Below are 45703 nucleotides of genomic sequence, written 5' to 3'. Positions count from 1 at the left end.
GGGGTTGCGCTCGTTGCGGGACTTAACCCAACATCTCACGACACGAGCTGACGACAGCCATGCAGCACCTGTGCTCCAGGCTCCGAAGAGAGGGTCACATCTCTGCGACCGGTCCTGGACATGTCAAGGGCTGGTAAGGTTCTGCGCGTTGCGTCGAATTAAACCACATGCTCCACCGCTTGTGCGGGCCCCCGTCAATTCCTTTGAGTTTTAATCTTGCGACCGTACTCCCCAGGCGGAATGCTTAAAGCGTTAGCTGCGCCACTAGTGAGTAAACCCACTAACGGCTGGCATTCATCGTTTACGGCGTGGACTACCAGGGTATCTAATCCTGTTTGCTCCCCACGCTTTCGTGCCTCAGCGTCAGTACCGGGCCAGTGAGCCGCCTTCGCCACTGGTGTTCTTGCGAATATCTACGAATTTCACCTCTACACTCGCAGTTCCACTCACCTCTCCCGGACTCAAGATCTTCAGTATCAAAGGCAGTTCTGGAGTTGAGCTCCAGGATTTCACCCCTGACTTAAAGACCCGCCTACGCACCCTTTACGCCCAGTGATTCCGAGCAACGCTAGCCCCCTTCGTATTACCGCGGCTGCTGGCACGAAGTTAGCCGGGGCTTATTCTTGCGGTACCGTCATTATCTTCCCGCACAAAAGAGCTTTACAACCCTAGGGCCTTCATCACTCACGCGGCATGGCTGGATCAGGGTTGCCCCCATTGTCCAATATTCCCCACTGCTGCCTCCCGTAGGAGTTTGGGCCGTGTCTCAGTCCCAATGTGGCTGATCATCCTCTCAGACCAGCTACTGATCGTCGCCTTGGTGAGCCATTACCTCACCAACTAGCTAATCAGACGCGGGCCGATCTTTCGGCGATAAATCTTTCCCCGTAAGGGCTTATCCGGTATTAGCACAAGTTTCCCTGTGTTGTTCCGAACCAAAAGGTACGTTCCCACGCGTTACTCACCCGTCTGCCGCTGACGTATTGCTACGCCCGCTCGACTTGCATGTGTTAAGCCTGCCGCCAGCGTTCGCTCTGAGCCAGGATCAAACTCTCAAGTTGGACTTGAACTTTGAACCGGCTGATCACAACGTTTGACGAGGTCCCACCATTATCGACCGAAGTCGATGTGCTGCCCGCGATTCACATCGCTGGCAACGATGGTGTTTCCTTTAAAACGTGTACCGCCGAAGTCTTTCGTCCGGTCTCGATCAGAAAAGCCGAAGCTTTTCGGAAGCGAGACCCGCAAGGACTCCGCCGTCCACGTTTCTCTTTCTTCATCTTCACTTGTCAAACAGCCCGAGACCGGAGAGGCCTCAACCTTCCTGAGAGGAAGGGTTCCGACACCCTTACCGACGATGGATGAACTCCAACCGACTGGTGTCGGCTGTTGTGTCACTCAACAAGGTGAGGAGCATCAGTGGCGCGTTCGCTCGCCTTGGTCAGTGACCCGGCGGCGCCGCGCTCAGTGGTTGGGGTTATAGGCCCCACCTTCCGGCCTGTCAACGCCAATCGTCAACAAATCGTCGCACAGTGGAGCAGCGATAAAACATCCACGATTCCAGCCAGTTAGAAGGCCACCGGGCGCGTCGGACGATCCCGCCCGGCAAAAAATCTGAAAAAAAGTTTGCCCGCCGGCGGGCTCCGGAAGGCGCCTTGGGGCCCCTCCCCGGCCCCCTTCCTCGCAGTCTGAGGGCTCCCGGCCAGACGCCCGCTCCCCCGCTGGATGGGGCCCTGTCCCCGCCCGGCCCGAGTTCCGCCAGTGGTCGCACGGAGGGTCTTTACGGCTCGGCGTTCAGGAAACTTTTTCCATATTTGGCGCCGTACTTGAGCCACAATCCCGCGGCGTTCTGATAAGAGACAAGCTTGAATCGCGGGGATGCCTGTGGGGGCTGCCGGCGATTTTCATGGGGTCAGAGGAAGGCGATCTTGCAAATGACGCGACCTTCCTTCGGCATTCGAAAGACATCGAGAGAGCTTTACCCGTCCAGCTGTTCGTAATTTCGGCCGGCCCCATCAAGGGGCGTTCTGGGCGCGGATGGCTGTGCGGCTTGCCTTTTCCGGCGATCCCCGTTCAAGAGGGCAGCCGGGACCAGGTTCGAGAACGGGCATCTTGGGTCGTTGATTGGGGGACTTGGGTTGAACCACAGGACGTCACGCGGCGCTTACGGGCGTGAGACCGGGATCATCGATCTCGGCCACGAGCCGCCGCTGTCCGTCGATGGTTCTGAAGCCGCCGTGATCGACCGCCGCCGCGTCTCGGTGCAATGGTTCAGCGGGACAATTTTGACCGGACTCTGCGGCGCAGCCCTGATCGGCGGCGCCGTTTTCGCTTCTCTCGATGGCGAGATGACCTTCGCCAAGGTGCCGGAGCGGGTCGAAGGCGCGCTGCGCGGAGCATTCGGCGCCGCCGATCGCGCCGCCACGCTGCACAAGAGCGACCGCCTGCCGCCGCCGAGCGAATCCACGGCCTCGCGCAACGTGATGCGCGTCTCGACCGTGGCCCGGGTCGGCAACCGTGACGTGATGCGGGTGCGTCCGTTCGTGCGGATCGCCGGCAATCTGTCGATGACGACGAGCGATCTGTCGGCGAAGATCCCGCCGTTCAACGCCCAGCGCCTGCTGACCGATGTCGGCTCCGACCCGAAGACGGCGTCCGACGATCCCAACAATCCCGAAGCCGTCGAGCCCGACGCGGAAGTGTCCTTCGTCACCAAGGACCTGTCGCCGGTGCTGCCGAAGGCCAAGATTTCCGCGGTGGTGGCGCTCGACGACATCCTGATGCGGGTGCGCGATGCCGCCAATTGGCGCGGCAATGGCGGGGTGCGCTACGCCTCGCTCGCCAATGCGGCCGCCGACATCTCCGGCGCGACCGGTCCCTCCGAGATCAGAACCGCCTACGCCGCCGAGGTCTCGCCCTCCGATCCCTATGCCGGCTTCGAGACGCGCGTGGTGCCGGAAAACGTCACGCTGCTGCCCAAGACCAAGGAGCAGATCACCGGCGGCAATCCCAACGGCGAACGCGTCCACATGGTCAAGAAGGGCGACAGCGTCGCTTCGGTGCTGCGCGATCTCGGCGCCAATGCCGACGAGATCAAGGCGATCACCGCGACGCTCGGACCGCGCGGCCGCGACGGCGGCCTGAAGGAAGGCGAGAAGCTTCGCATCCTGATGGCGCCCGCAAGCCCCGGCGCCCGCCTGCAGCCCTATCGCGTCGTGGTTGCAAACGACACGATGGTCGAAGCGATCGCGGCGCTGTCCGATCTCGGCAAATACGTCGCCGTCGACGTCTCCAGCATGAACACCGTCGCCGATACTGCGGCCAACGCCAGCAGCGACGACGACGATGATGACGACGGCTCCGGCGTGCGGCTCTACCAGAGCATCTACGAGACCGCGATGCGCAACAAGGTCCCGATGCCCGTCATCGAGGACATGATCAAGATCTACTCCTACGACGTCGATTTCCAGCGCAAGGTGCAGCCCGGCGATTCCTTCGACGTGTTCTACGCCGGCGAGGACGAGGGCGTGACGTCGAGCGAAAAGAACGAGGTGCTGTTCGCCTCGCTCACCGTCGGCGGCGAGACCAAGAAATACTACCGCTACCAGAGCCCCGACGACGGCCTGGTCGACTATTACGACGAGACCGGCAAGAGCGCGAAGAAGTTCCTGGTCAGAAAGCCCGTCAACAACGCCATCATGCGTTCCGGCTTCGGCGGCCGCCGCCACCCGATCCTCGGCTACGTGAAGATGCATACCGGCGTCGACTGGTCCACCAGCTACGGCACGCCGATCTTCGCCTCCGGCAACGGCGTGATCGAGAAGGCGGGCCCCGAGGGCGGCTACGGCAAGTACATCCGCATCAAGCATTCCAACGGCTACGAGACCGCCTACGGCCACATGTCGGCCTTCGCCAAGGGCATGGAGGTCGGCAAGAAGGTGCGGCAGGGCCAGGTGATCGGCTTCGTCGGCTCCTCCGGTCTGTCGACCGGCCCGCACGTCCATTACGAGATCCTGGTCAACGGCCGCTTCGTCGATCCGATGCGCGTGAAGCTGCCGCGCGGCCGTTCGCTGGAGGGCCCGATGCTGGCAAGCTTCGAGAAGGAGCGCGACCGGCTCGACGGCATGATGAGCGGCCGCGGCGGCGCCATCGCCCGCATGTCGGACGCGACCGGCGGGCCGCTGCAGGTCACCAACCGGTAAATCGGCAGCCCGCCGGTATCGGCCGGCATTTTCCAAACGGAATTTCAAACAAGAACGCTGCGCAGCCGGGCCGCTTTCGCGGCGTTTCAACGTCAAGTTTCGTTTGCCAAAGCCGCAGGACGGGCGAATACTTTCCAAAAAACGGGAGGTCACGCCATGAAGAGCAGGCTCGCCTGCGCAGCCCTGATTGCTGCGCTGTTCTCCACAACGAGCGCATCGGCCGACGGCTGGGAGGTCACGAGGCTGGTGCCGGGCTCGGCGTTCCACGGTGTGCACGGGCTCGGTGTCGACAAGGCCGGCCATTTGTTTGCCGGCAGCGTCGCTGGCGCTGCGCTCTATGAGGTCGACATCGCCGGCGGCAACGCCAAGGTTGCAATCCCGGCACCGGTCGGGATGGCCGACGACATCGCATTCGCACCCGACGGCACCATGGCCTGGACCGGCTTCCTCGCCGGCGATCTCTATGCGCGCAAGGGCGACGGACCGATCAAGAAGCTCGCGTCCGGGCTTCCCGGCATCAACTCGCTCGCCTTCCGCAAGGACGGCAGGCTCTACGCCACCACCGTCTTCCTCGGCGATGCGCTCTACGAGATCGACGTCGAGGGCGTCAAACCGCCACGCCAGATCATGGAGAAGATGGGCGGCCTCAACGGCTTCGAGTTCGGTCCCGACGACAAGCTCTATGGTCCGCTCTGGTTCAAGGGCCAGGTCGCTAGGGTCGACGTCGACAAGGCCGAACTGAGCGTCGTCGCCGACGGCTTCAAGGTTCCGGCCGCCGTGAACTTCGATTCCAAAGGCAACCTCTTTGTGATCGACACCGCGCTCGGCCAGCTGGTCCGGGTCAATCCGAAGTCCGGCGCCAAGACCATGGTCGCGCAGCTGAAGCCCTCGCTCGACAATCTCGCCATCGACGACAAGGACCGCATCTACGTCTCCAACATGGCCGACAACGGCATCCAGGAGGTCGATCCCGCGACCGGCCAGGCCAAGCAGATCATCATCGGCAAGCTCGCTTTGCCCGGCGGCATCGGTGTCACCTCGGAGAACGGCAAGGACACCATCCACGTCGCCGATCTGTTCGCCTATCGCACGGTGGATGGGGCGACCGGCGAGGTCACCGAGAAAGCGCGCATGCATGCCGCAGGCACAACGCTCGAATATCCGATGAGCGCGACGGCAAAGGGCAACGACGTGGTCCTGTCGAGCTGGTTCACCGGCACCGTGCAGGTGATCGACGGCAAGACCGGCGCGACGCGCGAGATGCTGCACGACTTCAAGGCGCCGCATGACGCGGTCGTGCTCGCGGATGGCAGCATCCTGGTGGCCGAGCTCGGCACCAAGTCACTGATCAAGGTGAGCGGCGAGCACGGCAAGGACCGCACCACGCTGATCGGCGCGCTCGAAGGCCCGGTCGGGCTCGTTCGCGGGAAAACCGACGAGGTTTTCGTGACCGAGGCGTTTGCGGGCCTCGTCTCCAGGATCGACAGCAACGGCGAAAAGACCGTCATCGCCAAGGAGCTGAAGATGCCCGAAGGTATCGCAAGAGGTCCCGAAGGCCAGCTCATCGTGGCGGAGGTCGGCGCCAAGCGGCTGATCGAGATCGCACCGGAGAGCGGCAAGATCACCGAGATCGCCGCCAATCTCCCGATCGGCCTGACCGGCGCACCCGGCGGCTTGCCGACACATGTCCCCACCGGCGTCGCCGTCGGCGCGACGGGTACGATCTACTTCAGCTCAGATGTCGAGAATGCGATCTACAAGGTGGTGAAGAAGTAGGAATGGCGCGCACGGGCCTGGCCCGGGAACCGGCACGCCGGTTCTCGGTTAGACGCTGACCGAAGCCAGCAGGAGGATCGCCCATGACGCGCCTCTCACGCGACGATGTCGTCAAGGCCGTGGACCGTGCCGACGACGTGACCATTGCCCAGATCATCGGAACCGGCGCGACCGCCGAAGAACTCGCTGAAGCCCAGGCCTGGCTCGCCAATGACGAGCCGATGATCAACGATCTGCGCCCGCTGGCGCAGGGCCGGGTGCGCGAGCTGGTGGATATCTTGTCGGAGCTGGAGGAGGAGGAGGAAGGCGTCGAGCCAGGCATAATTCACAGATGAGATCGGATGGACATGCGCCTGTCCAACAAGCAACAAAAGCACGACACAATCGGTGCCGCTAACGCAGCGGCGCTCTCGTCGATTCCGAGTTGACTCTCGATTATCGCCACGCGCAAATCCTCGCCCGGCTGTTGGACCAACAGGCGCCCTTTCTTTTGAGCGGACCAAGATGCTCGTCAGCGTGGCTTTCGGCCGCAACGCCGTTCCAATAGCCGACCGCTGCATCGGTTCCTCCATCGAGAGTAACGTAAGCGAAATGCTCGGATCGCGACTTGTCGCCAACGCCGACGGTGAAACTTCCACCCGTCCCGATTTCGATATTGCATCGCCCCTTCAAGAACGTATGCCCGTCGACGACGACGAGACATCTGCCCTCGTTCGCGTGCACATCCGCCGGCACGGCTAAAGGCATGGCCCAGCAAAGCAGCACCAATGCCTTCGCGCCTGGAATCTCGAAAAGCCGAACACGCATGGTACGTGATCCCTCGCGTCATCGGAACGCGCTCTCGGTGCAGTCAATCTTTCGGCCATCGGAACACGACCATCGGATCACTAAGCGGTTACGGCAAAATGGATATGGTCGCCGTGATCGCCGATCGTGCTCGGATTGAAGTTGTGCTTCCTGCCCTGATCGAAGTTGAACTTGTTGGGATCGTTGTTGGGGTTGATGCGCCGCGCATCGAATATAAGTTCGTCGATCCCCAGCGCAGCTATCTGTGCCTCGGTCGCGATCTGGGGCAGCAGCGCAGCGGCGATTTCCTCGTTCGCAATATCGACCGCTCGCCCCGCGGCATGGAAGCTTCCGGCCCCCGTACGTATCAGGGAGCTGATACGGATGACCGGCGTCATGCCGGATAACTTCAGGACCAGCGCCTGCAACTTGGGCGTGACTTTGGTGCCCGTATTCAGCCCAAGCAATTGGCTTTGCAGTGCCGGCTCCTTGAAGGTGATCTTGCCTGCCTTGATCTGCGCGCGAAGCTGGTCGACGATGGTTCCTCCAGCTGCCTGCGCATCACCGGGTTGGTCCGGAGGCGCCGCTCTGAAGACATCCAGTGCCTTCCTGGCCCAGTCCTGCCGCTCATCCAGTGCAGGAACGCCCGGTCTCTCGTACTTGGACATGAAAACCGCGGTTGCGCTTGCGAGATTCGTCGTTGCAGCGAACGCGTCGAAAGCGGGCTTCTCGTCCCCCTTCATTTCGTGTCTCATGAAGGCGTAGTTGCCTTCATTTGTCTCGGTACCCGGGATGGGCGGCACGCAAAAGGCCTCGAACTTCTTGCGGCGGTCGCCGGTCCATTGCAACCACCCCAGCCCCCCCTTCCCTTCTTCGGACGTACTTCCTGCATCAATCGGAAGCCGCCGGTCTCGCGGCCGATATTTCCAAGAACGCCGGCAGCGTGAAAGTCCTGAAGCTGAGGGAAGTCGCGCAACAGGAACCGCATGATGACCGGCGCACGCTCGGCAAACGTCGTCCCCATTCCTGCGAGCTGCGATGCATCGGACATCTGCGCGTTGGCGCCGTTCACGGTGCCGCCTTCAGGCACAGCCCCCAGCAACGCCACCCCTGCCGCGATGATGTCGTCCCTGGTGGTCGTCAGGACCGGATCCATTCGCGCGACGATCCGATCAATCGCGGCGTCACCCTTGACCGATCCGTCGGCCTCGAACAACTCGGCAAATCGCGCCGCGATCTTGTCGAACGTGGGAGCACCTAGCGGCCTGTCCTTGGCTTGATCGGGAGCCGCAACGCCCTCGAAAGCTTCCTTGATGGTCGGAGATGGCGTCTTGGTCACGGCGGCGACGGCGGCCTTGGCGCCGATCAGCTGGGCGAGGTAAAGCTCGGCGGCGCTCGGACGGCGGCCGGCGGTGATCGCACCGAGTTCCGCGATGAGAGCAGCCTCGGAGCGATGCGTCATCAACGTGAAGAGCACGACCTGGACCCGCCAGTCCGTAATGTCTCTTGCGCTGAAGCCGCTCTTGCCAAGCTCGGGCAACACGCGGACTGCATCCCATTCTGCTTGCGTGAAGCGAAAGGGACCGAAAAACGGGCCCAGCGCTCCCGCTTGCTGGTCGCTCGATGTTGCCGAGCGCATCTCGGCGACTGCCGCGACGTAATGGGGGTTGGCATCCGAGAACAACGCTTCGACCCAGCACTGGTCGGCGAACTTTCGCTTCTCGATCGGACCTCCGGGTACGCTGCCCTCAAGATCGACATGCGCCGACCGAACCCAACCCTCCGGCGCAACGGCGTTGTCCAGCAGCTTGACCTTGGTCCATTTCACCTTGCCGGCGGGAGTATCCACCTCCGCCGTACCGATAACCTCCACTTCCGTGTCCGCATCAGCAAAGCCACTTTCGATCAAGTCAGCGTTCATGCCCGGCTCGATCCGCAAAATATCGTCGTCCTTCATGATCGGCATGGTCTCTCCATAGACAAAAGAGCATGATCGCATTGCAAACCGATCGTGAGCCGCGTCCATGTGTACGCGCTCTCACGCTCCTGCCAATATCTTCTCTGCCAACGCCTTATCGATCTCCTCGCCCGTCGTTCCAGTCAACGCGCGGATCGCGCCGATCGCTTTGCGCGTCTGATCGTCGAACTTTCCGGTCTGTTGGACGGTCACTTGCGATTGCCGGTTCTTCAAGAATTCCGCTATTTTCGCCTGCAGCCGTCTGATGCTCTTGTCGGCGCCAGACTTCGCTACGCCATAACGTCCGACTTCAAAAGCGTTCCTGAAGCCAAGCGTGTTGCATTCACGAACATCCGACACTGCTCTCTGCAAAACAGGTCTCAACGTCGGAGATGTCGGATCTATGGGATCTGGCACAATCACTGGTATCGCCTCCAGATAACTTCGGATCGCAGCAACGGTCGCCGGATCCGCTTGGCCGTTCGCGTTACGCACGCAAAGCGCGACCTGAACGCTTGTGATGAATGCTGTTCCGACAACTGGCGGCGGGGGGAATTTCCTCTCGGGCATCGGATCGCGCGCACGCGTGATCGTCGTCGCGCGAACCGTTTCCGCATTGATCAGCGGAGGCCTGTTCAGTGCCCCCGATCCACCGACCTGGAACACCGTGACCGTTGAATTGATGTCTGTCTCGATCGCATATGGCGTGCAGATGGTCAGGTAGGAACGAAGCGCATGAATGGCTGCGGGCCGATTGTCCACCACGATGCCCTGAAGTTGAAGCCGATAGGCTTCCCGACGCCGCAAGACCAGGGTCTGAACGGTGGTCTTGTCGACCTCCAGCAGCAGACGGGAATTGACGTTTGTGAACGTGTTGGCCGCAAGTCCGAATGCCAATCCCGCCAGCGTAATCGGGTTCGCGCCCGCCCCCGTCACACGCATGATGGCTTGGCTCGCGACAGTGATGTCTCCGAGCTCCTTCAGAACGGCTTCGTTGGTTCGCCTTCGGTCATCGAGCCATGCCAAATAGGCGTCACAACGCCGATCAACGTCATTCAAGCCTGCCTGGACAATCAAATTCCAAGCGTTTGCATTTGGCGTGGCATTAAAGCATTGCACATCCGAGGTCGATACGAGCGGGAGTGCCTGCCGGCATAGTTCTGTGAGGTATACCTCTTGCAGCTGCGTCGTCGCAACGATGTCGTCGGAATAGAGGTCCGTCCCGATTCCATATCGGAAATAGCGCGAGTCGGTCGTGTCGCACCCGGCTAGGGTCAGCCCCAAACACACGACCGCTATGAGTCCCCAAACGCTACGCATCGACGCAATCCCGTGAAGCAAATGAGTCTCGTGGCGAGCCCCGATCAAATCGCTCAAGAGCATTCATACGCCCCCAACCATCGAACCATCGCGTGGATGGCAGCTGGCAGCTCATTGCATGATCGATCTTGCGCACGACCTGTCTCTCACTGTTCGGGCGTTGGCGGATCAACGGTCCAAGTCGCATGCTCTTCATGTGCGCCCTCCGCCACGTTCAGATTGGCGGTGACGATTGCGAAAGCGCGTTGCACGTCGTCGACCACATCGCGCCGCCGCGTATTGATATTGCGGACGAGAACCCGCCAACGGCCGTCTCCGCTGCCACCGGCGGCTTCCCGCCAGAAGCGCAGAATGAAAACCTGATCCAAGAGCGGCTGTTGTGAGCTCATGGGCCGAACGTCGCATGCCGTGAACTCGGGCAGATCGCGTGATCGTTCCGGGATGCTGGCCCTTCGCTCACGGTGGCCTGCGGCGAGAATTCCGAAGCGATCGCGCCGCGATCACGACAGAATCACGACACGGCCGGGCAAGGCAGGTGCCTGCCCGGCCATGGCTTGGCCAAGCCCTGGTCAGGCTCGCGATAGAAAACGGATACGACTGCGGCGCCTAGTTTGATGCGCGCCGCCTCTCGTCGCGGCTCATCAGCCCGACGCGCAAATGCTGGGCGTCGTCGGCGTTATGCAGATTCCTGATCTCGTCAATGACCGCACGCGTTGCTAGAAGCGGAGAAATTCCCAGCTCCTGCTGGATCATGGCGATCCAGTGATCGTAGTACCTGATGGCGTCGATACGCCTCTCATCGAGTGCAAGCAACGTCAGGAGATGTCGAACCAGTTCCTCGCGATAGGGATCAAAGCGCAGCGCGTGACGAGCGAGCAGGATCGCATCATGATAGTGGCCACAAAGTCCCAGATGACGGACGATGGTCATTGCCGACTGCACAAAAAGGGAATGCAATCGCTCGCGTTCCTCCAATATCCAGTCGGCATCTTCGCCGTCCAGGAATGGCCCCTCGTAGCGGTACAGGACGGCGAGAACCTGCTTCATCGTGGAAGGATCCACGTGCGCCTCAACGCCGTTGAGAGCGGCCTGTGCCGCTTCAAGCAGAGCCCAGGTGTCGACGTCCAGCCAAGACGTCCTCTCGAGAATAGTCTCCGAGCCGACGGTCCTGAGGCCATAGCCCTCTCTGTACTCCGGAGCCGACGCAAGCAGTTTTCGCAAACGCCAGATCGCAGAGTTCACGGCTCGGCGTCCTCTGTCGGAGTCCAGCTCCGGCCAAAACAGGTCGATAAGTCGCTCGCGACGGTGCGGACGGTCCGGAAAGGTGAAAAGGAAGCCGGCCAATCTCCGTCCTGCTGGACCGAGATCCAACCAAATCTGCTCGTTACCGCGCGCAACCCGGCTGGCCCCCAGCAAACTAACGGTCAACACCGCCGCCCCTCCACGCAAAACACAACAAAAACTGCCTGTGGCGTTCAATCATCGCAGCTCGAAATTGCGAGCTCAGTCTAAAATTGTTGGTTGCTCAAAGACTCGTGTGAAATCCTTGAGTTCTTGGCCGCGGGAATGCCGCGTCGACCGAGATGGAATTATGGCAACGGAGCCTATGGTTGTTCAACATCAATTTACATCCTGAGCGGATAACCGCAGTACGTGTGGCTTTTCAACGACACAACACGCGGATACCCGACCTGCTTCGCAAAAGCGAAAACCCTCCCCGCGCCGGCGGAGAGGGCTTTGAGGCACAGCTTGAACAGCACGTTGCAGACGTTATTCCGCGCGCAGCCGTGCGAACAATTCCGACGGCATCATGCCGAACATGTCGCGAAAGGCCGTGCTGAAATGCGCGGAGCTGGAAAAGCCCGCGCCATGCGCGGCCTCGGTCAGCGATTGGCCTTGTGCGACCGCCCGCGCGGCAGCGCCGACCCGGGACCAGATGCGGTAGCGGCGGAGCGGCACACCCGTGACGTCCTTGAAGAGATGCAGGAAGCGCGAGGACGAAAGCCCGGCCTTGCGGCCCAGTTCAGCAAGCGTGTGCGAACCGCCGGGCTCCTCGCGCATCCGCTCGATGGCGGCGGCAATTCTCGCATCCGGCTGCGGATTTGATCCGATCCCAAGCATATCGCGGGCTGCTTGCCGCGCGTCCTCTGATGCGAGGCGTCGTTCCGCAATGTCGCGGAACAGCGCGACGACCGACCTCTCGTCGATCAGGTCGAACGCGACGTTTGATCCTACCTCCTTCATTCGTGAACGAAGCGCCTCGATATCGCGCCCGAGGGGATCGACATACAGAAAGGCGGTCGGTCCGGCGTCGATGCGGAGATGGTGCAGACTGTTGGGCGTGATCAGCACGCTGCGGGTCTGGCGATAAGAGGGCGAGCGCGCCCTTGGATCGTTAGCTACGCCTATCGCCCCGTCGAGCGCGACGGCCAGCACGCCGGTGGCATTGCGGTGGGGAGTCAACCCGAAGGCTGGACCGAGATAGATCACCCGCGCGTCCCAATCGAGCATCCGCGCCTTCTTCGGTCCGCTGCTGGGCGGCGTGCTGATAGCCAGTTCCTGAAAGTCGGGAGGCGAGGTCATGCCTTATCATAGCGCACCAGCACAGCGCTGCCGATGACCCGGGAGATCACATCGATGAATAGAGTTCTTGTAGATGACGCCGCACAAATCGCCGCGATACGCGCCGCCGTCACGCGCTACGCGACCGCCTGGCAGGCCGGTGACCGCGCCGCGATCGCCGCCTGCTACCACGATGAATTCATGCTGCATTATGCCGGCCATAACCCGCTCGCCGGCACTCACCACGGCAAGACGGCCGCTCTTGCCACTCTGGCCGAGGTCGCACGCCGCTCCAACCGAAAACTTCTCGGCATCGATGAAGTGATGGCCGGACCGCGGCGCGGCGCCATTCTCGCACGGGAATCATTCAGCCGGGACGGTCGCACGGCTGAACTGGAACGGCTGCTGGTCTATGCCGTGCGCGAAGGCCTGCTGAGCGAATGCTGGGTCTACGACCGCGATCAGGCAGTGGTGGACGCGTTCTTCGCGGATTGAAAAACGCCCTCCGCGAGTTTGGCACGAAGGGCGTGTATTTCCTCAGTTCAGCTTCCGCTTCGCCACCGGCGCCTCGAACTGCGCGATCTCCGCGGTCTGCGGCGCCTTGCCGTTGAAGGTCAGGACGTTGCCTTCAGCCGAGATCGCGACGTTGTCGCCGTCCCTGACGTCGCCGGCGAGGATCATCTCGGCGAGCGGATCCTGGAGGTAGCGCTGGATCACCCGCTTCAGCGGCCTTGCGCCGTAGGCGGGATCCCAGCCCTTGGCAGCTAACCAGTCGCGGGCGGCGGCATCGAGGCTGAGCACGATCTTGCGATCGGTCAGGAGCTTCTGCAGACGCGCGAACTGGATCTCGACGATCCGGCCCATCTCGCTGCGCTGCAGACGGTGGAACAGGATGATCTCGTCGACGCGGTTGAGGAATTCGGGCCGGAAGTGCGCCCGCACCATTCCCATCACCTGCTCGCGCACGGCCGCGGTGTCCTCGCCCTCCGGCTGGTTCACCAGATATTCCGAACCGAGGTTGGAGGTCATGATGATCAGCGTGTTGCGGAAGTCGACGGTGCGGCCCTGGCCGTCGGTCAGGCGGCCGTCGTCGAGCACCTGCAACAGGACGTTGAAGACGTCAGGATGCGCCTTCTCGATCTCGTCGAACAGCACGACCTGGTAGGGCCGGCGCCGCACCGCTTCGGTGAGCGCACCGCCCTCGTCATAGCCGACATAGCCGGGAGGCGCGCCGATCAGCCGCGAGACCGAGTGCTTCTCCATGTATTCGGACATGTCGAGGCGGACCATCGCGGTCTCGTCGTTGAACAGGTACTCCGCCAAGGCTTTGGTCAGCTCGGTCTTGCCGACGCCGGTCGGCCCCAAGAACATGAACGAGCCGGTGGGGCGGTTCGGGTCCTGCAGGCCGGCGCGCGAGCGGCGCACGGCGGTTGCGACCGCACGCACGGCTTCGGCCTGGCCGACGACGCGCTTGCCGAGCTGCTCCTCCATCTTCAGGAGCTTCTCCTTCTCGCCTTCCAGCATCTTGTCGACGGGCACGCCGGTCCAGCGCGAGACCACCTGCGCGATGTGGTTGGCGGTGACAGCCTCCTCCATCATCTCGCCAGAATTCTCCTTGGCCTCGATGTCCGCGAGCTGCTTCTCGAGCTGCGGGATCCGTCCATAGGCCAGCTCGCCGGCCTTCTGGAATTCGCCGCGGCGCTGCGCGTTGGCGAGCTCGACACGAAGTGCGTCGAGCTCGGCCTTCAGCTTCTGGGCATCGGAGAGCTTGCTCTTCTCCGCGCTCCAGCGCGCCGTCAGCGCCGCCGACTTCTCCTCGAGCTCGGCGAGGTCCTTCTCCAGGGTCTGGAGCCGGGACTTGGAGCCGACATCGCTTTCCTTCTTCAGCGCCTCCTGCTCGATCTTGAGCCGGATGATCTCACGATCGAGCGAATCCAGCTCTTCCGGCTTGGAATCGACCTGCATCTTCAGCCGCGCCGCGGCCTCGTCCATGAGGTCGATCGCCTTATCGGGCAGGAAGCGGTCGGTGATGTAGCGGTTGGACAGCGTCGTGGCGGCGACGAGCGCGGAATCGGTGATCCGCACGCCGTGATGCTGCTCGTACTTGTCCTTCAGCCCGCGCAGGATCGAGATGGTGTCCTCGACCGAGGGCTCGCTGACGAAGATCGGCTGGAAGCGCCGCGCCAGCGCCGCGTCCTTCTCGACGTGCTTCTGATATTCGTCGAGCGTGGTCGCGCCGATGCAGTGCAGCTCGCCGCGCGCAAGCGCGGGCTTAAGCAGGTTGGAGGCGTCCATCGCGCCGTCGCCCTTGCCGGCGCCGATCAGCGTGTGCATCTCGTCGATGAACAGGATGAAGGTGCCTTCGCTGCCGGTCACTTCCTGCAGCACGGCCTTCAGCCGCTCCTCGAACTCGCCCCGGTATTTCGCGCCTGCGATCAGTGCGCCGAGGTCGAGCGAGAGCAGCTTCTTGTCCTTGAGGCTCTCCGGCACGTCGCCGTTGACGATGCGCAGCGCGAGCCCTTCGGCGATGGCAGTCTTGCCGACGCCGGGCTCGCCGATCAGGACGGGGTTGTTCTTGGTCCTACGCGAGAGCACCTGGATGGTGCGGCGGATTTCCTCGTCGCGGCCGATGACCGGATCGAGCTTGCCGTCGCGCGCGGCCTGGGTCAGGTCGCGGGCATATTTCTTCAGGGCGTCATAGGCGTTCTCGGCGGTGGCAGAGTCGGCCGTGCGGCCCTTGCGCAGCGCCTCGATCGCCGCGTTGAGGTTTTGTGGCGTGACGCCGCCCTTATTGAGGATGGCGCCGGCCTCGCTGGTCTTCTCCAGCGTCAGCCCGAGCAAAAGCCGCTCGACCGTGACGAAGCTGTCGCCGGCCTTCTCGCCGGCCTTTTCGGCGGCATCGAAAGTGCGGGCCAGCTCGGGCGCGAGGTAGATCTGCCCGGCGCCGCCGCCGGAGACCTTCGGCACCTTGTTGAGGGCGTCCTCAGTCGCCTTCAGAATTGCACGGGAATTGCCGCCAGCGCGGTCGATCAGACCGGCGGCGAGCCCCTCATTGTCGTCCAGCAGGACCTTCAGCACGTGCAGGGTGGAGAACTGCTGGTGCCCCTCGCGCATCGCGAGCGACTGCGCGGACTGGATGAAGCCCCTGGAGCGTTCGGTATATTTCTCGATGTTCATCTTTTCTGTCCCTCGGCCTGCCCTCGGGGCCCTCTAAGGCACCCCAAACGGCATCTTCATTGGGTTTCCGCCTGATGCGTTGACGTTCCTCAACACAGCAAGCGGTCGCTTATCAGCCGGCGCTGGCGCCGGCCTGACCCAGATGTGGGAAGCGTGCCCTCGGATCGGTAGAGGCGAGTTCACAATTTCGTGCGCTGATCCGCCCGCTTGGCGACGGCCCGCCGAATCCCCTAAGTAGCGGCATGATAGCCAGCCATACTGCCGAAATCACCGGCCTCTACCGCTACCCGATCAAGGGCCTGACGCCGGAAGCCCTGCCCCGCGTCACCTTGCGGCGGGGAGAGACCTTGCCCGCCGACCGTCGCTACGCCATCGAGAACGGCCCGAGCGGGTTCGACCCCGAGGCGCCCGAATGGAAGCCGAAAATCCAGTTCCTGATGCTGGCGCGCAATGAGCGGCTGGCCGCGCTCGACAGCCGGTTCGACGACGAAACCAACGTGCTGACCATCCGCAAGGACGGCCAGATCGTCGCCTGCGGCGATCTCGAGACCGCCGCCGGGCGCGCCGCCATCGAGGCCTATTTCCGCGACAACTTCCAGCCCGAGTTGAAGGGCCCGCCCAAGCTTCTGTCCGGCCGCGACCATAGCTTCTCCGACGTCGCCCGCAAGGTCGTCTCCATCATCAATCTCGGCAGCGTCCGCGCCATCGAGACCATGCTCGGCGGCGTCCCCGTGCATCCGCTGCGCTTCCGCGCCAATCTCTACGTCAAGGGCTGGACGGCCTGGTCGGAGCTCGACCTCGTCGGCCAGACGCTCGCGATCGGACAGGCCCGGCTAAAGGTGATCAAGCGCATCGTTCGCTGCCCGGCCACCAATGTCGACCCTGAAACCGCCAGGCGCGATCTCGAGATACCACCGACGCTCTCGCGCCATCTCGGCCACATGGACTGCGGCATCTATGCCGAGGTGATCGCCGACGGTGACGTCGGCGTGGGTGATGTGGTGGCGGTGGAAGAGCCGAGGCTCATCTAAGCTAACGTAGGGTGGGCAGAGCGAAGCGTGCCCACCGTTGGACGCTGATATACCGCCGGTGGGCACGGCGCTTGCGCGCCTTTGCCCACCCTACGGCACCTGTCTCCACGCACTCCGTCATTGCGAGGAGCGAAGCGACGAAGCAATCCAGAGTATTTCCGCGGAGGGATTCTGGATTGCTTCCGCCTTCGCCAAGGCTTCGGCGGACAAGTCGCTTCGCTCGCAATGACGGCCACGAGCCTCAATTCGGCATCACATAGGCATAGATCCGGCCGCGCGAGACCGGGGCTTCGCGGACGCGGTTGCCGTTGTTGCCGGAGATCATGATCGGATTGCCCTGCGCGTCGATGCCGGTGATGATGCCGACATGACCGCCGCGGCCGCCGCGCGACATCACGGCGATGGCGCCGACCTGCGGACCGGAGATGCGCGTGCCGTAGCGCGCGAACGAGCTCGCCATGTCGGAGCCTGAGCCCTTATGGCCGGTATGCTCCAGCACCATGTTCATGAAGCGCGCACACCACAGGCTGCCGCGTCCGGTCGGATTGCCGCCGATATAGCGTCGCGCCTCGGACACGAGGCCCGATCCGCCACCGAAGCCGCCACTTGGGACAAGCGCGTTGCCGGCCACGCCGCCATTGTTGGCGCTTGGATCGTAGCTCGCCTGGGTGTCGGCGAAACCGCTCGCCTGCAATTGCGCCGCGCTGCGCTCGAAGCGCGAGCCTCTCGCATGGTGGCGATGATAATGATGTCTGGCGTGGTGCACGTACACGTGCCGCTCTGCGCTATGACGATGATGCGGCCGCGCCGAGGCCGGAGAAACGAACGCGGCGACCGCCGCGAAGAGAAGCGCCAGCGCGACAACACAACGCAACAGGCGATACGCAAACAACTCAACCATTCTTCATCCCTAGTTGACACCCCCACTTCCCGCCGGCCCGTGCAATGGCCGACATCCGTTTGGCCGTTAAGCCGCCCGATGTGGCGAGAAAAAGACGCGACGTCGGCGAATAGCTGCGATGATTTTGTGTTTGTGCTCGGCTGCGGCTGCCGCATTGCCGACAACAGCGTTAACTGCGAACCTGAAGCACGGCTTGAAACAGAGGGAAACGGTTAATGCCCCACGCCACGACCAGGGACGGCGTCCGCATTTATTTCGAGGAGGCGGGCCAGGGAACGCCGATCCTTTTTCTGCATGAGTTCGCGGCCGACTACACCAATTGGGAGCCGCAGATGCGCTATTTCTCGCGTGGCCATCGCTGCATCACCTATTCGGCGCGCGGCTACACGCCCTCGGACGTGCCTGACGGCGAGGTCTACACCTTCACGCATTTCTACACCGATGCGCTTGCCGTGCTCGATCATCTCGGCATCGAGCGCGCCCATCTCGTCGGCCTGTCGATGGGCGCCTATTCCTCGCTGCAGATCGGGTTGAACGCGCCGAAGCGCGCGCTGTCGATGACGCTGGCCGGCGTCGGCTCCGGCTCGGAGCTCGATAACCTCGAGGCCTGGCGCAAGCAGTGCCGCGCCAATGCCGAGCAGTTCGAGACGCTGGGCTCCGCCGAGGTCGCAAAAGTCACGCGCGAGGCGCCGAGCCGGATTCCGTTCCTGGTGAAGGACCCGCGCGGGCACGCCGATTTCTACGCCGCGCTGGCGCGGCACGATGCCAAGGGTTCGGCGCGCACGATGCGCGGATTCCAGGGCGGCCGTCCCTCGATCTACACGATGACGGAGGCGATCAGAGGCGCGGCAACACCCGCGCTGATCATCTGCGGCGACGAGGACGATCCGTGCATCGGGCCGAGCCTGTTCCTGAAGAAGCATCTGCCCGCGGCGGGGCTCGCGATGTTTCCGAAGTCGGGCCACGTGCTCAATCTGGAGGAGCCCGCGCTGTTCAACGAGAGCGTGGAGCGGTTCGTGGCGCTGGTGGAAGCGGGGCGATGGCCGGTGCGGGATCCGCGGTCGCTGGCGGCGCATTAAGGCAGATGCGCTGCCAAGTACTCCGTCATTGCGAGCGCAGCGAAGCAATCCAGAATCCCTCCGCGGAGACAACCTGGATTGCTTCGTCGCAAGAGCTCCTCGCAATGACGACGGGGACTATTTCCCCCCGCCCCGGCTCAGCAAGAACACCGCCTGCTCGCCGAACATGTTCCACACCCACCACGGCAGGTTCAGCGGCACCGGGCGGCCGTAGAGATCGAGCGCGACCGAGCGCTCCATCTTGACGTTGATCTCGTCGCAGAGCTGCACGAAATCCTTGATGGTGCAGAAATGGATGTTGGCGGTGTCGTACCAGGTCGCCGGCAGATTCTCCGTGCGCGGCATGTGGCCGCCGATCAGGAGCTGGAGCCGCATCTTCCAGAACCCGAAATTCGGGAACGAGACGATGGCGCGGCGGCCGATGCGGAGCAGATTCTCCAGCACGACTTTCGGCTGCCGCGTCGCCTGCAGCGTCTGCGACAGGATCACGTAGTCGAAGGCATCGTCGGGATAGTTGACGAGATCGGTGTCGGCATCGCCCTGCACCACCGCAAGGCCCTTGGCGACGCAGCGGTTGACGCCCTCGCGGGACAGCTCGATGCCGCGGCCGTCGATGCCGCGGGTCTCCAGCAGCTGAAGCAGATCGCCGTCGCCGCAGCCGACGTCGAGCACCTTCGAGCCCGGCTTGACCATCTCGGCGACCAGCAGATGATCGGCGCGAAACTGGCCGGACGACGCAGTCGCAGCGCCGTTCAACGGCAGCACTTCCTGAACGGACATCGCTAGCGGTCCTCGAGGCTGAGCCCGCGGGCCTTGCCTGCCGATTGCAGGAAGGCGCGGGAGATGTCGAAAAATTCGGGCACGTCGAGCAGGAAGGCGTCATGGCCGCGATCGGTCTCGATCTCGGCGAACGACACCCGCGCGCTTGAGGCGTTCAGCGCGTGCACCAGCGCGCGCGATTCCGAGGTCGGGAACAGCCAGTCGCTGGTGAAGGAGACCACGCAGAAGCGGGTCTTGATGTCGGCGAAGGCCTTGGCCAGCACGCCGCCATGGTCGGCGGCGATGTCGAAATAGTCCATCGCCCGCGTCAGATAGAGATAGGAATTGGCGTCGAAGCGCTCGACGAAGGACGAACCCTGGTAACGCAGATAGGATTCCACCTGGAAGTCGGCGTCGAACGAGAAGGTCGGCAGCTCGCGATCCTGCATGCGCCGGCCGAACTTGCGATGCAGCGCCGCGTCCGAGAGATAGGTGATGTGCGCCGCCATCCGCGCCACCGCGAGCCCGCGATGCGGATGGATGCCGCGATCGGCATAGCCGCCGCCGTGCCAGTCGGGGTCGGCCATCACGGCCTGGCGGCCGAGCTCGTGGAAGGCGATGTTCTGCGCCGAGTGCCGCGTCGCGCAGGCAATCGCCAGCGCAGAAAACACACGCTCAGGATAGGCCGCGGTCCATTGCAGCACCTGCATGCCGCCCATCGAGCCGCCGACGACCGCAAACAGCGTGTCGATGCCAAGCCGGTCGATCAGCATCGCCTGCGCGCGCACCATGTCGGGGATGGTGATGACGGGGAAATCCAGGCCCCAGACCTTGTCTGTGGCGGGATTGATCGACGCCGGCCCGGTCGAGCCCATGCAGCCGCCGATCACGTTGGAGCAGATGATGAAGTAGTGCTTGGGATCGAGGGGGCGGCCGGGGCCGACCAGCGTCTCCCACCAGCCCGGCTTGCCCGTGACGGGATGCACGTTGGCGACATGCTGGTCGCCGGTCAGCGCATGGCAGATCAGCACGGCATTGGAGCGATCGGCGTTGAGCTCGCCATAGGTCTGGTAGGCGATCTGGAACGGGGTGAGATCGACGCCGCAATCGAGCCGCAGCGGCTGCTCGGTGCCGAAATGCGCAATCAGCGAGCTTGGATGGTCTACCTCATGCGACCGCTCGTCGGCGCTGATCGCAGGACTCGGTATCGACTTGACGCTACCCATCTCGGACATCGACCTCGTTTGCGACTGGCTGCTCGAGCGCGCCGCTGACATCAGGCCATGAAAAACCCGGCCTGAACGATAGGTTCGGCCGGGATCGGAAGCGTCCCCGGCCTGTTTAGCGAGTTTTTTAACGTGGCTGCAAGCCGGCCGGCTCAAATGACCACGGAACGGGCAAAAGCTACCGTCTTGGGCGGTTTTCGTCAAGTCGCGGCCCGGATCGGCCCAATTCGCCTCAGTCGCGTCGCCCGCAAAGCACGTCATTTCTCTTTGCTTTCGCCGCCACGACTGCCTAATCAGGACATCCCCCATCGGAACGATCGACGACCAGACATGTCCCAACGCCCGCCCGCGCCACCATCGCTGCAGGAACTGCGTAAGGAGATCGACGCGATCGACGAGGGCATGCATCGCCTCCTCATGCAGCGCGGCGACATCATCGACCGGCTGATCCAGGTGAAGCAGACCCAGGAGGTCGGCTCGGCGTTTCGGCCTGCGCGGGAGGCTTCCATGATGCGCGAGATCGTGCAGCGTCATCGCGGCATCCTGCCGCTCGACACGGTCGAGAGCATCTGGCGCGTCATCATCTCGACCTTCACCTATGTGCAGGCGCCGTTCTCCGTGCATGCCGACATCTCGGTGAGCGAACCGGCGATGCGCGATTCCGTGCGCTTCCATTTCGGCTTCACCGTGCCTTACGTCGCGCATTTCAGCGCGCAGGCCGCGGTCGAGGCGGTGGCGAAATCCAAGGGCGACCTGGCGCTGGTCTCGGCGACCTCGAGCCGCACGCCGTGGTGGCTGGAGCTGGAAGCCGACGGCGCGCCCAAGATCATCGCACGGATGCCCTTCGTCGAGCGTGCCGACCATCCGGCCTCGCTGCCGGTGTTCGCGATCTCGCGCGTCGCCGACAGCGCCCTGGTGACAGAGGTCGAGACCTTCAGCGTGCGCGTCTCCGGATGGAACGCCGAGGTCGCCCGCGCGCTGTCGCCGCTCGCCGAGATCGTTGCGGTGCCCGATACCGCCTTCGACGGCGCGGCGCTGCTGGTCTCGGTCACCAGCGCGACCAGCATCGACAAAATCAGGGCTGCCCTGATCGAGGCGGGGGCCTCGGTTCGCTCTGTGGCCCTCGTCGGCAGCCACGCAACGCGCTATACGGTGCCCCCGACCGGGCCGAAATCGTAAATCGCGAGCCGCCCAGCCTATCCGGAGTCCAAGATGTCCCGCCCCATGCCGAATCCCGGCATTCTCGATATTGCGCCCTACACGCCCGGCAAGAGCCCGGTGCCGGAGCCGGGCCGCAAGGTGTTCAAGCTCTCGGCCAACGAGACGCCGTTCGGGCCCTCGCCCAAGGCGATCGAAGCCTTCAAGCGCGTGGCGGATCATCTGGAAGACTATCCGGAAGGCACCTCGCGCGTGCTGCGCGAGGCGATCGGCCGCTCGTTCGGGCTCGACCCCAACCGCATCATCTGCGGCGCCGGCTCGGACGAGATCCTCAATCTGCTCGCGCACACCTATCTCAGCCAAGGCGACGAGGCGATCTCCACCACGCACGGCTTCCTGGTCTACCCGATCGCGACCATGGCGGTCGGCGCCAGGAACGTCATCGCCAAGGAGACCAACCTCACCGCCGACGTCGACGCCATCCTGAAGGCGGTGACGCCGAAGACGAAGCTGGTCTGGCTCGCCAACCCCAACAACCCGACCGGCACCTATCTGCCGTTCGACGAGGTCAAGCGGCTGCGCGCCGGCCTGCCCTCGCACGTGCTGCTGGTGCTGGATGCCGCCTATTGCGATTACGTCTCGCGCAACGACTATGAGATGGGGATCGAGCTCGTCGCCACCACCGAGAACACGGTGGTGACGCACACCTTCTCCAAGATCCATGGCCTGGCTGCACTGCGCATCGGCTGGATGTTCGGGCCCGAGCACATCATCGACGCGGTCAACCGCATCCGCGGTCCCTTCAACGTGTCGACGCCGGCGATGTATGCCGCGGTCGCCGCGATCGAGGACACCGCGCATCAGGCGATGTCGAAGCAGTTCACCGAGACCTGGCGCAACTGGCTCACCGAGGAGATCGGCAAGCTCGGGCTGAAGGTGACGCCGAGCGTCGCCAATTTCGTGCTGATCCATTTCCCGACGGACAAGGGCAAGACGGCTGACGACGCCGACGCCTTCCTGACCAAGCGTGGACTCGTGCTGCGCGGCCTGAAGAACTACGGCCTGCCGCATGCGCTGCGCATGACGATCGGCACCGAGGAGGCCAACCGCCTCGTGGTCGACGGCTTGCGCGACTTCATGGGCGGCAAATGAGCGCGCAGGCGCACTTCCAGCGCGTTGCGCTGATCGGCTTCGGCCTGATCGGCGGCTCGATCGCGCGCGCTGCGAAGCTCCAGGGGCTCGCCGGTGAAATCGTCACCACCGCACGCTCCGAGAAGACGCGCGCACGCGTCGCCGAGCTCGGCATCGTGGATCAGGTCGTGGCGACCAATGCTGAGGCCGTGAAGGACGCCGATCTCGTCATCCTCTGCATTCCCGTCGGCGCCTGCGGACCCGTGGCGCAGGAGATCGCTGCCCATCTCAAGCCGGGGGCGATCGTCTCCGACGTCGGCTCGGTCAAGGGCGCGGTGGTCAGGGACATGGCGCCGCATCTGCCGGAATCGGTTCACTTCGTGCCGGCGCATCCTGTTGCCGGAACCGAGCATTCCGGGCCGGACTCTGGTTTCGCCGAGCTCTTCATCAACCGCTGGTGCATCCTGACCCCGCCCGAAGGCGTCGATGCCGCAGCGACCGACCGCCTGCGCGCGTTCTGGGCGGCGATGGGCGCCAAGGTCGAGGTGATGACGCCGGATCATCATGACCTCGTGCTCGCCATCACCAGCCACCTGCCGCATCTGATCGCCTACACCATCGTCGGCACCGCCGACGAATTGGCGCAGGTGACGGAATCCGAGGTGATCAAATTCTCCGCCGGCGGCTTTCGCGATTTCACCCGTATCGCGGCCTCCGACCCGACGATGTGGCGCGACGTCTTCCTCGCCAACAAGGAGGCCGTGCTGGAAATGCTCGGCACCTTCACCGAGGATCTGGCAAAGCTCACCCGCGCGATCCGTCGCGGCGATGGGGAGGCGCTGTTCGACCACTTCACCCGCACCCGCGCCATCCGCCGCGGCATCGTCGAGATCGGCCAGGATTCAGCCGCGCCCGACTTCGGCCGGCCGCATGCGGCGCTGAAGAAGCCGTAGCGTCACCCCCGTCATTCCGGGGCGAGCCCGGAATCCATTGGGCCGCAGCGCACGCTGTGAAATGGATTCCGGGTTCGATGCTACGCATCGCCCCGGAATGACGAGAGAGTCTTCAATACAGCGGCGGGATCTGGCCGACGTTGACCGGGCCGAGCAACACGGCGCCGTCGACGAATTTCAGCGGGAAGCTCCGCGCCTTCTTGCCTTCCAGCGTGCTCTCGGTGCCGATCGAATTGATGCCGGCGGCGACGCCGGCATTGGCGTTCTGCTTGATGACCTTGCCGAGGCCGGGCACGGCGCGGTCGAGTGCGCCGAACAGATTGTTGAGGTCCTGCGACTTCACGCCGGGCGCGAGGCGGTCGAGCGTTGCCTGCGGCACGCCCTCCTCCAGCATCTTCTCGATGCCGAGCGCCGGGATCACGCGCTCGAGGCCGGTCACCGTCATCTGCAATTCGCCGTCGAGCCGGCCATTGGGCGACAGGCCGAGCGTGCCGGCCGCGACCGCGATCATCTCGCCCTGCTGGATGCGCGACTGCACGATCTCGATATGACCGCCGGCGGCCTGGATCTCGCGGAAGCGCTGCGGCCAGGGCTTTGGCGTGAGGTCGGAGAGGCCGGTGATCTTGGCGCGAGTGTCCGCCTCGAACGGCTCGGCGAGCAGCGGATGCACGCCCTGGATGCTGCCCTGCGCGACATGGAGCACGGTCTCGATTGCAGGATGATCCGATGGTGATCCGTCGGCGAGACGGCCATGCAGTTCGACTTGCTTGGCGCGCGCAAGCGGCACCTGCACGCTGCCATCGAGACGGTTGAGGCTGGGCTCGTCGAACACGATGGAAGCGCGATCCGGCACCGCCGGCAGGCCCGCCACGCTGGCGCGACCCTTGCTCCAATTCACCGTGAAAGTGTTTTGCGTGACGCCGTCGATCAGCGTCGCGGGCGCGGAGAATTCGGCGATGATGCGCTTGGGGTCGTAGACCTGGGCCACGACCAGGATGTTGTCGAGCTTGGCCGTGAACGGCGTCTTGCTCGCATTCTGCGAGACCAGGGCGACGCTGGCGCCGGAGCACTGGACCTCGAAGCGGAACGGGAAGCCGGCAATCGAGCGTTTGGCACAATCGTAGATGCGGCCGGCCTTGGCCTCCTGCGCCCGCCAGGCGTCGGCGGCGATTTCGGCTTGCGACGCCGCATAGAACCAGAAGCAGCTCCAGGCGACGGCAAGGACCAGGACGAGAACGGGGGCGACGAAGAGGCCCCAGCGGGAGCGGCGGCTTGTGGCAACGGTCATATTGGACATGCGGCGACCCTTTGACGCCAGATTCAGGCAAATGTAAGCGGTGCCGGCCTGCGACGAAAGGCGCAGAAATCGCTTCGCTTGGGCGCAGGGTTCTGGTAGCCGTGCCCGAAATGTCGGAAATCACCCTCCCCTCCGTCACCACAGCCACGGGCGACCTCTGGGTGTTCGGCTACGGCTCGCTGATGTGGCGGCCGGGCTTCGACTTCGAGGAACGCGTCCCGGCGCGGCTGGTCGGAGAGCACCGCGCGCTCTGCGTCTATTCGTTCGTGCATCGCGGCACGCCGGAGAAGCCGGGCCTGGTGCTCGGGCTCGACCGCGGCGGCGCCTGCCGCGGCATCGCCTTCCGCGTCGCCGAGAAGAACCGTGCCGAGGTGGTCGCATATTTGCGCGCACGGGAGCAGGTCACCTCGGTCTATCGCGAGGTGATGCGCTCGGTGTGGCTGGAGAACGATGCGCGCCAGCGCGTCTCCGCACTCGCCTACGTCGTCGACCGCGGCCATGTGCAATATGCCGGCCGCCTCTCGCTCGCCGAGCAGCACCGCCACGTCGTCCAGGGCCACGGGCAGTCCGGCGCCAACCGCGATTACGTCACCGCAACGGTGAAGGCGATCGAGGCCGAAGGCTTTCGCGACACCCAGCTGCATCAGCTTGCATTGATGCTGCATGGTGATGCGCACTCGCTGCACGCGACGGATCGGCACGAAGATCGCGAAAGCCGCTAGCCGGTCGGCGCGTAGCTCGGCGCCGAGCCGATCAACCGCTCCTGCTCTTTCCGCCCTGCTTCGACGAGGCGACCGGTCGCGTCCTCGACCGCCGCTTGCACGCGCGCGAGAAACTCGTCCTTCGACAGACCCGGCGGCAACGGCTCGAGAAACTCCACCACCAGCGTGCCGGGATAGCGCATGAAAGTGCGGCGCGGCCAGAACAGGCCGGAATTGAGCGCGACCGGCAGGCACGGCACGCCGCAGGAGGAATAGATCTGTGCAAAGCCGGTCTTGTAGTCGGGCGGCGCGCCCGGCGCGCGGCGCGTGCCTTCCGGAAAGATCACGAGCTGCTTTCCGCTGCGCACCGCCTCGCGCGCGCGGCGCGTCATGTCCAGAAGCGCCTTCACGCCGGCATTGCGGTCGATCCCGATCATCCCGGTCTTGACCAGGAACTGGCCGAACACCGGGATCTGCATCAGCTGGCGCTTGAGGATGAAGATCGGCCGGTTGAAGAAACCCGGCAGCACGAAGGTCTCCCAGAACGACTGATGCTTGGCCACAATCAGCAGCGGTCCTGTCGGGATCTTCTCCACCCCGCGGAATTCCACCTTGATGTTGCAGACCACGCGCATCAGGACCAGCGTCGCCTTGGCCCACCATTGCGCCACCGTGAGCATGGCGCGCGGCGGCAATGCAAAGGTCGGCAGCGCAACGATCGCGAGAAGGACCAGCACGGCATAGAACAGTACGTTGAACACGAGCGAGCGCAGGAAAATCAGAAACATCGATGGTCCGATCAATTGGCCTGTGCGGTGGCGGGCCGCTTCGGTTGCTGACCTGCAGGCTGCTCCGACATCTCGGGCCAAAGGTCAATCCCGAAATCCTCCAGCCGCACCCTGAGCTCGGCCGCAACGTACTTGACGTATTCGGACAAGAGCAGCCGCAGCGTCGAGCCTGAGGTCCACCACGGCTCCTCGCGCCATTTTTCGCCGACCACCGCGAACGGGATCAGCGTCGTCCGTGGCATCGCATGCGAGAATTCCACCAGCGCGCGCGGCATGTGATAGTTCGAGGTGACTACGATCAGAGATGTAAATCGGCGCCCCTCGGCCCAGCGCCGCGCCTCCGCCGCGTTGCCGCGGGTCGACAGCGCGGTGCGGTCGAGATCGACGCAGCAGGTCATGAAGGACTGGTTCTCCGGCAAGGTCCGGGAGATGTCGCTCGCCGTCGAGGTCGGGTGCACGCCGGAAATCAGGAGCCGCCTGCCGTAGCCGGCAGCCAGCAGCTCCATCGCATCCGATACCCGCGAGGAGCCGCCGGTCAGCACCACGATGCCGTCCGCCTTGCGGTCCGGCACCGTCTCGGCGCCGCGCAATTGCGACAGGAATGCAACGAACCCCGCCGCCGCGCCGACGAAGGCGAGCGCGATCGTCGACACGATTGTCGCGCGCAGCCAGCCGCGCGGCAGTTTCGGCGATCGATCGTCGGTCGGCGAGGTCATGCGATGTCGGTGATCCCTTCCCGATGTGATTTTATGACGTTTTGAGGCGAAGTGGAGTCCGGTTATCAAGCCTAGTCGACGTCATTCAACGTCGCGAACAGCGTCTGGCGCGAGGCGACCGCGGTGATGCCGCCGATCAGCACGGCCTGCACCGCGAGCACGATGTAGCCGGACGGGCGCAGCGAGAAGGTGCCGAGCAGCGCGGCGAACTGGTCGCCGACGGGCGTCCCGGAAAACCAGCCTGCGATGGACTCGGAGAAGCCGAACATCAGCATGGCGGCACCGCCGCCGATCACGCCGCCCTCCAGGCCCAGCCTGAGGAAATGACGCAGGAAGTGGTTGGCGATGTAGCGGTCGCCGGCGCCGACGAAATGCAGGACCTCGACGATCGGACGGTTCGCCGCCATGGCGCCGCGCGTCGCGAACGACACCGAGATGATGGTTGCGACGATGACGAGCGCGAGGATGCCGAGGCCGGCCAGCACCGTGGCGTTCGTCATCAGGCGCATGCGCTCGATCCAGGCGCGGTGATCGTCGACACTGGCGCCCGGCGCGACCTGCGCGACGCGCGCGCGCAAGGCGCCGAGATCGAGCGGCGTGCCCGGCTGCACGCGCGCGATGATCACGCGCGGTACCGGCAGATCGTCCATCGACAGGCCGGTGCCGAGCCAGGGCTCGAGCAGCTTGCCGCTCTCCTCCCTGGTGAACGGCTTGACCTCGACGATGCCGGCCTGCGCGCGCATCGCCTCCGCCACGGCTGCGGTGTCGCGCTCGAGGTCACGGCCGGCCTGCGGACGAATCTGGATCGTGATTTCGCTCGCGACATCCGACTGCCATTCGGCGGCGGAGGCACTCACCAGCAGCACCGTGCCGGTGGCTATCGAGGCGAGGAACGTCATGATGGCGACCACCGCAACCAGCGCTCTGCCGTGGATCGAGGCGCGCGGCACGATCGGCGACATGTTGCGCGCCTTGGCCGGAAGCTGCGGACGCTCCTGTCCGAGATCGACCAGCACGCCGCGCTCGTCCAGCCTACTCATAGACGTGCAGCCGTCCCTGGTGCAGCACCAGCCGCCGTGCTTCGTACTGGTCCATCAGCCCAATGTCGTGGGTGGCGATGATGACGGCGGTGCCTGATTTGTTGAGCTCGATGAAGAGTCGCAGCAGGCGGCGACCGAGCGTCGGATCGACGCTGCCGGTCGGCTCGTCCGCGAGCAGCAGCTGCGGCCGCGAGATCACGGCGCGCGCGATCGCCGCGCGCTGCTTCTCGCCGCCCGACAGGATCGGCGGCAGCGCGTCCATGCGATCGCCGAGGCCGACCCAGCGCAACAGGTCGATCACCTCCTTGCGGTAGCTCGACTCGCTGCGGCCCATGACGCGGAACGGCAGCGCGACGTTCTCATAAGTCGTCATGTGATCGAGCAGGCGGAAATCCTGGAGCACGATGCCGATGCGCTTGCGCAAATCCGCGATCTCGTCCTTGCCGAGCTGCGAGATGTCATGACCGAACAGATTGACGAGGCCCCGCGTCGGTCGATGCGACAGGAACAACAGGCGCAGCAGCGACGTCTTGCCGGCGCCGGACGGTCCGGTGAGAAACTGGAAGGAATGCGCGGGAATCTGGAAGCTGAGGTCGCGCAGAATCTCCGGCCCCAGACCGTAACGCAATCCGACATTTTCGAACCGAACCAAGCTCAGCTCCGTTCGAGAGGGGGCGCGGGTCGCATTGCGGCGCTCCGCCATACGCGATCAACGGGTTTTGCCGCCGTTATGGTTTCCGGTTCGTTAACGGTCGCCCTGTAGCATAAAGGGCGCCCGGTTCTCCGCGACCATGGCATCGTCAAGACCTTCGTTCATGCATCAAGGCTCGTCCATGCATATCGTCTGCCCCCATTGTATGACATCCTACGCCATCAAGCTCGCGAGCCTTGGGGCGAACGGGCGGGCGGTCCGCTGCTCCCGTTGCAAGGAGACCTGGATCGCCCATGCCGAGGACGCCATCGAGGAGGCATCCGTTCCGGCCATGGCCGCGGCCAGCCGAGCTGACGACCAGTCCGACCTCGCCGAACAATGGAACTCCTATGCCAATGACGACGGCGCCACTGATGCACCCGTCGTCGATAGCCCCTCGATCGCCAGCGACTGGCCGGACGAGCACGCCCGCGAAACCGAGGACGAGTGGTCAGCAGCGGCCTGGCAGGCCGAAGAGGAGGTCGCCGGCGCGCAGCACCAGTCCTGGTTCCGCGGCCTGTTCCCCCGTCGCGGCGCGCGGGTGAGCCGTCCGGTCGCCCCCGCGGCTCCGCGCAAATCCTATCTTGGCCTGCCCACCGCCTGTGCCGCGATGGGCGCGCTGGTGCTGGCACTGGTGATCTGGCGGGGCGACGTGGTGCGGTTGCTGCCCCAGACGGCGGCGTTCTACCAGATGGTCGGGCTCGAGGTGAACCTGCGGGGCCTCGCCTTCAAGGACGTCAAGCTCTCCAGCGAGACCGTGGACGGTAAGCAGGTGCTGGTGATCGAAGGCGTGATCGTTGGCGAGGGCAAGAAGCCGCTCGACATTCCGCGGTTGCGCTTTGCCGTGCGCGACGCCCAAGGCGCGGAGATCTATGCCTGGAACGCGGTGCTGGAGCAGACCGTGCTGCGGCCCGGCGAGCGCGCCTTCTTCCGCTCACGCCTGGCCTCGCCGCCGCCGGAGGGCCGCAACATCGACGTTCGTTTCTTCAACCGGCGCGACATTGCCGGCGGCAGCGTATAATCGCCCCCGCAAGGGCGTTTGTCCCAAGGTTGGTCTCATGCCGAAAATCCTGATCGCCGACGACGAGGATTCGATGCGCACGCTGGTGGCGCGCGCCATCGCCATGGACGGCCATGAGACCGTCACCGCTCAGGACGGCGCCGAGGCACTGGAGATCCTGACCCGCGAGGATGGCGCCTTCGACCTGTTGCTCACCGACATCCAGATGCCGGTGATGGACGGCATCGCGCTGGCGCTCTCCGCCGCGCGCGATTTCCCTGACCTGACCATTTTGCTGATGACCGGCTTTGCCGACCAGCGCGAGCGCGCCTCGAACCTGAACGCGCTGGTGCATGACGTCGTGACCAAACCGTTCTCGGTCGCGGATATCCGCACGGCGGTTGCCGATGCGCTGGCCGCGAAGAAAGGTTAGCGTCCGACAGCCGCCTTCGCCGTTGAAGGACTGGCGCGCAAGGCATCTACTTCGTCATTGCGAGGAGCCCTCGCGACGCAGCAATCCAGAATGCCTCGGCGGAAAAACTCTGGATTGCTTCGCTTCGCTCGCAATGACGAGGACGTAGCGGGCTATCTTCTCAAAACTCCTTCAGCAGCCGCTCGAGATAGTCGAGCTCGATCTGCGGCCGCGAGGGATCGCCGAGACGACGGCGGAGCTCTTCGAGAATGCGGCGGACACGCTGCGTGTCGATCTCGCCGGGAATCTTGACCGTATAATCGTCGCCATATTCGCGCCCATGAAGCGGCCGGCCGAGCGGATCGGTCTGGTTGCCGCCGCTCTGCTGACGGCCGGCGCGCTGGCCGGGGCCGTCGCCCTGGCCGTCGCCGTCGCCCTGCTGCATCGCCTCGGCCATCTTCTGCGCACCCTTGCGCATCGCGTCGAGTGCCTTGCCCTGCGAGTCCACGGCGCCGTCGGCATTGCCCTCGCCGAGCTTTGACCCGGCATCGCCCATGGCACCGTCGGCTGCATCCAGGCTGCCGTCGTCATCACCCTGGTCGCCGTCCTGATCGCCGTTCTGGCCAGGCTGGCCCTGATCACCTTGCTGACCCTTCTGGCCCTTCTGTGCCTGCTGGCCTTTCTGCCCCTTCTGGGTGAGGCCGCGCTTGGCAAGCTCGTCCTGCAGCTTCTTCAGCCGGTCGCGCAGCCCCTGCTGGTCCTGCTGCAGCTCCGACATGGACTGATCGCCCTGCTGCTGCTTGCCGCGCGAGCGGTCGCGCCGGGAATCCTGGCCCTGCTTGAACGTCTTGTCGCGCAATTGCTGCTGCTTGCGGATCATGTCGCCGAGCTCATTGAGCGCCTGCTCCATGTCGCTCTCGCCGGACTGCCCCGGCTGCGCCATCTGGAGGCCTTCCAGCATCTGCTGGAGCTGGTCGAGCAACTGCTTGGCGGCATCCTTGTCGCCGGAGCGCGACAGGCGCTCCATCCGGTCGATCATATTCTGCAGATCCTGCTGACGCAGGACCTTGGTGTTCGGATCGAGCGGCCGCGCCAGCTGCTGCGGGTCATTGTTGTTGCGGAACTGCTCGGCGAGCTGGCGCATGAAATCGTTCAGCGCCTGACGCAGATCCTGCGTGAGCTTTTTGATCTCCTCGTCGCTCGCGCCGCGCTCCAGAGCCTGCTTCAGCGCGTCCTGGGCCGCGCGCAACGCCTTCTCGACGTCGGAGATCTTGCCGTCCTCGATCGTCACCGCAAGCGCCCACAGGCTCGCCACAACCTCGCGCAGGGCATCATCGGTACGCGCGGCCTCGAGCTGTCGGGCCACGCTGTGCAGGCCGAGATATTGTCCGGGCTCCGGCGTGAACATCTCAGGGGCGATCATCAGCCCGTCGAGCGCGGCATATACGTCGGAATTCTTGTTGGCATCGAGCGCGAGGATGCGGCGCTGCTCGATCAATGCACGGGCCAGCGGCTTGGTGAAGAGCCGTTCGGGCAGGCGCATGTTGAACGGTTCGCTAACAGCCTCGTTGCCGGCCTCGTCCTTGGCCGTGAGAGTGAGCGTAACCTCGGCGCCGGCATAGGGATCCTCGCTGAGATCCTTCACGGATTGCCCGACGCCGTTGCGGGTGCGCGCATTCGGCAGCGCGAGCGGGAATTGCGGCGGCTGGAACAGCGGCCGCGGCGCCGTCCTGGTGTCGCCGTCGCCGGCGGCGGCCTTCGCACCATCCTTGGTACCATCCTTGGCACCGTCTTTGCCGCCATCCCGGGCGTCGGTCGACCGCGTGGCGAATTTCGCCTCGGCGCCGGTGACGCCGTAATCGTCCTCGATCTTGTAGGAGAGCTGGAGCGCGCCGCGCGCCTGGCGCTCGGGGTCCTTGGCGAGCGCGATCGTCGGCGGACGGTCCGGCGTGGCGGCGAAGGCCCATTGCGGCTGGCCGGAGGGCGCCCGGACATGGGCGGTGCCGTCGCCGGAAATGGCGAAATGCTTTTCGTTGGTCCCCTTGGGGCTGGCTTCAGTCGGGGCGACCTCCTTGAGGCCGCCGGAGACGACGACATCCAGGTTGCCGCCGGAGGAGCGCACGATCAGGGTCGAGCCGGCGGGAACGGCGAGCGGGCCGCCGGCGGGCAATGCCGCAGCTTCCTTGTTGGCGGCCGACAGGATGACCGGCGGCTTGCCGGTGTAGAGCGGCGGCGTAACCCAGGCATCGACGCGAACATTGGCCGGCGCCAGCACCCCGTTCCAGTCGAAGGCGGCGCCAAGGCGCATCGTACGCTCGTCACCCGCGGCAAAGAAGGTCGCAACCAGCATCACCATGACGAGGGCACGCAGCGCCCAGGGGTCGTGAAGCGCGAGTCGCGGGTGCGGTACACCGGCGCGGATGCGCTTGATGGAGGCGAGCGTCCGCTCGCGCTGCGCCTGCCACAGCGCCAGCGCGACCGGGTCCTGCGAGGTCAGCGTGTCCGTGAGCGCGGTGGCCGGGCGGTGACGGATGCCGGAGCCACGGTCGAGCCGGGCGAGCGCTTCCTCGCGGCTCGGCCAGCGGAAGCGAATCAGCGGGAACAGGGCGGCCGCCGCGATCGCGGCGAAGAGGGCGAGGCCGACGGCCCTGGCCATGAACGGCAGCGCCAGCCAGAGGCCGGCCCAGGACACCACCAGGAACAGGCCGACGACGGTCAGAAGGCGCGCCGCATTGGGCCAGGCACGCTCCCATGCGATGGCATAAGTTGCCCGATCAAGGGCCTGCGCCAGCTTCAGCCGCGACAGCGCATCACTGCCGCGGGTCGGGTCTGACGGCTCGGGGGTGAGGCCGTTCAATCAACTCTCCAGGTTGCCCGGTAGAGAAGAGCCTATCACAACGGCAGCACTGAGGCATCCGTTCCTGTACGGGAGCGCCTCCTTTTCCCGCATAACACGAGGACGTGACTGGCCGGGTGCAACCCCGTAATTTCCGCGCGCACAATCTCGAGGGAAACGAAGGAAACGCCATGGACAAGAAGATGCACGACAAGGGCCTGGAAGTCCGCAAAGCGGTGCTGGGCGAGGCCTATGTCAACAATGCCCTGAAGAACGTCGACGATTTCAACCGCCCGTTCCAGGAGATGCTCAACGAATATTGCTGGGGCACGGTGTGGGGCCGCGAGGAGCTGCCGCGCAAGACCCGCAGCATGCTCAACATCGCCATGATCGCCATCCTCAACCGCCAGCACGAGTTTCGCGCACATCTCAAGGGCGCGCTGACCAATGGCGTCACCCGCGAAGAGATCCGCGAGATCCTGATGCAGGTCGCGATCTATGGCGGCATGCCCGCCGCGGTCGACAGCTTCCGCATTGCGCGCGAGGTGTTCGCGGAGATCGACGCCAAGGCGTGAGACAGGCTGACCGCTCTGAATCGTATTGCTCCGTCATTGCGAGCGAAGCGAAGCAATCCAGACATCCTCCGCGGAAACATTCCTGGATTGCTTCGTCGCTTCGCTCCTCGCAATGACGACGGGAGGAAAGAACACCATGGACATCGGATTCATCGGGCTCGGAAACATGGGTTTCCCGATGGCGCGGCGGTTGATCGAGGCGGGACACAGGCTCGTCGTGTTCGACACGCGCAAGGAGGTCATGGACAGGCTGGTCGCGCGAGGTGCCAGTGCCGCGTCGTCGCCGAAGGACGTCGCCGATCAGGTCGAGACCGTGATGGCGAGCCTGCCCTCGCTGCAGGCTTCCCTGGACGTTGCCACCGGCGCTGGCGGCGTGATCGAGGGCAAGCGCGCCAAGCGTTTCGTCGATCTCTCAACCGTCGGCTCGGCGATGGCCGCGAAGATTCACGGCCTGCTCGCCAAGCGCGGCATCGTGCAGATCGACTGTCCCGTCTCCGGGGGCGTCGGCGGCGCCGAGAAGGGCACGCTTGCTGTGATGGTGTCGGGCCCGAAAGCCGAGTTCGAGCTGCTCAAGCCCGCGCTCGAGGTGATCGGAAAAGTGTTCTTCATCGGCGAGAAGCCGGGCGCGGCGCAAACCATGAAGCTCGCCAACAATTTCCTGTCGGCCACCGCGATCGTGGCGACGTCGGAAGCCGTGGTGATGGGCGTGAAAGCCGGGCTCGATCCCGCCGTGATGATCGACGTCATCAATGCCGGCTCGGGCATGAACACGGCGAGCCGCGACAAGTTTCCGCGCGCGGTGCTGCCGCGCACGTTCGACTTCGGCTTCGCCACGGGACTGATGGTGAAGGACGTGCGGCTGGCGCTGGAGGAGATGAAGCAGCTCGGCCTGTCGATGGAAGTTGCCGACGCGGTCGGGCGGTTGTGGGAGACCGTGATCAGCGCGGAAGGCGCCGAGTCCGATTTCACCGCGGCGATCAAGCCGATCGAGAAGAAAGCGGGCGTCGTGGTGGGCGGAGCGAAGGGCGGATTGGCGGGAAAGTAGCCATCCCACACTCTCCCCGTCGTCCCGGGGCGCGCGAAGCGCGAGCCCGGGACCCATAACCACAGGCGGATGTGATTACGAGGACTCGGAGTCACAGCTTCGCCAAGCAACCACTCCCTGTGGTTATGGGTCCCCGCCTTCGCGGGGACGACACCGAGCTTGTTGAGTGGACGTCGTCACCTCACAGCCACGGCGCCGGCGCATCCATCGCGATCAGCTGCTCGACCTCGATGCGCGGGCGCACCACGGCGTATTGGTCGCCCTTCACCAGCACCTCGGGCACCAAGGGCCGGGTGTTGTAGGTGCCGGCCTGCACCGCGCCATAGGCGCCCGCGGTCATGATGGCGAGGAGATCGCCGGGCACGGGCGTCGGCAGCGTGCGGTCGAGCGCGAGATAGTCGCCGGTCTCGCAGACCGGGCCGACGACATCGGCCTTAATGGTGGCGGCGCCCTCGGCGGGCTGCTTCACCGGCAGGATGTCGTGATGCGCCTCGTACAGCGTCGGGCGGATCAGGTCGTTCATCGCGGCGTCGATGATGACGAAATTCTTGCCGTCGCCATGCTTCACGTAGATCACCTTGGCGACGAGAATGCCGGCATTGCCGACGATCATGCGGCCCGGCTCGAACATCAGCGTGCAGCCGAGATTGTGGCTGACGCGCTTGACCATGGCGGCATAGGCGGCCGGCGCCGGGGGCGCCTCGCGGTCCATGTAATAGGGAATGCCGAGACCACCGCCGAAATCGACGTGGCTGATGTCGTGGCCGTCCGTCCGGAGCGTCTGCACGAATTCGGAGAGGATGCGGAACGCAGTCTCCATGCCGGAGAGATCGGTGATCTGGCTGCCGATATGCACGTCGGTGCCGGTCACCTTGATTCCGGGCAGCTTCGCCGCGCGCGCGTAGACCTCGCGGGCATGGACGATCGGAATGCCGAACTTGTTCTCGGACTTGCCGGTGGAAATTTTTGCGTGCGTGCCGGCATCGACGTCGGGATTGACGCGGAGCGAGATCCGCGCGGTTTTGCCCATCTCGACCGCGAGGCGCGACAGCAGCTCGAGCTCCGGCTCGGATTCGACGTTGAGGCAGAGGATGTCGGCGGCGAGCGCCGCGCGCAGCTCCGCTTCCGTCTTGCCGACGCCGGAGAAGACGATCTTGCTGGCGGGAATGCCTGCGGCCAAAGCGCGCTTGAGCTCGCCGCCCGAGACCACGTCGGCGCCGGCGCCGAGCTTGGCCAGCGTCCGCAACACCGACTGGTTGGAGTTCGCCTTCATGGCGTAGCAGACCAGCACCTTCTCGCCGGCAAAGGCCTCGGTGAAGACGCGGTAGTGCCGCTCCAGCGTTGCCGTCGAATAGCAATAGAACGGCGTGCCGACGGTGGCTGCCAGCTCGGACAGGTTCACCGCCTCGGCGTACAGCACGCCGTTGCGATAGTCGAAATGGTTCATGGCGCAGGCTCGGTTGTCCCGGCTTATTTCTTGCCGGGAGGTTCGTCCAGGAGCGGGTCGAGAATAAACGGTTTCTTCCGGCCCTTGGGCGCTGCGGGCGCGGCATCAGCGCCGGCAGTCGGGTCGAACAGGCTCGGCGTCTTCTGGGCTGCGGTCTCGGTATCGACGGGCGCGGCGCCGGCGGCCACAGGCGCGTTGGAGGCAGTCGGCGGCAGATCCAGTGGGCCCTTGCGGCCACAGCCGGCAAGCGCGAGCGCCGTCAGGCTCAAGACAATGATGGCCCACCCCGAGCCGGCCGGGCGAAACTTTGACGTCACGACGAAATCCCCACTACGCGCGGCGCACCATACAGAGATTGGCGCGTTCTGGCGAGAGCCGGATGACCATGAAACATAAGCGAAATTTTGCCCTCAGCCCAATTTTCGCTCTTTTTCCAGCCGCTTCGCCCAGGCCTTGGCCTGGGACGTCACGTTCTTCGGCGCGGTGCCGCCGAAGCTGGTCCGGCTCTTCACCGACGATTCGACCGAGAGCACGCCGAGCACGTCCTTCGTGATCTTGGGCGCGATCGCCTGCATCTCCTCGAGCGGCAGCTCGTGCAGCGCGACGCCCCCCTCGGCGGCCTTGGCGACGATGCGGCCGGTGACGTGGTGGGCCTCGCGGAACGGCATCTTCAGCGTCCGCACCAGCCAGTCGGCAAGATCGGTCGCCGTGGCGTAGCCCTCGCCCGCGGCCGCCTTCATCTTGGCTTCGTCGGGAACGAGATCATGAACCATGCCGGTCATGGCGCGGATTGCCAGCGACAGCGCGGCAAACCCTTCCATGGCGCCCTGCTTGTCCTCCTGCATGTCCTTTTGATAGGCCAGCGGCAGGCCCTTCATGACGATCAACAGGCCGTTGAGCGCGCCGATGACGCGGCCGGTCTTGGCGCGCACCAGCTCGGCGGCGTCCGGGTTACGCTTCTGCGGCATGATCGAGGAGCCGGTGGTGAACTTGTCACTGAGCCGGATCATGCCGACCAGCGGCGAGGTCCAGATCACGATCTCCTCGGCAAAGCGCGACATGTGCACGGCGCAGATCGAGGCCGCCGACAACGTCTCCAGCACGAAGTCGCGGTCGGAGACGGCGTCGAGCGAGTTCGCCATGGGGCGGTCGAAGGCAAGCGCCTTCGCGGTGGCGTGGCGGTCGATCGGGAAGGAGGTGCCGGCGAGTGCAGCCGCGCCCAGCGGCGATTCGTTCAGCCGCTTGCGGGCGTCCTGGAAGCGGCCGCGGTCGCGCGCGGCCATCTCGACATAGGCCAGCAGGTGATGGCCGAAAGTGACGGGCTGCGCCGTCTGCAGATGCGTGAAGCCGGGCATGACGGTTGCGGCATGCTCCAGCGCGCGTTCCACCAGCGCCTGCTGGAACGCCGCGAGCGCGGCATCGGTCTCGTCGATGACGTCGCGGACGTACAGGCGGAAATCAGTCGCGACCTGGTCGTTGCGCGAGCGCGCGGTGTGCAAGCGGCCGGCCGCGGGGCCGATCAGCTCGGACAGGCGGCTCTCGACATTCATATGGATGTCCTCGAGCGCGCGCTTGAATTCGAAGCCGCCGTTGCCAATCTCTGACAGGATTGTGTCTAGACCCTTGCCGATATTTTTCGCATCAGAAGCCGTGATGATGCCTTGATTGGCCAACATCGCGGCGTGGGCCTTGGACGCGGCAATGTCCTGGGCGTAGAGGTGACGATCGACGTCGATGGAGACGTTGATCTCTTCCATGATCTCATCGGGACGCTCCGAGAACCGGCCGCCCCACATCTTGTTGCTCATGATCCCCTGCTCACGCCTTGCCTGTCGCTAGCCACGTTTGCTGGCCGCGGCCAGCCGTATTAAGAGGCCCCTGATAGCCATATCTGCGACCGGATGACAAACGATATGCTCGACAAAAAGCCCTCCGCCACGCGCCGGATCCCGCTCGTCATCGCCACCGTGGCGATCGGCGGGCTGGCCGGCTTCGCCGCGCTGTACGGGTTCGGCCTGAGCCGGGCGCCTTCAGGCGATCCGACCTGCAAGTCGGCGGTGGCGACGGCGCAGAAGATCGCCCCGCTCGCCCATGGCGAGGTCGCGGCGCTGACCATGGCAAGCGCCCCGCTGAAACTGCCCGACCTCGCCTTCGAGGATTCCGACGGCAAGCCGAAGAAGCTGTCCGACTTCCGCGGCAAGACCCTGCTGGTGAACCTCTGGGCGACCTGGTGCGTGCCTTGTCGAAAGGAGATGCCGGCGCTGGACGAGCTCCAGGGCAAGCTGTCGGGCCCGGATTTCGAGGTGGTGGCGATCAACATCGACACCCGCGACCCGGAGAAGCCGAAATCCTTCCTGAAAGAGGTCAATCTGACCCGGCTCGGCTATTTCAGCGACCAGAAAGCGAAGGTTTTTCAGGATCTTAAAGCCGTTGGACGGGCGCTGGGCATGCCCACCTCGGTGCTGGTCGACCCGCAGGGCTGCGAGATCGCGACGATTGCGGGGCCGGCGGAATGGGCGAGCGAGGACGCGCTCAAGCTGATCCGGGCGGCGACCGGCAAGGCCGCCGCGTCGCTTTGAAGCTCAGGCGGTGACGTTGAGATTGCCGCCGACGCCAGCGCCGACATTGGCGAGCGAGGGCTGGCCGGCGCCGAGCAGGGTCAGGACGGTGGATTTCTCCATATCCGCGTTCTGCTTGGTCAGCGTCGCCGCAATATTCGACTGCAGCGCGCCTTGCTGTGCGGCCAGCATGGTGCTGACCATTGCCATCATGTCCATTACGCGAACCCTCGTACCGGTCGTAACCTAGGCGCGAGGGGTTAACGGGAGATGAAATGTCTCACGATCGACCTACGGCGGAGGTACCGTAGGACCTCCTACCCTTGGTCAAGGGGAACGTCCTTATAGGGCAATATGGTAGCGCCGTGCTCGATGCAGTCCAGGACGCTGCGCGCCGGCTTTGCCGGTGCCTTCGGCATCCTGGACAGCATCTTCCGCCGGGGCGCGGTTCCTACGTCGGTGCTCGAGGCACAGGTGGACAAGGCTGCTCCCGGCGGATCGGCCCGGACGGCCAGTCTACATCCGAAGGCCGCCACGAACCCCACAAGGGTACAGGGTGGGCAAAGGCGCTCTTGCGCCGTGCCCACCATCTGTCCGCAATTGGATTTGAAGCCGTGGGCACGCTTCGCTTTGCCCACCCTACGGCGCCGGAAATGGGTCAGCGCGTCGGCACCGGCTTGGCGCCGCGGTAGTCGTAGAAGCCGCGCTGGGTCTTGCGGCCGAGCCAGCCGGCCTCGACGTATTTCACCAGCAGCGGGCACGGGCGGTACTTGGAATCGGCCAACCCCTCGTGCAGCACCTGCATGATGGAGAGACAGGTGTCGAGGCCGATGAAATCGGCGAGCTCGAGCGGACCCATGGGATGGTGGGCGCCGAGCTTCATCGCGGCGTCAATCGCCTCGACGTTGCCGACGCCTTCATACAGCGTGTAGATCGCCTCGTTGATCATCGGCAGCAGGATACGGTTGACGATGAAGGCCGGGAAATCCTCGGAGACCGCGACCTGCTTGCCGAGCTTGCCGACGAATTCCTTGGCGGCCTCGAAGGTGGAATCGTCGGTGGCGATACCGCGGATGAGCTCGACCAGTTCCATCAACGGCACCGGATTCATGAAATGAATGCCGATGAAGCGTTCCGGGCGGTCGGTGGCGGCGGCGAGGCGCGTGATCGAGATCGAGGACGTATCGGAAGCGACGATCGCCTCCGGCTTCAACACGGCGCAGAGCTCGTGGAAGATCTTGCGCTTGACCTCTTCCTTCTCGACCGCGGTCTCGATGACGAGATCGCAATCGGCGAGGTCGTCCAGCTTCTCGGCCAGCTTGATACGTGCGACCGCCTTGGCCTTGTCGTCCTCGGTGACGGCCTTCTTGGAGACCTGTCGCGCCAGATTGCCGTTGATGGTGGCCATGCCCGACTTGAGGCGGTCGGCCGAAACGTCGTTGAGCACCACGTCGAAGCCGGCGAGCGCCGCGACATGCGCGATGCCATTGCCCATCTGACCCGCGCCGATCACGCCGACCTTCTTGATCACTGCCGCCATAATGTCATCCACCGGAACGGCGCGCTTATCGCGCCCTGCCTATCCCCTGAGCCGGGAGGTCTGATTGACCAGAAGCCTGATTTAATCAGAACCTTGGCTCGAAACCTAGATTGGATCGCTTCGAAGGCGTGCCCCACGCGAAAGAAAACGCCTCAAAAATGAAACACCGGCCGGAGTTTATACCTCCGGCCGGTGTTTTGTACGGCTTTTACTTGCCGAGCTTGGCGAGTTCGTCCGTCAGCTCCGGAACCGCCTGGTAGAGATCGGCGACCAGGCCGTAATCGGCGACCTGGAAGATCGGCGCGTCCTCGTCCTTGTTGATCGCGACGATCACCTTGGAGTCCTTCATGCCGGCCAGATGCTGGATCGCGCCGGAAATGCCGACCGCGACATAGAGCTCGGGGGCCACGACCTTGCCGGTCTGGCCGACCTGCCAGTCGTTCGGCGCATAGCCGGCGTCGACCGCGGCGCGCGAGGCACCGACACCGGCGCCCAGCTTGTCCGCGAGCGGCTCGATGTACTTGGCAAAATTCTCGCGGCTCTGCATGGCGCGGCCGCCGGAGACGATGATCTTGGCCGAGGTCAGCTCGGGACGATCGCTCTTGGCGACTTCCTCACCGACGAAAGTCGACAGGCCCGGATCGGCCGCCGCCGCCACGGTCTCGACCGGGGCGCTGCCGCCCTCGCCCGCTGCGGCGAAGGTGGAGGTGCGGACCGTGATGACCTTCTTGGCGTCCTTCGACTTCACCGTCTGAATGGCGTTGCCGGCATAGATCGGACGCTCATAGGTATCGGGCGCGACCACCTTGATGATCTCCGAGATCTGCATGACGTCGAGCAGGGCGGCGATGCGCGGCATCACGTTCTTGAAGCGCGAGGTCGCCGGCGCGACGATCGCGTCATAGCCGGACGCCAGCGACACGACCAGCGCAGCCAGCGGCTCGGCGAGATCGTGCGCGTAGAGGTCGCCATCGGCGAGCAGCACCTTCTTCACGCCGGCGAGCTTGGCGGCGGCATCCGCCGCGGCCTTGGCGTTCTGGCCGGCGACCAGCACCTCGACATCCGCGCCGAGCGCGGCTGCTGCGGTCAGGGCCTTGTTGGTGGCGTCCTTGAGCGACGCATTGTCGTGTTCGGCAATCAGAAGCGTCGTCATCAGAGCACCCCGGCTTCGTTCTTGAGTTTCGACACCAGCTCGGCGACGTCCTTGACCTTGACGCCGGCCTTGCGGCCCGCGGGCTCAGCCGTCTTCAGAACCTCGAGGCGCGCGGCGATGTCGACGCCGTAATCGGCGACCGTCTTCTCCGCGATCGGCTTCTTCTTCGCCTTCATGATGTTGGGCAGCGAGGCGTAGCGCGGCTCGTTGAGGCGGAGGTCGGTGGTGACGATCGCCGGTCCCTTCAGCTTCACGGTCTGGAGGCCGCCATCGACTTCGCGCGTCACCGTGAAGTCGGAGCCTTCGACCTCGAGCTTGGAGGCGAAGGTCGCCTGCGACCAGCCGAGCAGCGCGGCCAGCATCTGGCCGGTCTGGTTCGAGTCGTCGTCGATCGCCTGCTTGCCGAGAATGATCAGGCCCGGCTGCTCTTCTTCCGCAACCTTCTTCAGGATCTTGGCGACGGCGAGCGGCTCGACGGTGCCTTCCGCCTTCACCAGGATGCCGCGATCGGCGCCCATGGCCAGACCGGTGCGGATCGTCTCGGACGCCTGCGCCGGTCCGATCGAGACCACCACGACCTCGGTGGCCTTGCCGGCTTCCTTCAGGCGCAGCGCTTCCTCGACCGCGATTTCGTCGAAGGGGTTCATGGACATCTTGACGTTGGCGAGTTCAACGCCCGATCCATCGCCCTTGACGCGGACCTTGACGTTGTAATCGACCACCCGCTTTACCGGCACTAAGACCTTCATCGATCCTCTTTCACTCAATTTGGGAGGGGGGGGTTATCAACTGGCGCGGAACCTAAAGGCCTGATCTGCCCCGGTCAACGCGCGAACGGTTCTAATTTTGGCCTTCTGAAATGCGGGAGCGCGATGGGTCAGCGGTTCTGGCCGGGAACCCAGAGCACGTCGCCGGCACCATTGCCGTTCACGGCCCGGCTGGCCACGAACAGAAAGTCCGACAGACGGTTCATATATTGGATGCCAGCCGCGCTGACCGGCTCGCCCGGCTGGGCCGCCAGTTCCACGATCAGGCGTTCCGCCCTGCGGCATATCGTGCGCGCCACATGCAGATGGGCCGCAGCCGGCGTGCCGCCGGGAAGCACGAAGGAGGTCAGCGGGGCAAGCTTGTCGTTGAGCGTATCGATGTCGCGCTCGAGCCGCTCGACCTGGCTCGCCACCACCCGCAGCCGCTCCGCCTTGCCTTCCCGCTCCGGCACCGCGAGATCGGCACCAAGATCGAACAGATCGTTCTGGATGCGGCCGAGCATCGCGTCGAGCTCGGGCATCTCCCCGGTGTGGACCCTGACCACGCCGATCGCGGCATTGGTCTCGTCGACGGTGCCATAGGCCTCGATGCGCAGATCGCATTTCGGACGCCGCTCGCCGGTTCCGAGCGCCGTCGTGCCGTCGTCACCGGTCTTCGTGTAGATGCGGTTCAGCACCACCATGATCAACGCCCCATCGCCCAGACCGCGAGCATCGCGATGATGATCGCCACGAACTGAAGCAGCACGCGCCAGCGCATCAGCTTCTGCGAGGTGTTGGGCGAGCCGCCGCGCATCATGTTGATGAGCCCGAGCAGCAGCACCAGCGCCACGGCGCCGGCGGCCGCCGGCAGGATGAAAGTACTCAGGAGAGATGCCATTTGAGGGTAGATAACACCGTGCGCGCCGGTCCGCCATGGTGCCGCGGCAGCCTCCGGCGTCACTCCGGAGCGATGCGAAGCTTGGATCCCCGGGATGACAAGCGCGGCGCTTCGCGAACTGGCTTTTGGGCCAATAATATCAGATGGTAGCGCGATGATTTCCGATTTGCGCCCATTGCCTGTTCTCCCGATCTCTCCCTGCGCGCAGGGGGAGAGAGCAGCGCTGTAGGTGCCACGTGAAAGCGGTCCGCTACATCTACTGCGTGCTGGAGGACGCGTTCTATACGTTCCTGGCCGACGACGGCTGGGCGATCGCAAGCCACATCGCGCTGTCGACGCTGATGGCGCTGTTCCCGTTCCTGATCGTGCTGACCTCGCTCGCCGGCTTTTTCGGCTCCAAGGAACTTGCCGACCAAGCCGCCAGCCTGATGCTCCAGATCTGGCCCAAGCAGGTCGCCGATTCGATCTCGGGCGAGGTTCATGACGTGCTGACCACCACCCGCACCGGCATTCTGACCATCGGCGCGGCGCTGTCGGTCTATTTCGCCTCCAACGGCGTCGAGGCGCTCCGGGTGGCGCTCAACCGTGCCTATGCCGTGGTGGAGATGCGGAGCTGGTATTGGCTGCGGCTCGAATCCATCGTCTATACGCTGATCGCAGCTTTCACCGCGCTCGCCATGGCGTTCCTGATCGTGCTCGGTCCGCTGATCATCGAGGCCGCGCGGCGCCACATTCCATTGTTCGTGGAATCCAACGAAAGCATTCTCACCTGGCTGCGCTACGGCATCACCATCAGTGCGCTGGTGGTGGCCCTCATCATCTTGCATGTCTGGCTGCCGGCGGGGCGGCGCAGCTTCTTCCAGATTCTGCCCGGCATCGTCTTCACCATCGTGGCGTCGCTGATATCAGGCATCGTGTTCGGACAATATCTGGCGCGCTTCGCCAACAATTACGTGACGATGTATGCGGGGCTCGCCTCGGTGATCATCGCGCTGGTGTTTCTGTACTTCATCGCCGCGATCTTCGTTTACGGCGGCGAGTTGAACGCCGCGATCATCAAGTCGCGGCTTCCTCACGGCGTGTCGCTTCAAGCAGCGCAGTCGCTAGCGCCCGCGGAGACACAGGCTTGACCAGGAAGGCGTCGGCCCCGGCTTCGCGCGAGGCGGCCTCGTCCTCGCCGCGGCCGGACACGCCGATGATCGGGATCTGAGCCAGCGGTGTCGGCAGCTTTCGGATCCGCCGGATGGCCTCGATGCCGTCGATGCCCGGCAGCACCATGTCCATCAGGACCGCGTCGAACGCGCCCTGCTCCAGCCGCTTCACGGCGTCCTCGCCGCGCCCGATGAACTCGGCATGATGGCCGAGCTCGGTCAGGATGGTGTTGAGCACGACGCGGCCGAACGGGTTGTCCTCGACGCTGAGCACGCGGAGCGCAGCGACCGCCTCCGGCTCGCTGCCATCCTTTGCCTTGCGGGTCTTGCCCGGTCCCGCCGCGTCCAGCGACACCGTCAATGTGAAGGTGGCGCCGCCACCGCGGCGCGGCGCGACGGTGATGTCGCCGCCCATCGCCCGCGCCAATTGCTTGACCGAGGAGAGGCCCAAGCCGGCACCGCCGAAGCGTGAGGCAATGGTGACATTGGCCTGGGTGAAGGGGCGGAACAGCCGCTTGATCTCGGCCATGGTCAGGCCGATGCCGCTGTCGGACACCGCAAAGGCGACGCCGACCCTGCCTTTGCCCTTTGCTTTGCCTTTGGCGGGACGCCAAGGCTCGACCGCGAGCGCCACGCCGCCCTGGTCGGTGAATTTCACGGCGTTGTCGATCAGGTTCTCGAGCGCAGCGCGCAGCCGGACGGAATCACCGACCACGAGCGCGGGGATCTTGTCGGCGATCGCGACCTTGGCCTGGAGACCTTTGGCCGCGGCGCGGCCGGCCAGCGAATCGCCGGCGGTGCGGGCGAGCGTCTTGAGATCGAACAGGTCCTGCCGCGGCGTGCTGCCGCCCTTCCCCGTTTTGGCAGCATCCACGAACAGCGTGGCGAGGCTCGCCAGATGCTCCGCGCCGGCCTTGATGGTGTCGGCCCAGCGCCGCTCCCGCTCGCCGAGATCGGAGGTCGCGAGCAGGTCGCTGATCGCGAGAATGCCGGTCAGGGGGGTGCGGACCTCATGGGCAAAAGCGGCCAGCGCCGCCTGGACGACATCCGGCGCAACCGCCTTGGTGCCGCGCTTGCGCACCCGGCGG

Annotated in this window: 43 protein-coding genes, 1 rRNA gene and 1 riboswitch (2 of these 45 only partly in view); of the genes, 16 read left to right on the top strand and 28 right to left on the bottom strand. The window is 64.7% G+C overall.

Going from position 1 to position 45703, the window contains the following annotated elements:
* Positions 1-1061 (bottom strand): 16S ribosomal RNA (locus DCG74_RS08110); it reaches 428 nt to the left of the window's first position.
* A gap of 1077 nt (positions 1062-2138) precedes the next feature.
* On the opposite strand from DCG74_RS08110, the gene DCG74_RS08105 reads away from it, so the two are divergent.
* The 3 genes from DCG74_RS08105 to DCG74_RS08095 all read left to right on the top strand — a co-directional run bounded on the left by DCG74_RS08105 (position 2139) and on the right by DCG74_RS08095 (position 6313).
* The gene (locus DCG74_RS08105; RefSeq protein ID WP_172789722.1) at positions 2139-4202 is read left to right on the top strand and encodes a M23 family metallopeptidase; all 2064 of its coding nucleotides are present in this window, start codon (positions 2139-2141) and stop codon (positions 4200-4202) included.
* 156 nt (positions 4203-4358) lie between these two features.
* Entirely contained in the window at positions 4359-5978 is a 1620-nt protein-coding gene (locus DCG74_RS08100; protein ID WP_172789723.1) for an SMP-30/gluconolactonase/LRE family protein, read from the top strand.
* A gap of 83 nt (positions 5979-6061) precedes the next feature.
* Positions 6062-6313, top strand: a complete 252-nt coding sequence (locus DCG74_RS08095; protein ID WP_172789724.1) for a hypothetical protein — start codon at positions 6062-6064, stop codon at positions 6311-6313.
* A 100-nt stretch (positions 6314-6413) separates the two neighbouring features.
* On the opposite strand, the gene DCG74_RS08090 is transcribed toward DCG74_RS08095, so the two are convergent.
* The 7 genes from DCG74_RS08090 to DCG74_RS08060 all read right to left on the bottom strand — a co-directional run bounded on the left by DCG74_RS08090 (position 6414) and on the right by DCG74_RS08060 (position 12624).
* On the bottom strand, positions 6414-6785 hold the full coding sequence (locus DCG74_RS08090) for a hypothetical protein (protein WP_172789725.1): 372 nt from the start codon (positions 6783-6785) through the stop codon (positions 6414-6416).
* 80 nt (positions 6786-6865) lie between these two features.
* Positions 6866-7612, bottom strand: coding sequence for a phage tail tip lysozyme (locus DCG74_RS08085; protein ID WP_257187556.1), 747 nt, complete (start codon positions 7610-7612; stop codon positions 6866-6868).
* Complete coding sequence (locus tag DCG74_RS08080; protein WP_257187555.1) at positions 7516-8730, bottom strand: hypothetical protein; 1215 nt, start codon at positions 8728-8730, stop codon at positions 7516-7518. The genes DCG74_RS08085 and DCG74_RS08080 overlap by 97 nt, the downstream gene beginning before the upstream one ends.
* 72 nt (positions 8731-8802) lie before the next feature.
* The gene (locus DCG74_RS08075) at positions 8803-10098 is read right to left on the bottom strand and encodes a hypothetical protein (RefSeq protein WP_172789417.1); all 1296 of its coding nucleotides are present in this window, start codon (positions 10096-10098) and stop codon (positions 8803-8805) included.
* An 89-nt stretch (positions 10099-10187) separates the two neighbouring features.
* Complete coding sequence (locus DCG74_RS08070; RefSeq protein WP_172789418.1) at positions 10188-10430, bottom strand: hypothetical protein; 243 nt, start codon at positions 10428-10430, stop codon at positions 10188-10190.
* A 217-nt stretch (positions 10431-10647) separates the two neighbouring features.
* Positions 10648-11520: a BTAD domain-containing putative transcriptional regulator gene (locus DCG74_RS08065; RefSeq protein ID WP_172789419.1), complete on the bottom strand. Its 873-nt coding sequence runs from the start codon at positions 11518-11520 to the stop codon at positions 10648-10650.
* A 291-nt stretch (positions 11521-11811) separates the two neighbouring features.
* Positions 11812-12624 carry an AraC family transcriptional regulator gene (locus DCG74_RS08060; protein ID WP_246709095.1) on the bottom strand — a complete coding sequence of 271 codons (813 nt, stop codon included), beginning with the start codon at positions 12622-12624 and terminating at the stop codon, positions 11812-11814.
* A gap of 33 nt (positions 12625-12657) precedes the next feature.
* Here DCG74_RS08060 and DCG74_RS08055 point away from each other — a divergent pair, with 33 nt between their 5' ends.
* Positions 12658-13098 carry a nuclear transport factor 2 family protein gene (locus tag DCG74_RS08055; protein ID WP_246709097.1) on the top strand — a complete coding sequence of 147 codons (441 nt, stop codon included), beginning with the start codon at positions 12658-12660 and terminating at the stop codon, positions 13096-13098.
* Positions 13099-13140: 42 nt separating this feature from the next.
* Here DCG74_RS08055 and clpB read toward each other — a convergent pair whose 3' ends face one another.
* The gene (gene clpB, locus DCG74_RS08050; protein WP_172789420.1) at positions 13141-15780 is read right to left on the bottom strand and encodes an ATP-dependent chaperone ClpB; all 2640 of its coding nucleotides are present in this window, start codon (positions 15778-15780) and stop codon (positions 13141-13143) included.
* 242 nt (positions 15781-16022) lie between these two features.
* Here clpB and DCG74_RS08045 point away from each other — a divergent pair, with 242 nt between their 5' ends.
* Positions 16023-16811: an MOSC domain-containing protein gene (locus DCG74_RS08045; RefSeq protein WP_172789421.1), complete on the top strand. Its 789-nt coding sequence runs from the start codon at positions 16023-16025 to the stop codon at positions 16809-16811.
* 241 nt (positions 16812-17052) lie between these two features.
* Here the strand turns inward: DCG74_RS08045 and DCG74_RS08040 are convergent, their stop codons facing one another.
* Positions 17053-17712 (bottom strand): TIGR02594 family protein, encoded by a 660-nt coding sequence (locus DCG74_RS08040; protein ID WP_172789422.1) that lies wholly within the window; start codon positions 17710-17712, stop codon positions 17053-17055.
* A gap of 215 nt (positions 17713-17927) precedes the next feature.
* On the opposite strand from DCG74_RS08040, the gene DCG74_RS08035 reads away from it, so the two are divergent.
* The gene (locus tag DCG74_RS08035) at positions 17928-18791 is read left to right on the top strand and encodes an alpha/beta fold hydrolase (protein WP_172789423.1); all 864 of its coding nucleotides are present in this window, start codon (positions 17928-17930) and stop codon (positions 18789-18791) included.
* A gap of 117 nt (positions 18792-18908) precedes the next feature.
* Here the strand turns inward: DCG74_RS08035 and metW are convergent, their stop codons facing one another.
* Together metW and DCG74_RS08025 are read right to left on the bottom strand one after the other, a co-directional pair.
* A complete protein-coding gene (gene metW, locus DCG74_RS08030) occupies positions 18909-19571 on the bottom strand; it encodes a methionine biosynthesis protein MetW (RefSeq protein ID WP_172789424.1) in 663 nt (220 codons plus the stop codon).
* 2 nt (positions 19572-19573) lie between these two features.
* Positions 19574-20776, bottom strand: a complete 1203-nt coding sequence (locus DCG74_RS08025; RefSeq protein WP_172789444.1) for a homoserine O-acetyltransferase — start codon at positions 20774-20776, stop codon at positions 19574-19576.
* A 94-nt stretch (positions 20777-20870) separates the two neighbouring features.
* Positions 20871-20950, bottom strand: a riboswitch (SAM riboswitch).
* A 156-nt stretch (positions 20951-21106) separates the two neighbouring features.
* On the opposite strand from DCG74_RS08025, the gene DCG74_RS08020 reads away from it, so the two are divergent.
* Genes DCG74_RS08020 through DCG74_RS08010 form a run of 3 tightly spaced genes read left to right on the top strand, consistent with a single transcriptional unit; the run spans position 21107 to position 24018 of the window.
* Positions 21107-21955: a chorismate mutase gene (locus DCG74_RS08020; RefSeq protein WP_172789425.1), complete on the top strand. Its 849-nt coding sequence runs from the start codon at positions 21107-21109 to the stop codon at positions 21953-21955.
* Between the two features lie 33 nt (positions 21956-21988).
* Positions 21989-23086 (top strand): histidinol-phosphate transaminase, encoded by a 1098-nt coding sequence (gene hisC / locus DCG74_RS08015; RefSeq protein WP_172789426.1) that lies wholly within the window; start codon positions 21989-21991, stop codon positions 23084-23086.
* Complete coding sequence (locus DCG74_RS08010) at positions 23083-24018, top strand: prephenate/arogenate dehydrogenase family protein (RefSeq protein WP_172789427.1); 936 nt, start codon at positions 23083-23085, stop codon at positions 24016-24018. Before hisC ends, DCG74_RS08010 begins: the two co-directional genes overlap by 4 nt.
* A 112-nt stretch (positions 24019-24130) precedes the next feature.
* Here the strand turns inward: DCG74_RS08010 and DCG74_RS08005 are convergent, their stop codons facing one another.
* Positions 24131-25315, bottom strand: coding sequence for a DUF2125 domain-containing protein (locus DCG74_RS08005; RefSeq protein WP_172789428.1), 1185 nt, complete (start codon positions 25313-25315; stop codon positions 24131-24133).
* A 110-nt stretch (positions 25316-25425) separates the two neighbouring features.
* On the opposite strand from DCG74_RS08005, the gene DCG74_RS08000 reads away from it, so the two are divergent.
* Entirely contained in the window at positions 25426-26037 is a 612-nt protein-coding gene (locus DCG74_RS08000; protein WP_172789429.1) for a gamma-glutamylcyclotransferase, read from the top strand.
* On the opposite strand, the gene DCG74_RS07995 is transcribed toward DCG74_RS08000, so the two are convergent.
* The 4 genes from DCG74_RS07995 to ftsE all read right to left on the bottom strand — a co-directional run bounded on the left by DCG74_RS07995 (position 26034) and on the right by ftsE (position 29212).
* Positions 26034-26804: a 1-acyl-sn-glycerol-3-phosphate acyltransferase gene (locus DCG74_RS07995; protein WP_172789430.1), complete on the bottom strand. Its 771-nt coding sequence runs from the start codon at positions 26802-26804 to the stop codon at positions 26034-26036. The genes DCG74_RS08000 and DCG74_RS07995 overlap by 4 nt on opposite strands.
* Before the next feature lie 11 nt (positions 26805-26815).
* Complete coding sequence (locus DCG74_RS07990; protein ID WP_172789431.1) at positions 26816-27520, bottom strand: YdcF family protein; 705 nt, start codon at positions 27518-27520, stop codon at positions 26816-26818.
* Positions 27521-27591: 71 nt separating this feature from the next.
* Positions 27592-28560, bottom strand: a complete 969-nt coding sequence (locus DCG74_RS07985; RefSeq protein ID WP_172789432.1) for an ABC transporter permease — start codon at positions 28558-28560, stop codon at positions 27592-27594.
* On the bottom strand, positions 28553-29212 hold the full coding sequence (gene ftsE, locus DCG74_RS07980) for a cell division ATP-binding protein FtsE (protein WP_018646542.1): 660 nt from the start codon (positions 29210-29212) through the stop codon (positions 28553-28555). The genes DCG74_RS07985 and ftsE overlap by 8 nt, the downstream gene beginning before the upstream one ends.
* A 181-nt stretch (positions 29213-29393) precedes the next feature.
* Here ftsE and DCG74_RS07975 point away from each other — a divergent pair, with 181 nt between their 5' ends.
* Together DCG74_RS07975 and DCG74_RS07970 are read left to right on the top strand one after the other, a co-directional pair.
* Positions 29394-30272: an MJ0042-type zinc finger domain-containing protein gene (locus DCG74_RS07975; protein WP_172789433.1), complete on the top strand. Its 879-nt coding sequence runs from the start codon at positions 29394-29396 to the stop codon at positions 30270-30272.
* Positions 30273-30309: 37 nt separating this feature from the next.
* Entirely contained in the window at positions 30310-30684 is a 375-nt protein-coding gene (locus tag DCG74_RS07970; protein ID WP_025033579.1) for a response regulator, read from the top strand.
* Between the two features lie 160 nt (positions 30685-30844).
* Here DCG74_RS07970 and DCG74_RS07965 read toward each other — a convergent pair whose 3' ends face one another.
* Entirely contained in the window at positions 30845-33520 is a 2676-nt protein-coding gene (locus DCG74_RS07965; protein WP_172789434.1) for a TIGR02302 family protein, read from the bottom strand.
* A 170-nt stretch (positions 33521-33690) separates the two neighbouring features.
* On the opposite strand from DCG74_RS07965, the gene DCG74_RS07960 reads away from it, so the two are divergent.
* Positions 33691-34074 (top strand): carboxymuconolactone decarboxylase family protein, encoded by a 384-nt coding sequence (locus DCG74_RS07960; RefSeq protein ID WP_172789435.1) that lies wholly within the window; start codon positions 33691-33693, stop codon positions 34072-34074.
* Between the two features lie 136 nt (positions 34075-34210).
* Positions 34211-35119, top strand: a complete 909-nt coding sequence (locus DCG74_RS07955) for an NAD(P)-dependent oxidoreductase (protein WP_172789436.1) — start codon at positions 34211-34213, stop codon at positions 35117-35119.
* Positions 35120-35300: 181 nt separating this feature from the next.
* On the opposite strand, the gene lysA is transcribed toward DCG74_RS07955, so the two are convergent.
* From lysA to argH, 3 genes are all read right to left on the bottom strand, one after another.
* A complete protein-coding gene (gene lysA / locus DCG74_RS07950) occupies positions 35301-36566 on the bottom strand; it encodes a diaminopimelate decarboxylase (RefSeq protein WP_172789437.1) in 1266 nt (421 codons plus the stop codon).
* Between the two features lie 23 nt (positions 36567-36589).
* Entirely contained in the window at positions 36590-36883 is a 294-nt protein-coding gene (locus tag DCG74_RS07945) for a lipoprotein (RefSeq protein ID WP_172789438.1), read from the bottom strand.
* Between the two features lie 93 nt (positions 36884-36976).
* Positions 36977-38374 (bottom strand): argininosuccinate lyase, encoded by a 1398-nt coding sequence (gene argH / locus DCG74_RS07940; RefSeq protein ID WP_172789439.1) that lies wholly within the window; start codon positions 38372-38374, stop codon positions 36977-36979.
* Positions 38375-38479: 105 nt separating this feature from the next.
* Between argH and DCG74_RS07935 the strand changes: the two genes are divergently transcribed.
* The gene (locus DCG74_RS07935) at positions 38480-39145 is read left to right on the top strand and encodes a TlpA disulfide reductase family protein (RefSeq protein ID WP_172789440.1); all 666 of its coding nucleotides are present in this window, start codon (positions 38480-38482) and stop codon (positions 39143-39145) included.
* Between the two features lie 3 nt (positions 39146-39148).
* Here DCG74_RS07935 and DCG74_RS07930 read toward each other — a convergent pair whose 3' ends face one another.
* The 6 genes from DCG74_RS07930 to DCG74_RS07905 form a co-directional block, all read right to left on the bottom strand.
* Entirely contained in the window at positions 39149-39343 is a 195-nt protein-coding gene (locus tag DCG74_RS07930; protein ID WP_172789441.1) for a hypothetical protein, read from the bottom strand.
* A 439-nt stretch (positions 39344-39782) separates the two neighbouring features.
* A complete protein-coding gene (locus DCG74_RS07925; protein WP_172785967.1) occupies positions 39783-40664 on the bottom strand; it encodes a 3-hydroxybutyryl-CoA dehydrogenase in 882 nt (293 codons plus the stop codon).
* Between the two features lie 208 nt (positions 40665-40872).
* Positions 40873-41817 carry an electron transfer flavoprotein subunit alpha/FixB family protein gene (locus tag DCG74_RS07920; protein WP_172785968.1) on the bottom strand — a complete coding sequence of 315 codons (945 nt, stop codon included), beginning with the start codon at positions 41815-41817 and terminating at the stop codon, positions 40873-40875.
* Positions 41817-42566, bottom strand: coding sequence for an electron transfer flavoprotein subunit beta/FixA family protein (locus tag DCG74_RS07915; protein ID WP_172785969.1), 750 nt, complete (start codon positions 42564-42566; stop codon positions 41817-41819). The genes DCG74_RS07920 and DCG74_RS07915 overlap by 1 nt, the downstream gene beginning before the upstream one ends.
* A 128-nt stretch (positions 42567-42694) precedes the next feature.
* Positions 42695-43267: a cob(I)yrinic acid a,c-diamide adenosyltransferase gene (locus tag DCG74_RS07910; protein ID WP_172785970.1), complete on the bottom strand. Its 573-nt coding sequence runs from the start codon at positions 43265-43267 to the stop codon at positions 42695-42697.
* A gap of 2 nt (positions 43268-43269) precedes the next feature.
* Positions 43270-43464: a twin transmembrane helix small protein gene (locus DCG74_RS07905; RefSeq protein WP_028178512.1), complete on the bottom strand. Its 195-nt coding sequence runs from the start codon at positions 43462-43464 to the stop codon at positions 43270-43272.
* A 236-nt stretch (positions 43465-43700) separates the two neighbouring features.
* On the opposite strand from DCG74_RS07905, the gene DCG74_RS07900 reads away from it, so the two are divergent.
* On the top strand, positions 43701-44594 hold the full coding sequence (locus tag DCG74_RS07900; RefSeq protein WP_172785971.1) for a YihY/virulence factor BrkB family protein: 894 nt from the start codon (positions 43701-43703) through the stop codon (positions 44592-44594).
* Here DCG74_RS07900 and DCG74_RS07895 read toward each other — a convergent pair.
* Positions 44521-45703: the 3' portion of an ATP-binding protein gene (locus DCG74_RS07895; protein ID WP_172785972.1), read on the bottom strand. It continues 77 nt past the right edge of the window; the window shows 1183 of its 1260 coding nt (coding positions 78-1260); the start codon falls outside the window, past its right edge; it ends in the stop codon at positions 44521-44523. The two genes, DCG74_RS07900 and DCG74_RS07895, sit on opposite strands and share 74 nt — an antisense overlap.

The organism is Bradyrhizobium sp. WBAH42, from assembly GCF_024585265.1.
GTDB lineage: Bacteria > Pseudomonadota > Alphaproteobacteria > Rhizobiales > Xanthobacteraceae > Bradyrhizobium.
Note: the sequence above shows the minus strand (reverse complement) of the source record. Positions and strands in the feature narration are given on the sequence as shown.

Bases quoted from the DNA above. Each gene is read 5' to 3' on its own strand.
- DCG74_RS08020 (WP_172789425.1), top strand. From the start codon at position 21,107: ATGTCCCAACGCCCGCCCGCGCCACCATCGCTGCAGGAACTGCGTAAG.
- DCG74_RS08035 (WP_172789423.1), top strand. From the start codon at position 17,928: ATGCCCCACGCCACGACCAGGGACGGCGTCCGCATTTATTTCGAGGAG.
- clpB (WP_172789420.1), bottom strand. From the start codon at position 15,780: ATGAACATCGAGAAATATACCGAACGCTCCAGGGGCTTCATCCAGTCC.
- DCG74_RS08045 (WP_172789421.1), top strand. From the start codon at position 16,023: ATGATAGCCAGCCATACTGCCGAAATCACCGGCCTCTACCGCTACCCG.
- DCG74_RS08080 (WP_257187555.1), bottom strand. From the start codon at position 8,730: ATGCCGATCATGAAGGACGACGATATTTTGCGGATCGAGCCGGGCATG.
- DCG74_RS08025 (WP_172789444.1), bottom strand. From the start codon at position 20,776: ATGGGTAGCGTCAAGTCGATACCGAGTCCTGCGATCAGCGCCGACGAG.
- DCG74_RS07990 (WP_172789431.1), bottom strand. From the start codon at position 27,520: ATGACCTCGCCGACCGACGATCGATCGCCGAAACTGCCGCGCGGCTGG.
- DCG74_RS07970 (WP_025033579.1), top strand. From the start codon at position 30,310: ATGCCGAAAATCCTGATCGCCGACGACGAGGATTCGATGCGCACGCTG.
- DCG74_RS07915 (WP_172785969.1), bottom strand. From the start codon at position 42,566: ATGAAGGTCTTAGTGCCGGTAAAGCGGGTGGTCGATTACAACGTCAAG.
- DCG74_RS08040 (WP_172789422.1), bottom strand. From the start codon at position 17,712: ATGGTTGAGTTGTTTGCGTATCGCCTGTTGCGTTGTGTTGTCGCGCTG.
- lysA (WP_172789437.1), bottom strand. From the start codon at position 36,566: ATGAACCATTTCGACTATCGCAACGGCGTGCTGTACGCCGAGGCGGTG.
- DCG74_RS07905 (WP_028178512.1), bottom strand. From the start codon at position 43,464: ATGGCATCTCTCCTGAGTACTTTCATCCTGCCGGCGGCCGCCGGCGCC.
- DCG74_RS08060 (WP_246709095.1), bottom strand. From the start codon at position 12,624: ATGACCTCGCCTCCCGACTTTCAGGAACTGGCTATCAGCACGCCGCCC.
- DCG74_RS08000 (WP_172789429.1), top strand. From the start codon at position 25,426: ATGTCGGAAATCACCCTCCCCTCCGTCACCACAGCCACGGGCGACCTC.
- DCG74_RS07975 (WP_172789433.1), top strand. From the start codon at position 29,394: ATGCATATCGTCTGCCCCCATTGTATGACATCCTACGCCATCAAGCTC.
- DCG74_RS07960 (WP_172789435.1), top strand. From the start codon at position 33,691: ATGGACAAGAAGATGCACGACAAGGGCCTGGAAGTCCGCAAAGCGGTG.
- DCG74_RS08100 (WP_172789723.1), top strand. From the start codon at position 4,359: ATGAAGAGCAGGCTCGCCTGCGCAGCCCTGATTGCTGCGCTGTTCTCC.
- DCG74_RS08090 (WP_172789725.1), bottom strand. From the start codon at position 6,785: ATGCGTGTTCGGCTTTTCGAGATTCCAGGCGCGAAGGCATTGGTGCTG.
- DCG74_RS07935 (WP_172789440.1), top strand. From the start codon at position 38,480: ATGCTCGACAAAAAGCCCTCCGCCACGCGCCGGATCCCGCTCGTCATC.
- DCG74_RS07920 (WP_172785968.1), bottom strand. From the start codon at position 41,817: ATGACGACGCTTCTGATTGCCGAACACGACAATGCGTCGCTCAAGGAC.
- metW (WP_172789424.1), bottom strand. From the start codon at position 19,571: ATGTCCGTTCAGGAAGTGCTGCCGTTGAACGGCGCTGCGACTGCGTCG.
- DCG74_RS07910 (WP_172785970.1), bottom strand. From the start codon at position 43,267: ATGGTGGTGCTGAACCGCATCTACACGAAGACCGGTGACGACGGCACG.
- DCG74_RS08095 (WP_172789724.1), top strand. From the start codon at position 6,062: ATGACGCGCCTCTCACGCGACGATGTCGTCAAGGCCGTGGACCGTGCC.
- hisC (WP_172789426.1), top strand. From the start codon at position 21,989: ATGTCCCGCCCCATGCCGAATCCCGGCATTCTCGATATTGCGCCCTAC.
- DCG74_RS07985 (WP_172789432.1), bottom strand. From the start codon at position 28,560: ATGAGTAGGCTGGACGAGCGCGGCGTGCTGGTCGATCTCGGACAGGAG.
- DCG74_RS08010 (WP_172789427.1), top strand. From the start codon at position 23,083: ATGAGCGCGCAGGCGCACTTCCAGCGCGTTGCGCTGATCGGCTTCGGC.
- argH (WP_172789439.1), bottom strand. From the start codon at position 38,374: ATGAGCAACAAGATGTGGGGCGGCCGGTTCTCGGAGCGTCCCGATGAG.
- DCG74_RS08005 (WP_172789428.1), bottom strand. From the start codon at position 25,315: ATGTCCAATATGACCGTTGCCACAAGCCGCCGCTCCCGCTGGGGCCTC.
- DCG74_RS07995 (WP_172789430.1), bottom strand. From the start codon at position 26,804: ATGTTTCTGATTTTCCTGCGCTCGCTCGTGTTCAACGTACTGTTCTAT.
- DCG74_RS08070 (WP_172789418.1), bottom strand. From the start codon at position 10,430: ATGAGCTCACAACAGCCGCTCTTGGATCAGGTTTTCATTCTGCGCTTC.
- DCG74_RS07955 (WP_172789436.1), top strand. From the start codon at position 34,211: ATGGACATCGGATTCATCGGGCTCGGAAACATGGGTTTCCCGATGGCG.
- DCG74_RS08055 (WP_246709097.1), top strand. From the start codon at position 12,658: ATGACCCGGGAGATCACATCGATGAATAGAGTTCTTGTAGATGACGCC.
- DCG74_RS07930 (WP_172789441.1), bottom strand. From the start codon at position 39,343: ATGGACATGATGGCAATGGTCAGCACCATGCTGGCCGCACAGCAAGGC.
- DCG74_RS07925 (WP_172785967.1), bottom strand. From the start codon at position 40,664: ATGGCGGCAGTGATCAAGAAGGTCGGCGTGATCGGCGCGGGTCAGATG.